This is a genomic window from Streptosporangium sandarakinum, from assembly GCF_013409935.1.
GTDB lineage: Bacteria > Actinomycetota > Actinomycetes > Streptosporangiales > Streptosporangiaceae > Streptosporangium > Streptosporangium nondiastaticum.
This window is the reverse complement of sequence record NZ_JACCCO010000003.1, coordinates 1,091,262-1,146,691: the sequence shown is the minus strand read 5'-3', so window position 1 is coordinate 1,146,691 and position 55,430 is coordinate 1,091,262. Positions and strand designations below refer to the sequence as shown.

Here is a 55,430-nt window from a genome sequence, read left to right as displayed (position 1 = left end):
TACCGGGCTGACCCGCGACGGCGTCTACCTGGTGGAGAACGGCGAGGTCGTGGGCGAGGTGAACAACTTCCGCTTCAACGAGAGCCCGGTCGACCTCCTGGGCCGCCTCACCGAGGTCGGCGCCGCCGTGCGGACCCTGCCCCGGGAGTGGAACGACTACTTCACCCGCACCGTCATGCCGCCGGTCCGGGTGCCGGACTTCAACATGTCCACGGTCAGCCAGGCCAGCTGACCGTCTCCGCCGTACGGCGGGGCCCCGCTCCGGGGCCCCGCCGTACGGTCAGGCGTCCTCCAGGCGGAAGCCGACCTTCAGCCCGACCTGGAAGTGCCCGACCTCACCGTCGACGATGTGCCCCCTGACCTCGGTCACCTCGAACCAGTCGAGGTGGCGCAGGGTCTGTGAGGCGCGCCGGATGCCGTTGCGGACGGCCGCCTCGATGCTCTCCTCCGAGGTGCCGACGATCTCGGTCACCCGGTACGTTCGATCCGTCATACCGTCCTCCTCCAGGGCCATGATCGCACGGCCGTCCGCGGGGCCCGGGTTGGACCCGCCCCGGCCGGGGTCTAGGTTGGAAACGTGAAGGTATGGCACAAGCGCCGGACGGTCCACCAGGTCACCGATGCCCGCCCGTCCCTGACCGAGGACATCGGCAAGCGTGAGAAGAACTACCTGATCAAAATGGGGATCCGGCTGGTCTGCCTGATCCTCGCCTTCACGGTGCCCGCCCCGCTGCCCGTGCGGCTCCTGCTCTTCGCGGGGGCGATCTTTTTGCCGTACGTTGCCGTGATCGGGGCCAACGCCCCGCAGAAGGGCGTCCCGGTTGACTCGGACATGCACGAAACGGGACAGAGCGAAATACCACGCCACCGACGCGAGATCGGGTCGTGACTAACTCTTGACGTACCTCGGGGGTAGTAGGTGTACGCTTTAGCCAAGTGCCCTGGTCCCCCGTCGGGGCACTGGTGCCGGCGTTCCGGGCCCCCGTCGGAACGCCGATGAAGCGACGCCGGGTGGTTTGCCCCCGTAACCACCCGGCGTCGCCTTTCTTTTCCCACTCTTCTTTTCCCGCCCTCTTCTCCGGCGCGAATGCTCCCGGGCGCGAAGGCGGAGACCGGCCGCTCTCGCCGCCCTCCGTGACGGCGGAGACCAGACGGCCTCACCGCCCTCCGGCGTGACGGCGGTGACCAGGCGGTGACTAGGCGGTCTCGCCGCCGGCCCGCCGCTCCCAGTCCCTGGCCAGCCCGGTCAGCCGCTCCACCGCGTCCGACGGCGCCGTACCCGCGCCCTGGGCCAGCCCGAGGAGATACGCCGTCAGCGGCGCGGCCGGGCGGGTCACGCCGTGCGCGACCTCCTTGGTCAGGTCCAGCAGCGCGTCGCGGTCGACCGCCGAGGGGTCGATGCCCAGCTCGCGGCAGGCCAGGGTGGTCCACTCCGTCAGTACGTTCAACTGTTCACTCCTCGTTCGGAATCGGTCCGGTTCCACTCCGGGCACGCAGCAGGTCGTCCATGGTGTCGCAGTCGAACCACGGCGCGCCGCCGAGATGGAGCCTGGCGGGCGCCAGGGGGGCGAGCAGCCCGTGCAGGGAGCGCCCGTCGTAACGCGCGAGAGCCCGGGCGAGCTCGGCGGTGCGCCAGGCCCCGGCGAGCCACTGCTCGCGGCCGTCGTCGTCGATGAGCACCGCCCCGGGGTCGGCCGCCTCCAGCAGCGCCCGGACGTGCTCGGCGGCGAGGAACGGCAGGTCGGCCGCGAGCAGCGCGACCAGCGGCGCGGTCACCTCGGCCAGCCCCGCCCGCAGCGCCGGGACCGGCCCGCCGGGCGGATCCTCCCGCAGGAAGACCGCCTGCGGCAGGCCCGGGCGGCGCGGCCCGACGACGATGAGCCGCCCGGCGTCGGACACCGCCGCCGCGACCGTCTCGATCAACGGGCGGCCACCGACGGACATGCCGGGCTTGTCACGGCCGCCGAGCCTCCTGGCCTGGCCGCCGGCCAGCACGCACGCGTCGTAGCGCACGCTCAGCCGCCGATGGCCGACATCGGCCGGGACGGCTGCAGGAAGGCCGGGTCGTCGATGCCGTGGCCCGCCCTCTTGCCGCGGACCGCGGCCGTCCACCGCTCGGCGAGCTCGTCGTCCCCGGCGCCGGAGCGCATGGCCGCGCGCAGGTCGGACTCCTCGGTGGCGAACAGGCAGTTACGGATCTGGCCGTCGGCGGTGAGCCGTACGCGGTCGCAGGCGCCGCAGAACGGCCGGGTGACGGAGCCGATCACCCCGACCCTGGCCGGTCCGCCGTCGACGACGAACAGCTCCGCCGGGGCGCTGCCACGCTCCACCGGGGAGTCGGGGACCAGGTCGAAGGACTCCTTCAGCAGCGCGAGGATCTCGTCGGCCGTGATCATGTCGTCCCGGCGCCAGCCGTGCTGGGCGTCCAGCGGCATCTGCTCGATGAACCGCAGCTCGTATCCCCGCTCCAGGCAGTGGCGCAGCAGCGGCACCGCCTCGTGGTCGTTGACGCTGCGCATCAGCACCGTGTTGACCTTGACCGGGCGCAGCCCGGCGGCCTCGGCGGCGGCCAGGCCGTCGAGGACGTCGGCGAGGCGGTCGCGGTGCGCGAGCCGTTTGAAGGTCTCGCGGTCGAGGGTGTCGAGGGAGACGTTCACCCGGTGCAGGCCCGCCGCGGCGAGCGGGGCGGCCAGCCGGGCCAGTCCGATGCCGTTGGTGGTCAGCGAGACCTGGGGGGTGGGGTCCAGCGCCGCGGTGCGGGTCACGATGTCGAGGAGCTCGCGGCGGAGCAGCGGCTCGCCGCCGGTGTAACGGACCTCGGTGATGCCGAGCCGCTCCACGCCGATGGTCACCAGGCGGACGATCTCGTCCGCGGTCAGCAACCCGGCCTTGGGCAGCCAGTCGAGGCCCTCGGGCGGCATGCAGTAGGAGCACCGCAGGTTGCAGCGGTCCGTGAGGGACACCCGCAGGTCCGTCGCCACCCGGCCGAACGAGTCCTGCAACATGGGACGTCACCTCCCTTGTCAGCGCTGGTCGGACGGGGCCGGCCTGGGCCGGCCCGGTGCGCCCATGAAACCACGTCCAACCGTTGAGAACATCATCGGCGGATCGCTGATTCCGCGGGCGGACGCCCATTCTCCCGCACCGGTGCCGGCCCGCCATCCCCTGATCGGACCCGGGTCTCCCCTGCTCGGGCCCGGGGAGCGGTCCCGGCCGGCCTCGGCCGGCCCCCGGGCCGGACCTCCCCGGGAGATGCTCGTCACATCGCCGTCAGCCCTTGACGCAGACGAGCTGGCGCAGCCGGGCGACGACCTCGACCAGGTCGGACTGCGCGGCCATGACGGACCGGATGTCCTTGTAGGCGGCGGGGATCTCGTCGATCACGCCGGTGTCCTTGCGGCACTCCACTCCGTCGGTCTGCGCCTTGAGGTCGGCGAGGGTGAAGGTCCGCTTCGCCTTGTTGCGGCTCATCCGGCGACCGGCACCGTGTGAGGCGGAGTTGAACGCCGCGGCGTTCCCCAGGCCCTTCACGATGTAGGTGCCGGTCGCCATCGAGCCGGGGATGATGCCGAGATCGCCGGATCCCGCGCGGATCGCGCCCTTGCGGGTGACGAGCACATCCACGTCGTCGTACCGCTCCTCGGCCACGTAGTTGTGGTGGCAGGAGATCGGCTGCTCGAAGGTGACACCCGGCAGGTGGCGCCGGAGCACGCCGCAGGCCAGGGCCATCATGACCGTCCGGTTGCGCCGCGCGTAGTCCTGCGCCCAGAACAGGTCGCGGCGGTAGGCGTCCATCTGCGGCGTGCCCGCGACGAACACCGCGAGGTCGCGGTCGGGCAGGTCCTGGTTGTGCGGCAGCATCCGGGCCCGCTCGATGTGGTACTCCGCCAGCTCCTTGCCGATGTTGCGGGAGCCGGAGTGCAGCACGACCCAGATCGCGTCGCGGTCGTCGGCGCAGATCTCCAGGAAGTGGTTGCCGCCGCCGAGGGTGCCCATCTGCGCCTCGGCCCGCTCCCGCTTCGGGCGCACGGCCGGGGCGAGGCGATCGAAGTCCTTCCAGAAGTCCGCCCAGCCGGCGGTCGGGACCCCGTGCAGCCTGACCGGGTCGACCGGGTTCTTGTGGAGGCCGAAGCCGACCGGGATCGCCTGCTCCAGCTTCGAGCGCAGGTAACCGAGGTCGTCGGGGAGGTTCGCGGCGGTGAGGGAGGTCTTCACCGCGGTCATGCCGCAGCCGATGTCCACCCCGACCGCGGCGGGCGAGACGGCGTCCCGCATGGCGATGACCGAGCCGACCGTCGCGCCCTTGCCGTGGTGGACGTCGGGCATCACGGCGACGCCGTGGGTCCAGGGGAGGTTCGCCACATTGCGCAGCTGCCGCATCACCTCGGGCTCGACCCCGTCGGGGTCGGCCCACATTCGGATCGGGGCCCGCCCTCCGGCCACCTCGTTGTACGCCATCACCGCATCGCCTCCTTCCGTACGGTCGACCGATCGCTCACAATGACGCCAGAACGCCCGGGAAGCCGCAACCGGTTAAAGATCCCGGCGACCGCCGCCGGAGCCGCGACCACCGGACCGGCCGCGGTGGACCACCAGGTCAGGACGGTTTCCGGGAGCCGATGAGCGGGAGCCCGGAGATGTGCTTTCCCGCATGGCCCGCCGTGGCCGGCGACCGTGACCGGAGGGGTGACCGGCGTCAGGCGGCGGTGATCTCGGTGCCGCGGGCCAGCAGCAGGACCACGCCGACCGCGGCCACCGCGATCGCCGTGACGAACGGGACGCGCGGCGAGCGCCCGCCCAGCAGCGTCCCGGCGCCGGTGAGCGCGACGGCCGCGGCGAGGGCGGCCCAGCCTCCCGCGCCGGGCGGCCCCGGCGGGGCGAGGGCCAGCACCGCCGTGGCCAGCAGCAGCGGCAGCGGGACCAGCACGCGGACGCGGGCCTCGCCGAGCCGCTGCGGCCAGCCGCGGACCCCGGTGGCGAGGTCGGCCGGGATGTCGGGCAGGACGTTGGCCAGGTGCGCGCCGCAGCCGAGCAGCGCCGCGGCCAGGACCGCCCACCAGGCCGGCCAGGGGTGGCCCGGCAGCCCGAGGGCCACGAACGCCGGCAGCGAGCCGAACCCCACGGCGTACGGCAGCCACGACAGCGCGGTGGCCTTGAGCCGCAGGTCGTAGGCCCAGGCGGCGGCCACGCCGGCCAGGTGCGCGGCCCCGGCGGCGGGCCCGGAGGCCAGGGAGAGCGGCACGCACAGCGCCGCGGCGACCGCGGCGGCGGCCCACACCGTCCGCGCGCCCACCGCGCCCTCGGCGACCGGCTTGCCGGTACGGCCGGCGGCGACGTCGCGCCCGGCGTCCACCGCGTCGTTGCACCAGCCGATCGACAGCTGCCCGGACAGCACCGCGGCGGCCACCAGGACGCACCCGGCGGCGTCGCGGCCGCTCGCCACGGCGAGGGCGGCCACCATGGCGGTTACCGCCACGGTCGGCCCGGGATGGCAGGCCCGCGCCAGCGCCCACGCCACCCGGATCGCGCCCGCCGGTCCCCGGAGGCCCTCCCGCCCGGCGGGGCGCCCATGCTCCCGCGAACGCCCGCTCATCGTCACGGACCGATCGTAGAGGGGAGGACCTGGCGGCCACCCGGACGGCCGGGCCCGGCGGGCCGCCGGGCCGGGGCGGCGCGTCGCCGCCTGGGGCGGGCGGGGCGTCACACTACCGTTAGGACGGGTGAGGCATGTCACAGTCGTAGGTGGGCAAGGAGACCGGTGTCCGCTTTCCTCCGTGCGGGGGGTACCTGCCACATGACGCGAATCGCCGCGGTACGCGGCGCGCTGCCACCGAACCGCTACTCCCAGGCCGAGATCACCGACGCCGTCGCGCGGATGTGCGGGCTCGAAGGCACCGGCAGGCGGCTGCTGGACCGCCTGCACGCGAGCGCCCGGGTCCGTTCGCGGCACCTGGCCCTCCCCCTCGACGGGTACGCCAAGCTCGACGGGTTCGGCGCGGCCAACGACGTGTTCGTCGAGACCGCCGTGGACCTGGGCGCCGAGGCGGTCGGCGCCGCGCTGGACGCGGCGGGCCTCGAACCCCGCGACGTCGACATGATCATGTTCACCTCGGTGACCGGCGTCGCCGCCCCCTCGGTGGACGCCCGGCTGGTCGGCCGCCTGGGGCTGCGCCCCGACGTCAAGCGGGTGCCCGTGTTCGGGCTCGGCTGCGTGGCGGGGGCCGCCGGGATCTCCCGGGTGCACGACTACCTGCGCGGCTGGCCCGACCACGTGGCCGTGCTGCTGTCGGTGGAGCTGTGCTCGCTGACCCTGCAGCGCGACGACGTCTCACCGGCCAACATGGTCGCCGGCGCGCTGTTCGGCGACGGCGCGGCGGCGGTGGTGGCCTGCGGCGACGAGCGGGACGGCGGGAGCGGCGCGGCGGCGCCCGCGGCGGGCGCCGGTGCGGGGACGTCCGCGGCGGTGGGCGGCGGCCCCGCCGACGGCCGCGCGGCGGACGGCGGGGCGGGTCCGCGGGTGGTGGCGACCCGCAGCCACCTGTACCCCGACTCCGGGCACGTGATGGGCTGGGACGTCCGCGACGGCGGCTTCAAGGTGCTGCTCGACCCGGGCGTGCCCGACGTGGTGCGCGCCTACCTCCCCGACGACGTGCACGGCTTCCTGGCCGACCACGGCCTCACCGTCTCCGACGTGACGGCGTGGGTGTGCCACCCCGGGGGCCCGAAGGTTCTGGAGGCCGTCTCCGAGTCGCTGGACCTGCCCGCCGGCGCGCTTGACGTCACCTGGCGTTCGCTGGCCGAGGTGGGCAACCTGTCGTCCTCCTCGGTGCTGCACGTGCTGCGTGACACCATCGCCCTGCGGCCGCCGCCGGGCACCCCGGGACTGCTCATCGCGATGGGCCCCGGATTCTGCTCGGAACTCGTCCTGTTGCGCTGGTAGGGGCCGATGACCTGGCATCTCTCGACGTGGTACCTGCTGCTCGTGCTGCTCGTCGGGGCCGAGCGGCTCGCCGAACTGGTGGTCGCCCGCCGCAACGCCCGCTGGAGCCTGGCCCGGGGCGGGGTGGTGTACGGCCGGGGCCACTACCCGTGGATGGTCGCCCTGCACACCGGGCTGCTCGCCGGGTGCCTGCTGGAGGCCGGGCTGGCCGGCCGCCCGTTCGTCCCGGCGCTGGGCTGGCCGATGCTGGCCGTGGTCGCCGCCGCCCAGGCGCTGCGCTGGTGGTGCATCGCGGCGCTGGGCCCGCGCTGGAACACCCAGGTGATCGTGGTGCCGGGCCTGCCGCTGGTGGAGCGGGGCCCGTACCGGCTGTCCTGGCTGCGCCACCCCAACTACGTGGCGGTGGCCGCCGAGGGCGCGGCGCTGCCGCTGGTGCACGGCGCCTGGGTCACCGCGGCCGTCTTCACCGTGCTCAACGCCGCGCTGATGGTGGTGCGGATCCGGTGTGAGGACGCCGCGCTGGCCGTGGCGGCCCCGCCGGTGCCCGGGCGGGCCCCGGCGTGATCGACGTGCTGGTCGCCGGCGGCGGGCCGGCGGGCCTGGCCACCGCCATCCACGCGACGCTGGCGGGCATGGAGGCGGTCGTGGTCGAGCCCCGCCTCGCGCCGGTGGACAAGGCGTGCGGCGAGGGGCTGATGCCGAGCGGCGTCGCCGCGCTGCGGGCGCTGGGCGTGCGGCCGCCGGGCCGGGCGCTGCGCGGCATCAGCTATCTCGACGGGCGGCACCGGGCGCAGGCGGCCTTCCGCGACGGGCCCGGACTCGGGGTGCGGCGCACGGAGCTGCACGCCGCGCTGTCGGCGCGCGCCGCCGAGCTGGGGGTGAAGGTCCTCCCCGGCCGGGTGGAGGAGGTGCGGCAGGACGGCGAGGGGGTCCGGGCCGCCGGGTTGCGCGCCCGCTGGCTGGTGGCCGCCGACGGCCTGCACTCCCCCGTGCGGGCCATGCTGGGGCTCGGCCTGCCCGATCCGGGGCCGCGCCGGTACGGCCTGCGGCGTCACTACCGCGTCGCCCCCTGGAGCGACTTCGTGGAGGTCCACTGGGCCGCGGACGGCGAGGCGTACGTGACGCCGGTGGGCGACGAGCTGGTCGGCGTGGCCGTGCTGAGCTCGCGGCGGCGCGGCTACGCCGAGCACCTGGCGGACTTCCCCGCGCTGCTGGAGCGGCTGGGCGGCCGGGCCGTGACCCCGGTGCGCGGGGCCGGTCCGCTGCGCCAGCGGGTCCGCGCCCGCGTCGCCGGCCGGGTGCTGCTGGTCGGCGACGCGGCCGGGTACGTCGACGCGCTGACCGGCGAGGGGGTGTCCCTCGCGCTGACGTCGGCGCGGGTGCTGGTGGGCTGCCTGCGGGCCGGCGCCCCGCAGTCCTACGAGGGCGCCTGGCTGCGGCTGTCGCGGCGGCACCGGCTGCTCACCGGGGCGCTGGTGTCGGCCCGCAGGCACCGGGCGGTGCCCCGGCTGGTGGTCCCGGCGGCGCAGCGGCTGCCCGCCGTGTTCGGCGCGGTCGTGCACGCCCTGGCCTGAGCCGGAGCCGCGCCCGGTGCGGCCGGCGGCCGTGTCCGTGGCCGCTTCCTGAGGGCGTCCGCGGGCCGCGGAGCACGGCGGGCGCCGGGGCCCGTGTCCGTTCCGGGGCCCGGCCGCTACCGGCCGCCGGTCGGGTGGATGACGCTCAGCCGGGGGGCGTGGCCGGACGTCCCGGCGTACCGGATCCGCCAGTCGCCGCCTCCCCCGCGGGCCGCGCCCGGCATCCGGCGGGTGAAGCGTCCCTGCCGGTCGGTGGTGGCCGAGGCCGCCGTCGTCCAGCTCTCCCGCCCCTCCTCCCGGTGCAGGATCTCGACGGGCTGGCCGGGGAACGGGGCGTAGTCGAGGTAGCCCTGCGGATCGACCCGGTTCAGCACACCCGTGACCTTCACGTCCCGGCCCTCCCGGCCCTCCCGGACAGCCTCGATCGAGCTGAACCGGGTGGCGCGTTTCAGCTCAAACCGGGCGTAACCGGTGGCCGAGGCGCCGCCGGCGCCCCTGGCGGTCGCGATGACCATCCAGGGTCCGGCGGGGTACCAGCGGTTGAGCTGCTTGTCGGGCAGGAACCGCCACGTCTCCCACCCGCCGCCGGTCTCCGTCGCGGGCTCGGCGGGCGCCCCGGGTACGGCGGGCACGGCCGCGACACGGGCGGCCTGGGTCCGGCGCCCGCCGCCGGTCCTCCGTACGGCGAGTGCCCGGGGAACGGCGGGACGCGAGAAGACGGCGTGGGCCGGGATCGGCGTCCCCCACTGCTGGACGGTGGGCGGCAGGGGCTCGGGCCGGAGCACCGTGCCGCCGGCGGGCGGGGTGCCCGGCTCGACCCGGACGGCCACCGCGTCCGGCCCGGCGGCCCCGCGGGCGACCACGTCGATCACCAGGCGCAGGGAACCGGCCGGGCCGACCACGGGGGTGCCGGGGCGCAGGGTCACGGAACGGATCACCGGCTCCTCGGCGGCGGTGGCGGGCCCCGCCTGGGCGGACAGGGCGGCCCCCGACGCCAGGAGCGGCAGAAGGAGTCTCATAGCCATGGCCAGGACGTTAGGAAACGCCCGGTAACGACCGGGCAGGCGACACGCGCCCGGTTGGCAAAACGACGGCTCCCGGCCGCGCCGCGCCCCGCCACCGGCCCCGGCCTCCCGTGGGGACCCGGCCCGTTCCCGCCGGGGACGCCGCGCCCCGGCGGTGCCGCGCCCGTCAGTCGCGGTACAGCTCGTCGATGATCCCGGCGTACTTGGCGTGCACGACCCGGCGCTTGAGCTTGAGGCTGGGGGTCAGCTCCTCGGTCTCGGCGGTCCACTCGGCCGGCAGCAGCCGCCAGCGCTTGACCTGCTGGACGCGGGCCAGCCGCTCGTTGGCGGCGGCGACGGCGGCCCCGACCTCCGCCAGGACCTCGGGGTGCCCGGCGAGGCCGGCGAGGTCGGTGGCGGGGATGCCGCGGCTGCGGGCCCAGCCGGCGGCGACCTCGCCGTCGAGGGTGAGGATCGCCACCGGGTACGGCCTGCCGTCGCCGTAGGCGAGGGCCTGGCCGATCAGCGGGTGCTCCTTGAGGTGGTTCTCGATGTTGGCCGGGGAGATGTTCTCGCCGCCGGCGGTGATGATGAGCTCCTTCTTGCGGTCCACGATGCGGATGAAACCGTCGTCGTCGATCGTGCCGATGTCGCCGGTGTGCAGCCAGCCGTCCTCGTCGATGAGCTCGGCGGTCGCCTCGGGGCGGTTCAGGTAGCCGCGGGTGTTGGCGGGGCTGCGGGTGAGGATCTCCCCGTCCTCGGCGATGCGGACCTCCACGCCCGGCCCGGCCTGGCCGACCGTGCCGAGTTTGTAGCGGTCCGGGGCGTTGGCGGTGAAGGCGCCCGTCGTCTCGGTCATGCCGTACACGTCCAGCACGCACAGGCCGAGGCCGGCGAAGAAGCGCTGGACCTCCAGCGGCATCGGCGCGGCGGCGCTGCCCAGCCAGGCGGCGTCGCCGAGACCGATCATGGAGCGGATCACCGACAGCAACCCGGCGTCGGCGCGCTCGTAGGCGGCCCGCACCTCGGGCGAGGGCGTGCCGCCGTACTGCCCGGCCTCCATGTGGGCGAGCCCGGCGGCCATGGCCTCGCGCACGGCCCGCTGCTGCTCCTCCGGCTGGGAGACCAGCAGCGCCTGCAGGCGGGCCATCATCTTCTCCCACACGCGCGGCACGCCGAAGAACAGCACCGGCCTCACCTGGCCGAGGACGGCGCCGAGGCGGGCCATGTCGGTGCAGAAGTGGGTGTGGGAGATCTTCAGCAGCGGCAGGTAGAGGCTGAGGACCCGCTCGGCGATGTGCGCGTAGGTGAGGTAGGAGATCTGCGTGCCGCGCTGCGGCAGGTCGGCCATCCGGGTGGTGGCCACCACCTCGAACAGCACGTTGGCGTGGGTCAGCGGCACGCCCTTGGGGTTCCCGGTGGTGCCGGAGGTGTAGAGCACGGTCAGGACGTCGCCGGGCCGGGCGGCCCGCCAGCGGGCCTCGACGGCGGCGGGGTCGGCGGCGAGCCGCTCGCGGCCCAGGGCCAGGAAGTCGTCCCAGGCGAGGAACCGGTCGCCGGCCGGGGCCCCCTCCAGCACGATGACCTTCTCCAGGGCGGGGAGGCGGTCGAGCACCGGCTCCCACGTGGCCAGTTCCCCAGGCCCGCCCAGCACCGCGATCCGCGCGCCGACGTCACCCGCGACGAAGGCCACCTGCTCGGGGGTGAAGGTCGCGTAGACCGAGCAGGAGACGCCCCCGGCGTGCACCGTGCCCAGGTCGGCCAGGACGTGCTCGCTGCGGTTGACCATCATCAGCGCGACCGCCTCGCCGGGCCGCAGCCCCAGGGCGGCGAGGCCGGCGGCGATCTCCAGGACGCGGCGGCGGGCGTCGGCGTAGGTGAGGGTGACCCAGCCGTCGCCGTCGGGGTCGGAGTAGGCGGGGGCGCCGGGATGGTGCTCGGCCGCCTCCCGCAGCAGGTCGCAGACCGTACGGCCGCCGATCTCCCGCTCGATCTCCGCGCGCTCTCCGAGGACACCCGTCATGACGCCTCCGCACCGTGTTCGCAACGTGTTCGCCCGCCCGGTTGGGATGCATCGCACCACACGCCACGGACCTGGGACAAGGCCCAAAGTCGAGGAGCGGGCCGGTCCGGGACGGGCGGTGCCCGCCGATGCGCCCACCGAGTCGAAAACGCCCACCACCTGCATAAACACCCCGGAACGGGATGCTCCCAGCCGGGACAGGACACCCCGTTCCGCTACGTAGGGTGGAGTGTCATCACGCGACGAGGCCGGGGGGCTCACACATGTTCGCGGAGACCCGCACCGAGGAGAAGACCTTCTTCGGACATCCACGTGGCCTGGCCACGCTGTTCGGCACCGAGATGTGGGAGCGCTTCAGCTGGTACGGCCTGCGCGCCATCCTGGCCACCTTCATGGCCGCCTCCCCCGCCGCGTCGGGCCTGGGGCTCTCGCAGCAGACCGCCACGGCGCTCGTCGGCGTCTACGGCGCGCTGATCTATCTCGTGGCGCTGCCGGGGGGCTGGATCGCCGACCGGATCCTGGGGGCCCGGCGGGCGGTGCTGTGGGGCGGCTTCATCATCATGTGCGGCCACATCAGCATGGCGATCCCGGTGAACGGAGGCGCCTTCGTCGCCCTGGGCCTGCTGCTCATCATCACCGGCACGGGGCTGCTGAAGCCGAACATCTCCGCGATGGTCGGCAAGCTGTACCCGGAGGACGAGGACGCGCGCCGGGACGCCGGTTTCTCGATCTTCTACCTCGGCATCAACATCGGCGCCTTCGCCGCGCCGCTCGTCGTGGGCTGGCTCGCCTCCGGCGACCGCTGGCACCTGGGCTTCAGCGCGGCGGCGGTCGGCATGGCGCTGGGGCTGTGGCAGTACGCGGCGGGCCGCCGCCACCTGCGGGGCGCGGGCGACGCGCCCGGCCACCGGCTGACCCCGCGCGAGCGGCGGCGCTTCGCCACCGCGGCCGCGGGCGCCGCCGTCGCGGTGGCCGGCGCGCTGGCGCTCTGGGCAGCCTCCGGAACGTTCAGCCTGGGTGCGTTCTCGCTGGTGGTGACCCTGCTCATCGTCGCCGTGCCGGTGGGCTACTTCGCCTACATCCTGCTCGGCAGCCACAATCTGACCGAGGATGAGCGTTCGGGGATGAAGGCCTACATCTGGCTGTTCACCGCCGCGGCGGTCTTCTGGATGCTCTACGACCTCGCCCCGACCGTGCTGCTGTTCTTCGCCCAGGACCGCACCGACCTGTCGCTGTTCGGCTTCGGGATCACCGCGGCGACCACCCAGGCGTTCAACCCGCTGTTCATCGCGATCCTCGTCCCCGTCTTCGCGGCGCTCTGGGTCAAGCTGGGCAACCGGGTCACGGCCCCGCACAAGTTCGCCTTCGCCCTGTTCATGAACGGGCTGAGCTTCGTGGTCATGGCGCTGGCCGCCAAGCTGGCCGAGCAGGGCAGGATCTCGGTGTGGTGGCTGGTGCTGGTCTACCTCGTGCAGGTCTTCGGCGAGCTGGCGCTGAGCCCGGTCGGGCTGTCGATCACCACCAGGCTCGCCCCCGCGGCGTTCAAGGGCCAGATGCTGGGGGTGTGGTTCATCGCCATCGCGGTGGGCGACGCGGTGGGCGGGCAGACCGCGCGGCTGCGCGACTACGTGTCGGAGCCCATGTACTTCCTGACGCTGGCGCTGATCGCGCTCGCCGCAGGCGCGCTGATGTTCGCGTTCGTCCCCCGGCTCAACCGGCTGATGCGGGAGCATCATCAGGAGGAGGCGGCGGCCGGATCGCCGCCCGCCTGAAACGGCGATCACATATATCCGGTCATGGGATGATTAGACGGTGAGCCACGCCCTCGACCTCATCGGAATCTTCGTCTTCGCGCTCACCGGGGCGCTGGTCGGCGTCCGCCGCCGGCTGGACGTGGTCGGCATGACCGTGCTGGCGGAGATGACCGCGCTGGGCGGCGGGATCCTGCGCGACCTGATCCTCAACGTGCGGCCCGCGGCCTTCTCCAGCACCGGCTACGTGGTCGTGCCGGCCGTGGCCGCGGCGATCGTGTTCTTCTGGCATCCCCATGTGGAGCGGGTGATGCCCGCGGTGGACGTGCTCGACGCGGCGGGGCTGGGCCTGTTCTGCGCGGTCGGCACCGAGAAGGCGATGAACTACGGCCTCAGCCCCCTGCACGGCGCCCTGCTCGGCGTCACCACCGCGGTCGGCGGCGGCATCCTGCGCGACGTCCTGGCCGGGCAGATCCCCCTCCTGCTGTACGACCGCCAGCTGTACGCGGTGCCGGCCATGCTCGGCTCGGCGGTCATGGCCGCGCTCTACACCCTCGACCTGCACGGCTGGCCGGCCACGCTGGCCTCGGCGGTGCTGGCCTTCGGGCTGCGCATCGCCGCCATGCGGCTGCGGCTGCGCGCGCCGCTGGCCCGGGGCGTGGCCCCCGACCAGGGGCCCTGACCTCTCGACCGCCGCCCCGGCCCGCCCGCGCGGCGTCCGGACGGCCCTCGCCGCTTCCGGACCGCACAGCCGGCGACGGCCCGCTCACCCGGCGGCGGGGCGGCTCAGAGGACCGGGGTGAGCGGCTCGGCGGGGCGGGCGCCGTACGGGCCCCTGACCCTGGCCTCGGCGATGCGCGCCACCGCCTCGGCGATGACCGTCGGCGGCTGGGTGAACGGCAGGCGCAGCCGGCCCTCCAGCGCGCCGTCCATCCCGAACCAGGGGCCCGGGGCGAGCCGCACGCCGTGGCAGGCCGAGGCGTCGGCGAGCGAGACGGCCGACGGACCGGGCAGCCGCGCCCACAGCGCGCCGCCGCCGGCGGGCACGGTGAAGGTCAGGTCGGGCAGGTGCTCGGCCAGCGCGGCGACCAGGGCCGCGCGGGAGGCGCCGAGGGTCCGGCGGCGGTCGGCCCTGGCCTCCTCGATCCGGGAGAACAGCTCGGTCACCACGAGCTGCTCGAACGTCGGGCTGGCGATGTCCACGGCGGCGCGCAGCACGGCCAGGCGGCGCACCATGGCGGCGGTCGCGCGGACCCACCCGATGCGCAGGCCGCCCCACCACAGCTTGGACGCCGACCCGACGCTGATCACCCGCCCGTCGGTGTCGAAGGCGCCCAGCGGGGCGGTGCGGGGCACCTCGTCGAGGGCCAGCTCGCTCCAGGTCTCGTCCACGATGAGGGTGGTGCCGTGCCGCCTGGCCTCGCCGACCAGGCCGGCCCGGACGGCGTCGTCCATCAGGTGGCCGGTCGGGTTCTGGAAGTCGGGGATCACGTAGGCCAGGCGGGCCGCCGACTGGCGCAGCGCGGAGGTGAGCAGGTCGAGGTGCCAGCCGCCGTCGGGGACGCCGACGGGGACGATCCGCGCGCCGCGCGTCCTGGCGGCGTCGATCGCGTGCGGGTAGGTCGGCGACTCCAGCAGCACCGGGTCGCCCGGCGTCAGCAGCATCGTCATCACCAGGTGGATCGCCTGCTGGGCGCCGGTGGTGACGAGGATCTGCTCGGGGCGGGTGGCCAGGCCCCGGTGGGTGTAGCGGGCCGCGATCGCCTCGCGCAGCGGGGTGATCCCGGGGGGCTCGTAACCCGTGCCGAGCGTGCGGCACAGGTAGCGCTCGGTGGCCGCCGCGACGGCCTCGGGCAGCAGCGGGGTGGCCGGCGGCGCGGCGGCGTGCAGCGGCAGCAGGCCGTCGTCCCCGGAGGCGATCCAGGGGTTGTCGGCGCCCATCTCGGAGGGCCGCGGCAGCGCCGTCCAGCTTCCCGCGCCCTGCCTGCTCTCCAGGTAACCCTGCTCGCGCAGGCGGTCGTAGGCCGCGGTCACGGTGGTGCGGCTGACGCCCAGCTCCTGGGCGAGGTGGCGCTCGGCGGGGAGGCGGACCCGCACGGGCAGGCGGCCGTCGAGGATCAACGACCGCACCGTCTCGGCCAGCACCCGGTAGTACGGCCGGGCGCCGGGGTCGATCGCCACCAGGCGAGCCAGTTGCGGACCGCTCAGATACCGGTTCACCTACGCCACTATAAGGCCATTTTCCGATGATTGGCCCTTTTGCCAAGCATCAATGGCCTTGAAGAATCAAGGCCATTATGAGCGAAGCATCCCTTCCATCCCTGGGTTCGCTGCCGAACCGCCTCCTGCGCCTGTACGCGGGCCTCGCGCTGTACGGAACCGGCATCGCCCTGCAGATCGAATCGCGCCTCGGCGGAAGCCCTTGGGACGTCTTCCACCAGGGCCTGGCCGTCCACATGGGCCTCTCGGTCGGCACGTGGATCATCATCGTGGGCGCCCTGGTCATGCTGCTGTGGATCCCGCTGCGGCAGAGGCCCGGGGTCGGCACCATCAGCAACGTCATCCTCGTCGGCGTGTTCGCCGACGCGGTCATGTGGCTGGTCCCGGCGCCCGGCCCGCTGGCCGCGCGCTGGGCCTGCCTGCTGGCCGGGGTCGTGGTCACCGCCGCGGCGACCGGCCTGTACATCGGGGCCGGGCTCGGCCCCGGCCCGCGCGACGGGCTGATGACCGGCCTGAACCGGCTGGGCCTGAGCATCCGGGCGGCCCGTACCCTCATCGAGATCACGGTGCTGGCCGTGGGCTGGCTGCTCGGCGGCGTCGTGGGCGTCGGCACCGTGGTGTTCGCCCTGGCCATCGGGCCCCTGACGCAGTTCTTCATGCCGCGCATGCGGCCGCGCGGCTGAGCACGGCCGGACGCGGCCAGGCGCCGCCAGGCGTCGCCGTGCCGGAACAGGTGCCGGGCCGGGACCGGAGCATCGGCCGGGGCAGGGCTGATCCGCCGCCGCCGGGGTAGCGTCGGAGCCATGCGGATCGAGGACTACGCGCTCATCGGCGACATGCAGTCGGCCGCCCTGATCGGGCGGGACGGCTCCATCGACTGGCTCTGCCTGCCACGTTTCGACTCCCCGGCGTGCTTCGCGGCGCTGCTCGGCGACAAGTACAACGGGCAGTGGTGGGTGGGCCCCTCCGGTCAAGAGCGGCCGCCCGCCACCCGGCGGCGCTACCGGGGCGAGACGCTGATCCTGGAGAGCGAGTGGGACACCCCCACCGGCACGGTCCGGGTGATCGACTTCATGCCCGCCCGGCACGCCAACCCCGACCTGGTCAGGATCGTGGAGGGCGTGTCGGGGACCGTGGAGATGTCCACCGAGATCCGAGTCCGCTTCGACTACGGCCGCATCGTGCCCTGGGTGCGCCGCACCGACGGGCTGCTGCACGCCGTCGGCGGCCCCGACTCGATCTGGCTGCACTCCCCCGTCCCGCTGCACGGCGGCGACTACGCCCACCGGGCGAGGTTCACCGTCTCGGCGGGCGAGCGGGTGCCGTTCGTGTTCACCTGGCACCCCTCCCACCAGCCCAGGCCCGTGGAGATCGACCCGTTCGAGCAGCTCACCGAGACGGTGGGGCTGTGGGAGGAGTGGGTGGAGCAGTGCACCTACCAGGGCCCCTGGCGCGAGGCCGTGGTCCGCTCCCTCATCACGCTCAAGGCGCTCACCTACGAGCCCACCGGCGGCATCGTCGCCGCCCCCACCACCTCGCTGCCCGAGGACATCGGCGGGGTCCGCAACTGGGACTACCGCTTCTGCTGGCTGCGTGACGCCACCATGACGCTGGACGCGCTCATCGGCGCCGGCTACCTCGGCGAGGCCCGCTCCTGGCGCGCCTGGCTGCTGCGGGCCATCGCCGGCCGCGCCCAGGACCTGCAGATCATGTACAGCGTCTCCGGGGAGCGGCGGCTGACCGAGCTGGAGCTCGACTGGCTGCCGGGTTACGAGGACTCCCGCCCGGTCCGGATCGGCAACGGCGCGGTCACCCAGCTCCAGCTCGACGTCTACGGGGAGGTGATGAACTCCCTGCACCTGTCGCGCGCCTCGGGCATGGAGCCCGACGACCGTGCCTGGACCATCCAGCTGGAGCTGATGGACTACGTGGAGGCCCACTGGGACGAGCCCGACGAGGGGCTGTGGGAGGTCCGCGGCCCGCGCCGGCACTTCACCCACTCCAAGGTGATGTGCTGGGTCGCGCTCGACCGGGCCATCAGGCAGGTGGAGGACTTCGGCCGGCCGGGGCCGGTGGAGCGGTGGCAGGCGCTGCGCGAGCAGATCCACGCCGAGGTCTGCGACAAGGCGTTCGACACGGCCCGCAACACCTTCACCCAGTCGTACGGCTCGCGGGAGCTGGACGCCGCGCTGCTGATGATCCCGATGGTCGGGTTCCTGCCGCCGGACGACCCGCGGGTGGTCGGCACGGTGGAGGCGATCCAGCGGGAGCTGATGGCCGACGGCTTCGTGCGGCGCTACCCGGTGTCGGAGGACGGCAACCTCGACGGCCTGCCCGGCGGCGAGGGCGCGTTCCTGGCGTGCAGCTTCTGGCTGGCCGAGGCGCTGGCGATGATCGGCCGCAGGGAGGAGGCCGTGGAGCTGTTCGAGCGCCTGCTGTCGCTGCGCAACGACGTGGGCCTGCTCGCCGAGGAGTACGACCCCCGCCACGGCCGCCTGGTGGGGAACTTCCCGCAGGCGTTCAGCCACGTGCCGCTGATCCACGCCGCCCGCGCGCTCGCCGGGGACGACTGACCGGTACGGCCCGCCTCCTCCCGCCGGCCGGCGCGCGGGACGCGGTGAGGCGCCCGGCACGGGGCCTTCCCGCTCGGCGCGGAGCCTTCCCGCCCGGCGCGGGACGCGCGGTACGGCGGGCCCGCCGTACCGCCCCGGGTCAGCGCTCGGGGGTCTCGGCGTCGGGCCGGACGGCCAGGGCGGCGATGACGCGGGCGAACTCCGGCGGCGGGGCCACCACCAGGCGAACCTGCCCGTCCTGGGCGATCAGGTCGGCCCGCACCAGGGCGAGCCCGCCGTCGTGCCACCAGTAGACGTGCGGGCTGAGGGCGTCGTCGCGCCGCTCGAACTCCCGCTGGGCGAACAGTCTCAGCCGCTCGATCGCGCGGACCACGCCGATGCCCTCGACCGGGTGGACGACCACGGTGGCCGGGCCGGTCAGCGCGACCAGCGCGCCGTCGGCCGGGAGGGGCAGGTGCTCGTCCAGGCGGCGCAGGCAGGCGGCGGCGCCCGCGCCGTCCAGGCTCAGGACCGTGACGCCGCCGAGGTCGGCCTCGGTGACCGAGGACCGCCCGTCGCCGGCGTTGCCCGCGGCCAGCTCCAGAGCCTGGGCGGCGGTGACCGGCCAGCAGCCGGCCTCCTCCGGGCGGACCGGCCGCTCGGCCGCGCCGTGCCCGACGGTCAGCACCTCCACCAGGTCCGCGGCCAGGTGCCGGCCGACCACGAGGCCGTCGTCCAGGCCGTCGTCGAAGCGGACGCGGGTGCCCAGCAGCGGGCCGGCCTGGGCCAGGTCGCAGGTGTCGAACGGCTCGTCCGCCGTGGCCAGCGCGTGGGAGAGGTGCCCGGAGACCAGCACCGGCCAGTCCTCCCGCGATCGGCGGCGCGCCTCGGCGCGCAGGCCCGTCAGCCGGACCTCGATCGTGCGGGGGCCGGACAGGGTCAGCGTGGCGCCGCCGGGCTCGAAGGAGCAGTCGTAGCCGAGGGTGTCGGCGACGAGGGCGAGCAGGGAGTCGAGGTCGACCTCCTCGACCGGGCGGGCCGGAGCGGCCTGAGCCGCCGGGTTCACCGAGGTCGCGGCCCGTTGATCACGGTGCCGCCGGAACAGCCTCACGCACTTTTCCCCTCTCCCGTTCGCTAGGTCCGCACCCAGGGTGCCTTCCCGGGATCGGTGAGTGAGCCCGTCAGAGAGCACGATTCTGCATCAATAGCACCAAGTGCCCCCAACTGCACACTGAACTGTGGTGTCCCGTGGCCCACCGGAAGCCCGGCGATCACCGGCACCCCGAGCGGCGCGAGCCGCTCGACGAGCGTCGGGTAGGGGTCGCCGCAGCCCACCCAGGAACCCAGGGCGAACCCGGCCGCGCCGTCCAGCGAGCCCGAACGCAGGAGCTGGGTGAGCATCCGGTCGATGCGGTAGGGCTCCTCGGCGATGTCCTCCAGCAGGACGATCCGGCCCCGGGCCCGCATCTGGTACGGCGTGCCGCACAGGGCGGCCAGCAGACTGAGGTTACCGCCCGTCACCGGTGCGACGGCCCGCCCCGGGACGACGACCCGGTCGCCGGTGATCGGCCCGGGTTCGCCGAACAGCGCGGCGGCGAGGTGCTCCAGGGTGCGGGGCTCGGAGCCGGCGGGGCCGCTGAGCACGTCGCAGGCGGGCATCGGGCCGAACAGGGAGGCCAGCCCCAGCTCGACGGCGAACGCCTGGTGCAGCGCGGTGACGTCGCTGGAGCCGACAAGGGTCTTGGGCCCCGCGGCCCGCATGGCCTCCCAGTCGATCAGGTGCAGGATCCGCGAGGCGCCGTAGCCGCCCCGGCCGCAGAACACCGCGGCGACCGCCGGGTCGCACCAGGCCCGCTGCAGGTCGGCGGCCCGGTCGGCGTCGGAGCCGGCGAGGTAGCGGTCACGGTCGAGGGCGTGCTCGCCCATGACGACCTTCAGCCCCAGCTCCTCCAGCACGCCGGCGCCGCGCCGCAACTGCGCCGGGTCGGGCGGGCCGCAGGGGCAGACCACCGCGACCGTGTCTCCGGGGCGCAACCGGGGCGGGACGACGGCGGGCCGGACGGCCGCGCCGTCCGCAGAGGCTGGTGTGGGCAGGGCCGGTTCGTTCACGCTGGAAACGGTGCCACACTGGGCACACATATGCGACCTCCGCCCCACATCCTCGTGGTCAACGGCATCAAGGTCCGCCAGCCGGTGTTCGTGCTCGCCGCCCCGCACTCCGGCTCGGACCTGCTGGCCCGCGCCCTGAAACGCTCCCCCGGCTTCCATGTCACGATCGGCCGCGCCCCGGTCGCCCACGTGGTGTACGCCTTCGCCCGGCGCCCCTCCATCGCGGGCCGGGGCATGGGAGCCACCCGGGTGCTGCGCGACGCCCTGGCCGAGTCCTGGCAGATCGTCCCCGGCGCCTGCGGTGAGTGCCCGGCCGCCTGCCGGGAGGCGGGCGGCGTGACCGGCGCCGGGCCGTGCGCGGCGCCGGGCGCGGTGGCGCGGTTCGGCGACGCCAGCCCCGACCTGATCTACAGCGCCCAGGTGCTGCTTCAGGCGTTCCCCGACGCCCGGTTCGTCCAGCTGATCAGGGACGGCAGGGACGTGGTGGCCGACATGCTGGCCGACCCGGCCGCGCTGGCGTGGTTCAAGCCAGCCATGCTGAGCGAGGAGGCCGAGTTCCCCAACCCGTTCCTCGGCGTCAACGCCGCCGAGCACCGCGACCGCTGGAAGGCGATGCCCACGGCGGGCAAGTGCGCGCTGCGCTGGCGCAGCGCGGTCCGGCTGTCGGCCGCGCTCCACCGCGACCTGCCGCGCGGGCAGCTGCTGACCCTGCGCTACGAGGAGCTGGCCTCCTCCCCCGCCCGGGCCGCGGAGGAGCTGTCGGCCTTCCTCCAGGCGCGGGTGTCCAAGGTCGCCCTGTACGGCGGGCGCGCCCCGAAGACCGGCGCCTGGCGGAGCAGGCTGCACGGCGAGGACGCCGCCCTGGTGGAGAAGGTGGCCCGCACCGAGCTCGCCCGCCTGGGCTACCGGTGATCCCGCACCCGGTCCGCGTCCTGCCGGTGACCGTCGCGCGGGCCGCCGTACCCGGGCCGCGCGGAGAGGTCACTCGCCGCTGAACTGGGTGCGGTAGAGCTCGGCGTAGACGGCGCCGCCGGCCAGCAGCTCCTCGTGGCGGCCCCGCTCCACCACCCGGCCGTCGGCGATCACCAGGATCTGGTCGGCCTCGCGGACGGTGGACAGCCGGTGCGCGATGACCAGGGAGGTCCGGCCGTCCAGCGCGGTCTTCAGGGCCTGCTGGACCGCGGCCTCGGACTCGGAGTCGAGGTGGGCGGTGGCCTCGTCGAGGACGACCACCCGGGGCGCCTTGAGCAGCAGCCGGGCCAGGGCCAGGCGCTGCTTCTCGCCGCCGGACAGGCGGTAGCCCCGGTCGCCCACCACGGTCTCCAGGCCCTCGGGCAGCGCCTCGACCAGGTCGGCGATCTGCGCGGCGCGCAGGGCCTCCCAGATCTCCTCCTCGGTGGCCCCGGGCCTGGCGTAGGCGAGGTTGGCCCCGATGGTGTCGTGGAAGAGGTGGGCGTCCTGCATCACCACGCCCACGGTGTCGCGCAGGGACTCGAAGGTGGCGTCGCGCACGTCCAGGCCGTTGATGCGCACGGCCCCCTCGTTCACGTCGTACAGCCGCGAGACCAGGCTGGTGATGGTGGTCTTGCCGGCGCCGGAGGGGCCGACCAGCGCGATCATCTGGCCCGGCCGGGCGGTGAAGGAGATGTCCCGCAGCACCTCGTGGCCGGGCCCGGGGTCGGGGCGGGCCACCGACTCCAGCGAGGCCAGCGACACCTCAGAGGCCGCGGGGTAGGTGAACCGGACGCCGTCGAACTCGACCGCGGCGGGCCCGTCCGGAACGGACCGGGCGTCGGGCCGCTCGGCGACCATGGGCTTCAGGTCGAGCACCTCGAAGACCCGGTCGAAGCTGACCAGCGCGGTCATCACGTCCACGTGCACGTTGGACAGGCTCGTCAGCGGGCCGTACAGGCGCATCAGCAGGGCGGCGAGCGCCACCAGGGTGCCGAGCTCGAAGGCGCCGTCGATGGCCAGCAGGCCGCCCCCTCCGTACACCAGCGCGGTGGCCAGGGCAGCGACCAGACCGAGCGCGACGCGGAAGACCGTGCCGTACATGGCGACGGTGACGCCGACGTCGCGCACCCGCCCGGCCCGGCTGCCGAAGTCGGCGGCCTCCTCGTCGGGGCGGCCGTACAGCTTGGCGACCATGGCGCCGGCGACGTTGAACCGCTCGGTCATCAGGGAGCTCATCTCGGCGTCGAGCTGCATCTGCTCGCGGGTCAGGCCGGACATCTTCCGGCCCACCCAGCGGGCCGGGAAGAGGAAGACCGGCAGCAGCACCAGGGCGACCAGGGTGATCTGCCACGACAGCGCGAGCATCGCGCCGAGCACCAGCACGAGCATGACCACGTTGGACACCACCGACGACAGGGTGCTGGTCAGCGCCCGCTGGGCGCCGATCACGTCGGTGTTCAGCCGGGAGACCAGGGCACCGGTCTGGGTGCGCATGAAGAACGCCACCGGCATCCGCTGCACGTGGTCGAAGACCTCGGTGCGCAGGTTGTAGATCAGGCCCTCACCGACCCGGGCGGAGAACCAGCGCTGGACGAGGGTGAGCCCCGCGTCGGCGAGCGCCAGGACCGCGATGACCCCGGAGAGGGCGAGCACCACGCCGGGCCGCTTCTGGGCGATGCCGTCGTCGATGATCGCCTTCATCAGCAGCGGGTTGGCGATCACGATGACCGAGCCCGCCACGACCAGTACCAGGAACGCCGTTATCTGCCGGGCGAACGGCCGCGCGTAACGCGCTATGCGCCTGACCGTGCCCGGCGCCAGACGCTCCTTGGTCACCGAGCTGTCGCGCCGCAGCGAGCGCATCGCCTGGGGGCCGAACCCCCCGCCCATCATCGCCATGTGGCCTCCTCCATCGGAAGGAGCACCGGCCGGGATCTTTCCATTCCGCCGTCAGCTTCCGGCGAACAGCGCCTTGACCCGGGCGACCTGCTCGTGCCGCTCGGCGGCGGTCTGCTCCTCCAGCGTGCGGCCCACGGCGCCCTGGAGCAGGCGCTTGGTCGCCGTCGCGGCGTCACGGTTCACCGCCAGCAGCGCGGCGGCCAGGTCGCGTACGGCGCCGGCCAGGTCGTCCGGGGCGACCACGAGCTCGGCCAGGCCCAGCCGGGCGGCCTCCTCGGCTCCCACGATGCGGGCGGTGAGGCAGATCTCCAGGGCCCTGGGCAGGCCGACGATGTCGACCAGCGGCTTGGTGCCGGTCAGGTCGGGCACCAGCCCGAGGGCGGGCTCCTTCATGCACAGCTTGGCGTCGTCGGCGAGGACGCGCAGGTCACAGGCGAGGGCGAGCTGGAAGCCGGCGCCGATCGCGTGCCCCTGGACGGCCGCGATCGAGACGATGTCGGGGCGGCGCAGCCACAGGAACCCCCGTTGCGCCTGGGCTATCCGCTGCTCGAAGGCCGAGTCGCCGAGCGTCGCGGAGGACGCGAACGACCCCTGGCCCGGCACCCCTTCCGGGGTGAACATCCGCAAGTCGATCCCTGCCGAGAAGGACGGCCCCTCACCCCTGACCACGACGACCCTCACCTGCTGCGGCAGGCTGTCACCGATCCGGGCCAGCGCCGACCAGGTCGCGAACGTCTGAGCGTTCCGCTTGTCCGGCCGGTCCAGCGTGATCGTCGCGATCTCGCCGTCCACCTCGTAGCGCAGACCGGCCTCCTCCGGGGAGGCCCCTTCCGCGCTTCCCGCGAACACCGCTTCCGTCATGGCTCGCTCTCCCCGCTGCCGTCTTCCGTCTCGCCCGAGCCTATCGACTCTCCAGAACGAGGTTCTACAGGCCCGAGCGGGACGTCTCAGCGTGGGGGACGAGCGGCTGCGGTCGCGCGTTCCGAGGCGGTGTCAGCGCTTCGACTTACCCCGGGTGGCGCCGCCGCGCCCTCGCAGAGTCACACCGGACTCGCTCAGGATGCGGTGGATGAAGCCGTACGACCGGCCGGTCGAAGCAGCCAGGGCGCGGATGCTCTCACCCGCGCTGTAGCGCTTCTTCAGGTCGGCGGCCAGTTTTTCACGGTCGGCCCCGGTGACCCGGGTGCCTTTCTTGAGAGTCTCGGCCACGAGTACCTCCTGTAGTGCCAGACTTCCGCAGCGTTACTCACGCCATGATCAGTCATTTCAGCGCGATCGGCTACCTACTCCATGGGAAAAGATCCGTACCCGCTCAAATTAAGATCAGGCAAGTGCCACAAGATCGGAAAATTCATCACTCCAAGCATCTTCGACTCCGTCAGGTAGCAAGATCACCCTATCGGGTCGTAGTGCCTCTACTGCGCCCTCATCGTGCGTGACGAGAACAATCGCCCCAGAATAGGACTTTAGTGCAGTGAGGACCTGCTCGCGGCTGGCGGGATCGAGGTTGTTGGTGGGCTCGTCGAGCAGCAGCACGTTGGCCGCGGACAGCACCAGGGTGGCCAGGGCCAGCCGGGTCTTCTCCCCGCCGGACAGCACTCCGGCCGGTTTGTCCACGTCGTCCCCGGTGAACAGGAACGATCCGAGGACCTTGCGCAGCTCGACGTCGGCCAGCTCGCTGGCCGAGCGCATGTTCTCCAGCACGGTCCGGTCGGGGTCGATGGTCTCGTGTTCCTGGGCGTAGTAGCCCAGCTTGAGGCCGTGGCCGGGCCTGACGGCGCCGGTGTCGGGCTGCTCCAGGCCGCCCAGGATGCGCAGCAGGGTGGTCTTGCCGGCGCCGTTCAGGCCGAGGATGACGACCCTGCTGCCCCGGTCGACCGCGGCGTCGACACCGGTGAAGACCTCCAGCGAGCCGTAGGACTTCGACAGGTCCTCGGCGGTGATCGGCGTGCGCCCGCACGGCGCGGGCTGCGGGAAGCGCAGCCGGGCGACCTTGTCGCCCTGCCGCTCGGCCTCCAGGCCCGACAGCAGCCGCTCGGCGCGGCGCTGCATGTCCTGGGCCGCCTTGGCCTTGGTGGCCTTGGCGCGCATCCGGTCGGCCTGCGACAGCAGGGCCGCGGCCTGCTTCTCCGCGTTGGCGCGCTCGCGCCTCCTGCGCTTCTCGTCGGTCTCCCGCTGGGTCAGGTAGGCCTTCCAGCCGACGTTGTAGGTGTCGACCACCGCGCGGTTGGCGTCGAGGTACAGGACCCGGTTTACCGTCGCTTCAAGAAGCCCGACGTCGTGGCTGATAATGATCAAGCCGCCCTGATGGGATCGTAAAAAATCACGAAGCCACCCGATTGAGTCGGCATCGAGGTGGTTTGTCGGCTCGTCAAGCAGGAGAGTCTCCGCCCCGCTGAACAGGATCCGCGCCAGCTCCACCCGCCTGCGCTGGCCTCCCGACAGGGTGGAGAGCGGTTGCCCGAGCACCCGGTCGGGCAGCCCGAGGCTGGAGGCGATCGAGGCCGCCTCCGACTCGGCGGCGTATCCCCCCAGGACGTGCAGCCGGTCCTCCAGCCGCCCATAGGCCCGCACCGCCCGGTCGCGGGTCCGCTCGTCCGCCGAGGACATGCCCGCCTCGGCGGCGCGCAGCTCGCGCAGCACCTCGTCCAGCCCGCGGGCCGACAGGATGCGGTCGCGGGCCAGCACGTCCAGGTCGCCGGTGCGGGGGTCCTGCGGGAGGTAGCCGACCGCGCCGGTGGTGGTCACCGTACCCGCCGCGGGCAGCGCCTCTCCGGCCAGCACCTTGGTCAGGGTGGTCTTGCCCGCGCCGTTGCGGCCGACGAGCCCGATCTTGTCGCCCGGGTTGACCCGGAACGACGCGCCCTCGATGAGCAGCCGGGCCCCGGCACGCAGCTCGATGTCAGAAGCCACGATCATGTTGAGAAAACACTCCAGAATGGGATGGAACGGCTCGCCGTACTGCCGAACTGCCGAAGTACCGCCGAACCCGCCGTCGTGTGCTCCTCAGGCTCCCGGCCCGGCCGTCTCGCCTCGTGGGGCGGCGTCAATCGGAAGTGCGCATACCGATCAGTGTACGGCGCGCGTGCGACGGCTCTTCCCAGGTCGCGCCGACCGGCCGTCCAGGACGGGCGCGGCGGGGCACGACCGGTCAGGTCGGGTCGACCAGCCGGATCCGGACCGCGCGGAACAGGCCCGGGGCGGTCCGCAGCACGGCCAGCCGGGGGTCGGGGACCGTCAGGAAGGGCCCGGCCTCCAGCGCGAAGACCGCCTCCAGCCTGCGGTCGGCCCGCAGCGCGTCCACCGCGCGCCGGTCGCCGCCCAGGACCACCGCGTCCAGCTCGGCCAGGCGCGGCGAAAGGACGCGCAGCGCGACCTCGGCCGCCGCCGCGTGGGCCTCGCTCACCTGCTTGTCCCTGCGCCGGGCGAACCGCTGCTGGGACCAGCCGCCCGCCGCGCTGCGCCCGTGCACGAGCCGCGAGCCCACCTTGGAGGCGAGGAGCGTCTCCCCCTGGAAGACCCCGGCCGCGTGGCCACCGAGCCGTACCAGCAGCACGCCGACCCGGCGCTCGGCGCGCGCGTGGGTGATCAGCCGCGCCAGCGGGCCGCCGCCGGAGGACGTCAGCGGCGGGAACGGCACGTGACACTCGGCCACCGCGCCGTCCGCGGCCGCCAGCCGCACGACCTCGTCGTCGGCCGTCGTCTCCAGGAGGCCGTGCCGGGCCGCGAAGCCGTCGATCCAGCGGCCGAGCCGCTCCGGTCCCACCGACACCCAGCGGGCCCCGCCTCCGGCCGGTCGTGACGTCATGGAAGCCGACCATACCGGCCCCGTCCCCAGCCGGGACCCGGCCGGGCGGGTGACGTCTCCGCCGCGGGCGCACCCGGCCGGCACGTCCCCGGCGGCGTCCGGCCCGCCCCGGTGACGTTTCCGCCACGTCGTCCGGCCGGTCGGCGCAACCCCGGGAGAAAACTCGGTGAACATCCCCGCACCCGGTTCAGGAGCACACCGCGGAGGCCTCATCCTCGGAACGTGCCGAGTAGAACGTCCCCTTTCTCGCCGGCCCCCGGACCCGCCGCCGCGAACCCCGCCCCCGTCGTCGACCTCGACACCGGGGGCGTCATCGCCCTCCAGCCCGCGGTCCGGGGCGAGAACCTCTCCTCGGTACTGCAGGCGATCCCGCACGTCACCGGGACCGAGACCCGCATGCCGCTGCTGCTGCCCCTGCCGTCGGCGGTGGTGATCGGCGGCTCGGCCGCGCTGGCGCCGCTGCACGAGGCCCTGCGCGTCCGCGGGCGGCGCCCTCCGGAGGTGATCCTGCTGGTGCGGGGCGACTTCGCCCGGATCGAGCGCCGGACCCTTCTCACCGGGCTGACGGGGCTGCGCGCCGTCGGCTACCTGACGGCGATCGGCGACCTCGGCGCCGGCCACGTCCCGCTGGACCTGCTCGCCGACGCCGCGCCGTACCTGGCGGCGCTCTCACCCGCGCTGATGGCCGAGGTGCCGCGGGACCGGCGGCGCGCGGCGCTCGCGGAGTCCCTCTCGGCCCTCGCGCGCGGGCTCGGCGTCCACATGCTCGCCCCTGCCGTGGCCGGGGAGGCCCAGCTGGCCGCGGTGCGCTCCTGGGGGGTACGGCTGGCGCTGGGGCCGCTTCTGGTCCCCGGGCCGTCCGGTCGGGTGCACGTGCCGCTGCCCGTCGTCGAGCGGGAGCCGGCGGCGGCCCCGCTAGGCCCTCGTGTCCAGGACTTCCTGCTTCCGGCGGTGACGCTGCCCTGCGAGGCGACCGCCGAGGAGGCGGTGGCGGCGTTCGGCGGGGAGCCGTCGATCACCAGCGTGGTGCTGGTGGACGAGTACCAGCGTCCCCGGGCGAGCCTCGACCGGGGACGCTTCCTGCTGGCCATCGCCAGCCGCTTCGGGCACGCGCTGCACGCCCGCAGGCCCGCCGCGCGCCTGGCCGCCCCGGCTCGCGTGGTCCCCAGGTCCACCCCGGCCATCGCCGCCATGCGGACCGCCGGGCACGACCCGGCGCGCGTCTACGACGACCTGGTGGTCACCGATGAGATGGGCCGCTGCATCGGGATCGTCCGCGTCTCGGACCTCATCCGCCACGTCGCGTCCGGCGCTCGCTGACCCTCTCCCCGCCCCGGCCTCCCCCGCCTTCCCCGCCCTCGTCTCCCGCCCGCCGTCCCGGTCCCCGTCGCCGCTGCCACACCCTCGCCGTCACCGTCGCCGCCCTGGCCGGATCCGCGAAAGACCCGTTCCTTTACGTTGTAGATTCACCAGTCACGACTCCGTACGGCTACGACCGCACCGGAAACACCCCCGGAGGCGTGGGACGCGGGATGCCCCCGGAGGATCAAGTCCGACAAATACTCGTATGATACGAATTAGGTGAACCTAATTTTCATACCGGAGTGATCATGGCAGAGGGCAGACCGGTGCGCAGGGCGACCCGCGGCGAGGTGGTGCGGGTGGAGCGGCTCACCCCGCACATGATCCGGGTGGTGCTCGGCGGCGACGGCCTGGCCGGGTTCGAGGCGGGCGAGTTCACCGACCACTACGTGAAGCTGCTGTTCCCCCCGGCCGGGGTGGCCTACCCCGAGCCGTTCGACCTGGCGGCCGTCCAGCGCGACCTGCCCCGCGAGCAGTGGCCCACCACGCGGACCTACACGGTCCGGGCGTGGGACCCCGTGGCGCGCGAGCTGACGCTCGACTTCGTCCACCACGGCGACAGCGGCCTGGCCGGCCCCTGGGCGGCCCGGGTACGGCCCGGTGACGAGATCCACTTCCTCGGCCCCGGCGGGGCCTACGCGCCCGACCCCGAGGCCGGCTGGCACCTGATGGCGGGTGACGAGAGCGCCCTGCCGGCCATCGCCGCCGCGCTGGAGCGCCTGCCCGCCACGGCCCGCGCCCACGTGTTCCTGGAGGTGGCCGGGCCAGAGGAGGAGCAGCCGCTGAACCACCCGGCGGACGCGGAGATCGTGTGGCTGCACCGCGGTGACGCGCCGGTCGGCGAGGCGCTGGTCGCCGCCGTGCGGGCCCTGGACTTCCCCGAGGGCGAGCCGCACGTCTTCGTGCACGGCGAGGCGGGGTTCGTCCGGGACCTGCGCCGCCACCTGCGGGCCGAGCGCGGCCTGCCGCTGTCGCGGCTGTCCATCTCCGGCTACTGGCGCGCGGGCCGCGACGACGAGTCCTGGCGGGCCACCAAGAAGGAGTGGAACCGGCGGATCGAGGAGGAGGAGACCGCGCTGCTGTCGGCCTGAGGCGCGACGTCCGGGGGCGGCGGCGCGGGGGTCCCGATCCGGGATCGGGGCCGGCCCGTCACGGAGTCAGAGCCAGCCCTGCGACCGGGCGCGCCGGACCGCCTCGATGCGGTTGCGGGCGTGGGTCTTGTGGATGGCCGAGGACAGGTAGTTGCGGACCGTGCCCTCCGACAGGTGCAGGCGCCCGGCGATGTCGCCGACGGTGGAGCCGTCCGCGGCGGCGGCCAGGACGTCGCACTCGCGGGGCGACAGCGGGTTCGGCCCGGCGCTCAGCGCCGCCGCGGCCAGGTCCGGGTCGATGACCCGCTCACCGCGTCGCACCCGCCGTACGGCGGCGGCGAGCTCGCTCGCCGGGCGGTCCTTGACCAGGAAGGCCACCGCCCCGGCCTCCATCGCCCGGCGCAGGTAGCCGGGGCGGCCGAAGGTCGTCAGGATCACGATCTTGCAGTCCGGCACCTCCTCGCGGATCATCGCCGCGGCCGTGATGCCGTCGCCGCCGGGCATCTCGATGTCGAGCAGCGCGACGTCCGGGCGGGCCTCGCGCGCCACGGCGACCGCCTCCGGGCCGGAGGCGGCCTCCCCCACGACCTCGATGTCGGGCTCCAGCCCGAGCAGGGACACCAGTGCGCCCCGGACCATCGCCTGGTCCTCCGCCAGCAGCACCCTGATCACGTCCGCGCCTCCCCCGCCGCCGCGGGGACCGTGACCCGCAGGACGAACCCGTCCTTCCGCGGCCCGGCGCTGACCACGCCGCCGGCCGCCTCCACCCGCTCGGCCAGGCCGCGCAGCCCGCTGCCCGGCTCGTACGGCTCCGCCCCGCGCCCGTCGTCGGCGATCTCCAGCACGGTGACGTCGCCGCCGGAGATCACACCGATCTCGCACCGGCTCGCCCGGGCGTGCCGTATGACGTTGGTGACGCCCTCCCGCACCGCCCAGCCGAGCAGGCCGTCCAGCGCCTCGGGCAGCGGCGTGCCCGCCAGGCGGACCGTCACGTGCGTCCCGGCGGCCTCCAGGGCCGCGCGGGCCCCGTCCAGCTCCTCCGGCAGGCCGCGCCTGCGGTAGCCGGCGACGGCCTCGCGCACCTCGACCAGCGCCTTCCTGGCCACCGCCTCGACATCGTGGATCTCCGGCAGCGCCCGCTCCGAGCCCTCCTCCGCCAGCCGCCCGGCCAGCTCGCTCTTCAGCACGATGAGCGACAGGCTGTGACCGAGCAGGTCGTGCAGGTCGCGGGCGATGCGCAGCCGCTCCTCGCTCGCCGCCAGCCGGGCCACCTCCTCCTGCGCCCGGCGCAGCTGGGTCACCAGCAGCCGGGTGGAGCGCATGCCCCGGAACAGCACGCCGAGGGTGACGGCCTGTAGCAGCAGCAGGAGGGTCATGCCGGGGTCGTGGTCCCTGAGCAGGCCGATCAGCAGGACGGTGACGCCCATCGCGGCGATCCCGGCCATCGACGCGCGCGGCGGCAGCAGGACGCCGTGCACCACGGCCATGAAGATCGGCAGGGCCAGCCAGCCGCCGCCGAAGACCACCGCCAGCACGACGGCCAGGACCGTGGCGGCGCCCAGCAGCCGGTAGGTCGCGCGGCCGGGATCGCCGAAGGCCCGCACGGCCAGCACGGCGGCGACGTAGCAGGCCACGAAGGCGGCCAGCCCGAGCGCGCCCCACGCGGCGCTCGCGCCGGTCACCTCTCCGGTGGTGATCTCCAGGATCGGGAAGCACAGGTACGTCAGGCCGATCGAGAGCCTGGCCAGCAGCAGGAGGCGGTCGCGGTCCACCCCGCGGAGGACCCGGGCAGGGGGGGTGTTCACATCGGGAATCCTCCCATCGGGAGATCTCAGGCGCGCGCGGTGGCCCGCCGGTAGGCGAGGATCGCGATCACCCCCAGGACGGCCGCCCAGACGACGACGGCCAGGGCGTCGCCCGCCGGCAGGCCGTCCCCGGCGACGATGCCGCGCCCCATGCCGGCGTATTCGGCGGACGGCAGCACCCGGGCGACGCTCCGCATGCCCTCGGGCATGACCTCCAGCGGGATCCACAGGCCGCCGAGGAGCGCCAGCCCGAACATCCCGATCATCGACACGGGCTGCGCGGTGTCGGGGGGCAGCAGCGAGCCGATGGTCAGGCCCAGCGCCGCGAACGGCGCCACGCCGAGCCACATCGCCGCCAGCAGGCCGAGCCACCGCCCCGGAGGCAGCGACACGCCCTGGACCAGCACGGCGGCGGCGCAGACGAGCAGGATGGCCGGCAGCACCAGCAGCATCGAGGCGACCAGCTTGGTCGTGATGATCTTCCAGCCGGACAGCGGGGTGATCTGGAGCTGGCGCAGCCAGCCGCTCCCGCGCTCCTGCGCCCACGGCACGGCGGTGCTCATCAGGGAGGCGGCGAGCGCGCCGTAGGCGCTCATCGAGACCATGAAGTACGCCTTGCCGCTCAGCCCCCCGGCGGCGACCTCACCGCCGTAGATGCCGGAGAAGACGAGGTAGAAGGCCACCGGGAAGGCCACGACGAAGATGACATAGCGCTTGTTGCGCAGCATCCGCAGGAGTTCGATCCTGATGTAGTCCGTCATCGGGACTCCTGGACGAGTGAGAGGAAGGCGTCTTCGAGGTCGGCGCCGTCGATCCGCAGGTCGCGGACCTCCAGCGTGGTGCCCCGGTAGAGGGCCGCGACGGTGGCGTCCGGGTCGGCGGTGCGGAGCGTGGCGGTGCCGGCGGAGATCTCCACGGCGGAGACGCCGGGCAGCGCCTCCAGGCCGGCCGCCGCCTGGCCGCCGAGGGTGAAGCGGACGGTGTGCCCGCCCGCCCCGGCCTTGATCTCGGCGGCGGTGCCGTCGGCCACGACGCGGCCCCCGGCCACCACGATCACCCGGTCGGAGTTCTCGTCGGCCTCCTGGAGGTAGTGGGTGGCGAACAGGACGGTCCGGCCGCCCTCGGCGTAGGAGCGCATGGCCTCCCAGAACCGCAGCCGCGACTCCACGTCCATGGCCGCGGTGGGCTCGTCCAGCACCAGCAGCCTGGGCGCGCCGGCGATGGCCAGGGCGAATCTGACCCGCTGGGTCTGTCCCCCGGACAGCTTGGCGGCCCGGCGCCCGGCCAGGCCGGTGAGGTCGGCCATCTCCAGGACCTCGTCCAGGCCGAGCGGGGAGGGGTAGAGCCGCCGCACGAAGGCGACCAGCTCCCGGACGGTGAGCTCGGGGATGAGCTCGCCGCTCTGCAGCATGGCGCCGACCTCTCCCCTGGCGACGGCCTCGTCCGGGGAGTGCCCGAAGACCTCGATGCGGCCCCGCGTGGGGCGCAGCAGCCCGAGCAGCATGTTGATCGAGGTGGACTTGCCGGCCCCGTTGGGCCCGAGCAGGGCGACGGTCCGGCCGGCCTCGACGGTCAGGTCCAGGCCGTCCACGGCGAGCACGTCGCCGTAGCGTCTGCTCACGTCGGCGAAGGCGATGGCGTTCATGAGCGCAACGCTAGGGACGTCCGGGCGCGGATCTCAGTGCCCGTCGTCCGTGATCGGCGGTGACATTTGTCAGATCCGCCGTACGGCCTCCCGCCGCGGGCCGTACGGCGGGCGGCCCGCCGGGGACGGCGCGCGGCCGGACGGGGCGGGTGTCAGAGGCGGCAGGCGAAGATGGCGGTGACCAGGATGGCCTTCGCGCCGATCTCCCAGAGCCGGTCCATCACCTGCTGGTGCCCCTTGCGCGGCACCATGGCGCGGACCGCCACCCAGCCCTCCCGGTGCAGCGGGGAGACCGTGGGCCCCTCCATGCCGGGGGTCAGGGCGATGGCCTCCTCGATCCGCTCGACGCGGATGTCGTAGTCCATCATCACGTAGTCGCGGGCCACCAGCACGCCGCGCAGGCGGCGCAGGAGTTGCTCCAGCCCCTGGGTCTCGGGAGCGCCGACCCGCCTGATCAGCACCGCCTCGGAGCGGGCGATCGGCTCGCCGAACACCTGCAGGCCCATGTTGCGCAGCGTGGTGCCGGTCTCGACGACGTCGGCCACGGCGTCGGCCACGCCCAGCCGGACGGCGGTCTCGACCGCGCCGTCCAGCTTGATCACCCGGGCGTCCACGCCCTGCTCGGCGAGGTACGCCTCCAGCAGGCCGGCGTAGGCGGTGGCGACGCGCCTGCCCTTGAGGTCGGCGACGCCGGAGAAGCGGCCCGGGTCGGCGGCGAAGCGGAAGGTGGAGCCGCCGAAGCCGAGCGGCAGGATCTCCTCGACCTGCGCGCCGGAGTCGCGGAGCATGTCGCGGCCGGTGATCCCGGCGTCGAGCGTGCCCTCGCCGACGTAGACGGCGATGTCCTTGGGGCGCAGGAAGAACAGCTCGCAGGAGTTGTCGGGGTCGACGACCACCAGTTCCTTGCTGTCCCTGCGCGGGCGGTAGCCGGCTTCCTTGAGCATGGTCTGGGCGCCCTCGGTGAGGGCCCCCTTGTTGGGGACGGCGAGACGCAGCATGGCGTGGAAGTTCCTTACACGGGTGGAAGAGGTGTCACGGGAGCCGGAGCCGGGCGCGCCGGCTCACAGATGCTTGTAGACCTCGTCCAGCCCGATCCCTTTGGCGATCATGAGAACCTGCACGTGGTAGAGGAGCTGGGAGATCTCCTCCGCGGCCCGCTCGTTCGACTCGTGCTCGGCGGCCATCCAGCTCTCGGCGGCCTCCTCGACGACCTTCTTGCCGATGGCATGGACCCCGGCGTCCAGCGCGGCCACGGTCCCCGACCCCTCGGGCCGGGTGCGCGCCTTGTCGGACAGCTCGGCGTACAGCTCTTCGAAGGTCTTCATCGTCTCTTCTCGAAGTCGTCGGACGTACGCGTCAAGGGTAGCCGGACCCCGGGACCGGCGGGGCAGGTGTTCGCACTTCGGGACGGGTGCGGGACGACGGCCCGCACCGGGCGGGCGGGTCCGGGATGCTTCGTCCCGGATCCGCGCCCGGTCGCCCTGGCCGGGCGGACGCGGAAGGGCCGGTACGGCATCGCCGTACCGGCCCTTCCGGTCAGATCAGGACGCGCGCCGGCGACCCTCAGCGGCCGTGGTGGCGGTTGCCGCGCCCCTCGGGGCGGCCCCCGGAGCGGAACGGCTCCCGGTCACCGCGGAGCGGCTCGCGGTCCCCGCCGGAGCGGCCGGAACGGTAGCCGCCGCCCTGGCGCTCGCCGCCGCGGCGGCCGGGCCTGGAGTCGGGGTGGCCGTCGAAGCGGCGCTCGGTGCGGTACTGGCCGCGCAGCTCCGAGACGTTCCCGCGGGGCTCGCCGGCGCCGCGCTCGCGGGAGCGGTGGCCGTCCTCGCCGTGGGCGGACCGCTCACGGAACCGGCGCGGGCCGCGGCCGCCGCCGCCGAAGCCACCGCCGCCGCGGCGCTCGCGCTGCTTGGGCGCGGGGGCCGCGGGCTCCCAGACCGGGACCGGCTCGCCGCTGGGCGTGCGCGCCCCGGCGATCTCCGAAAGGCGCGGGTGGCCCGGGGTGACCCGCAGGCGGAACGGCTTGATGCCCGCGCGGCGGGCCATCGTGTCGGTGGAGCGGCGCTCGCTGGGGAGCACCAGCGTCATGACGGTGCCCTTCTCCCCCGCGCGGGCCGTACGGCCGCCGCGGTGCAGGTAGCTCTTGTGGTCCTGCGGCGGGTCGACGTGCAGCACGAGGCTGATGTTGTCGACGTGGATGCCGCGGGCGGCGACGTCGGTGCAGACCAGGACGTCGATCGCGCCTTCCTTGAACTCGGCCAGGATGCGGGTGCGCTGGTTCTGGCGCTTGCCGCCGTGCAGGCCGCCGGCCCGGACGCCGACCTGGGCGAGCTGCTTGCACAGCCGGTCGACGCCGTGCTGGGTGCGCGCGAACACGATGGTGCGGCCCTCGCGGTTGGCGATCTCGGCGGTCACCGCGAACTTGTCGTCGCGGTGGACCTCCAGGAGGTGGTGCTCCATGGTGTCCACCGGCGAGGAGGCCGGGGCCAGGGAGTGGGTGACCGGGTCGGTGAGGAAGCGGCGGACGAGCTTGTCCACGTCGCCGTCGAGGGTGGCGGAGAACAGCAGGCGCTGGCAGTCGGCCGGGGTCTGCGCGAGCAGGGCGCTGACGACCGGGAAGAAGCCGAGGTCGCACATGTGGTCGGCCTCGTCCAGGACGGTCACCCGGACCTCGTCCAGGACGCACTCGCCCTGCTGGACGAGGTCGGTGAGCCGGCCCGGGGTGGCGACGACGATCTCGACGCCGCGGCGCAGCGCCTCGATCTGGCGGCCCATGGACATGCCGCCGACGACGGTCTTCATCCGCAGCGACAGGCCGCGGCCGAGCGGCTCCAGCGCGTCGGTCACCTGCATGGCCAGCTCGCGGGTCGGCACCAGGATGACGGCGAGGGGGCGGCCGGGGCGGGCCTTGACACCGGCGACGCGGACCATCGTGGGCAGGCCGAAGGCGAGGGTCTTGCCGGAGCCGGTCTGGCCGCGGCCGAGGACGTCGCTGCCGGCGAGGATGTCGGGGATGGTGGCGCGCTGGATGGGGAAGGGCGCCTCGATGCCCCGGCGGGCCAGGCCGGAGACCAGCGGCCGGGGCAGCCCCAGCAGGGTGAACTCGGACGGGCCGGCGGGGGCGCCGGGCTCGCCCTGGGTCTCGGTGATCTCGGGCAGGGCGGCGTCGAGCATGGTCACGAAGAGTCGTGCCTTTCGATAGAAGGACGCGGCACGTCACTTCTGCGAAAGGACGAGCCTGGAACACGCGGCCCTCGGAAGGCCGCGGTCGTACTACGCCCACGTGGGGGGCGGTGATGCGGTGCGAGTCGAGGCGCACCGCGGAGGCGGGTCTCGGACACCCGCGCGCAGTCGAACCACGGACTGGCGTACCTGGCCGTCGCAGTGCCAGGTCGATGACGGGGGCGCCTCGCACGAAAAAGGCGGGCGCCTACCCGACTATGGAGCCAACGCCCCGTGCCGGATGTTCATTCCCGGCACGGGGCATCCTCTCACACGATTCACACGATCCGGCCGCGACCCGGCACCCGGTGGGTGCGGGCCGCGGCCGGCGGGACGGTCAGACGTTGAAGCCGAGCATGCGCAACTGCTCGCGCCCCTCGTCGGTGATCTTGTCGGGGCCCCACGGCGGGAGCCAGACCCAGTTGATCTTCACGTCCGAGACCATGCCGTCCAGGGCCGAGTGGGCCTGGTCCTCGATGACGTCGGTCAGCGGGCAGGCCGCGCTGGTCAGCGTCATGTCGATGGTGGCGATCGGCGCGGCGCCGGTCTCGGCGGGGTCGAGGTTGACCCCGTAGATCAGGCCGAGGTCGACGACGTTGATGCCGAGCTCGGGGTCGACGACGTCCTTGAGGGCCTCCATGACCTCGTCAAGGGTGGTCTCCCCGTCGTACGACGCCGAGGTGGGCGTCTCCACAGGCTTGCTCACTTGGAACTCCTCATGACCGCGTCCTTGTAGGCCATCCAGGCCAGCAGCGCGCACTTCACCCGGGCGGGGTACTTGGAGACGCCGGCGAACGCCACGGCGTCGCCCAGCACCTCCTCGTCGCCCTCGATCTGTCCCCTGCTCTGCATGAGCCGGGTGAACTCCTCCACCACGGCGAGCGTCTCGTCCACGGTGGAGCCCTCGGTCAGCTCGTACAGCACCGAGGCGGCGGCCTGGCTGATGGAGCAGCCCTGGCCGTCGTAGGAGACGTCCTCGACCTTGCCGCCGTCGCCGAGCTTCACCCGCATGGTGATCTCGTCGCCGCACGTCGGGTTCACGTGGTGGACCTCGGCGTCGTACGGATCGCGCAGCCCCCGGCCCTGGGGGTGCTTGTAGTGCTCCAGGATCAGCTCCTGGTACATCGACTCGGCGATCATCTCAACTGCTCCGGCATTGCTAGGCGAACACCTTCCGCACGTGGTGGAGGCCGCGGACCAGGGCGTCGATCTCGGCCGGGACGGTGTAGAGGTAGAAGGAGGCCCGCGTGGTGGCGGGAATCCCGAACCTCAGGTGCAGCGGGCGGGCGCAGTGGTGTCCGACCCGCACGGCCACACCGAAGTCGTCATCGAGGATCTGCCCGACATCGTGCGGGTGAATCCCCTCCAGGGTGAAGGACACCGTGCCGCCGCGCATGTCGAGGTCGCGCGGCCCGACCACCTTCAGCCCCGGGACTTCCGCCAGCGCCTCCAGCGCGTAGGCGGTGAGCTCCCGCTCGTGCCGGGCCACCGCGTCCAGGCCGATCTCCGACAGGTAGTCCACGGCGGCGCCGAGGCCGACGGCCTCGACGATCGGCGGGGTGCCGGCCTCGAACTTGTGCGGCGCGGGCGCGTAGGTCGAGCGGTCCATCCAGACCGCCTCGATCATCTCGCCGCCGCCGAGGAACGGGGGCATGGCGTCCAGCAGCTCGCCCCGGCCCCACAGCACGCCGACGCCGGAGGGGCCGACGACCTTGTGCCCGGTGAAGGCCAGGAAGTCGACGCCGAGCGCGGCGACGTCCACCGCCTGGTGGGGGACCGACTGCGAGGCGTCCAGCATCATCAGCGCGCCGACCTGGCGGACCCGGGCGAGGACCCGCTCGACGGGGTTGACGGTGCCGAGGACGTTCGACTGGTGCACGATCGAGACGATCTTCGTCCGCTCGTTGACCAGCTCCTCCAGGTTCCCGAGGTCCAGGCGGCCCTCGTCGGTGACCCCGAACCAGCGCAGCGTGGCGCCGGTGCGCTGGGCGAGCATCTGCCACGGCACGATGTTGGAGTGGTGCTCCATCTCGGAGATGACGATCTCGTCGCCGGGGCCCATCCGGAACCGGGGGTCGTCGTTGGTGCGGTTGCCGAAGGAGTAGGCCACCAGGTTGAGCGCCTCGGAGGCGTTCTTGGTGAAGACGATCTCCTCGCGGCTCGGCGCGCCGACGAACGCGGCGATCTTGTCGCGGGCGGCCTCGTACGCCTCGGTGGACTCCGCGCCCAGCGCGTGCATGGCCCGGCCGACGTTGCTGTAGTGCATGGCCATGTGCTCGCGCATGGCCTCGACGACCCGGGTCGGCTTCTGCGCGGAGTTGGCCGAGTCGAGGTAGACCAGCGGCCGGCCGCCGGGCAGCTCACGGGAGAGGACCGGGAAGTCCTTCCTGATCCTCTCCGCGTCAAAGCCGGTCGTCATCAGGCCGTTGCCTTCGTGTACGCCTCGTAGCCCTCGGCCTCCAGCTTCTCGGCGAGCTCGGGGCCGCCCTGCTCCACGATCCGGCCGCCCGCGAAGACGTGGACGAAGTCCGGCTTCACGTAGCGCAGGATGCGGGTGTAGTGGGTGATGAGCAGCACGCCGGTGTCGCCGCCGGCGCGGAAGCGGTTGATGCCCTCGGAGACCACGCGCAGGGCGTCGACGTCGAGGCCGGAGTCGGTCTCGTCGAGGACGGCGATCTTCGGCTTGAGCAGCTCCAGCTGGAGGATCTCGTGGCGCTTCTTCTCACCGCCGGAGAAGCCCTCGTTCACGTTGCGCTGGGCGAAGGCCGAGTCGATCGACAGGGCGTCCATGCCGGCCTTGAGGTCCTTGGAGAACTGGCGGAGCTTCGGGGCCTCGCCGCGGGCGGCGGTGACCGCCGAGCGCAGGAAGTTGGAGACGCTGACGCCGGGGACCTCGACCGGGTACTGCATGGCGAGGAACAGGCCGGCGCGGGCGCGCTCGTCGACCGACATCTCCAGCAGGTCGGCGCCGTCGAGCAGGACCTGGCCGCCGGTGATGGTGTACTTCGGGTGGCCGGCGATCGCGTAGGCGAGCGTGGACTTGCCGGAACCGTTGGGGCCCATGATGGCGTGGGTCTCGCCGGCTCGCACGGTCAGGTTGACGCCGCGCAGGATCTCCTTGTCCGCGACGGAGACCTTCAGGTCGCGGATCTCGAGCGTGGAGCCCGCGGGGACCCGGGTCGAATCAGACACTTTATGACTCCTTCGAGAGCGAGACGAGGACGTCGTCGCCGTCGATCTTCACTTGGTAGACAGGGACGGGCCTGGTGGCGGGCGGCCCGGTGGGCTTGCCGGTGCGCAGGTCGAAGCACGAGCCGTGCAGCCAGCACTCCAGCGTCTCGTCGTAGACGTCGCCCTCGCTGAGGGCGACCTCGGCGTGGGAGCACACGTCGTGCAGCGCGAAGACCTCCTGCCCCTTGCGCACGAGGGCGACCGGGGTGTCCTCCACCTCGACGGCGATCACTCCGCCGTCGGGGATGTCGCCGAGCTTGCAGACCTTTTCGAACGTCACTTCTCCAGCTCCGCCTCGACCTTGGCGAAAACGCGCTCGCGGAGCTCGTCCAGCTCGATCTTCTCCAGGAGCTGGGCGAAGAAGCCGCGGATGACCAGGCGGCGCGCCTCCTCGAAGGGGATGCCGCGGGCCTGGAGGTAGAAGATGTGCTCGTCGTCGAGCCGGCCCGAGGCGCTGGCGTGGCCCGCCCCGGCGACCTCGCCGGTGAGGATCTCCAGGTTGGGCACCGAGTCGGCGCGGGCGCCGTCGGTGAGCAGCAGGTTGCGGTTGAGCTCGTAGGTGTCGGTGCCCTCGGCCTCGACCCGGATGATGACGTCGCCGATCCACACGGCGTGGGCGCCGTCGCCCTGCAGCGCGCCCTTGTAGACGACGTTGCTGCGGCAGTTGGGCTGGGAGTGGTCGACGAGCAGGCGGTGCTCCAGGTGCTGGCCGGCGTCCACGAAGTACAGGCCGGTCAGGTCGGCGTCGCCGCCGGGGCCGGTGTAGGCGACCGAGGGCGACAGCCGTACGAGGTCGCCGCCGAGGGTGACCACGAAGCTCCTGAACGTGGCGTCCTTGCCGAGCCGGGCGTGGTGGTGGGAGACGTGCACCGCGTCGTCGGCCCAGTCCTGCAGGCTGACGACCTTGAGGGTGGCCCCCTCGCCGACGGCGAACTCGACGTTGTCGGCGTAGACCGCGCTGCCCCGGTGGTCGAGGACGAGGACGGCCTCGGCCATCGGCTCCACGTTGACGAGGGTGTGGCCGTAGGCGGTCCCGTCGCCGGACCCGGTGACGGTGATCACGGTCGGGACGGAGGCGACGGCCTCGCGCGGGACCGTGATCACGGTCGCCTTCTCGAAGGCGCCGTAGGCCTGGGCGCTGACGCGGTCGGCGGGGACGTAGGCCCGGCCGAGCCGCGGGTCGTCGCGGCCCACGGTCTCGACGGTGACCTCGGGGGCCGCCTCCACGGCGACCACGACGCCCCCGCCGGAGGCGGCGGCGCCGGTGTGCAGGCCCTTCAGGCGCGACAGCGGGGTGAAGCGCCACTCCTCCTCGCGGCCCGTGGGGACCGGGAAGTCCTCGACGTCGTAGGAGGACCTCTCGTGGAGGGTCGTCAGGGGCTTGGTTTCGAGACCCATCAGCCGACGGCCCCTTCCATCTGCAGCTCGATCAGGCGGTTCAGCTCCAGGGCGTACTCCATGGGCAGCTCACGCGCGATCGGCTCGACGAAGCCGCGCACGATCATCGCCATCGCCTCGTCCTCGCCCATGCCGCGGCTCATCAGGTAGAAGAGCTGGTCCTCGGAGACCTTGGAGACGGTGGCCTCGTGGCCCATGGACACGTCGTCCTCGCGCACGTCGACGTACGGGTAGGTGTCGGACCGGCTGATCTGGTCGACCAGCAGGGCGTCGCACTTGACCGTGCTGGCGCTGCCGTGCGCGCCCTCCTCGATCTGCACCAGACCGCGGTAGGAGGTGCGGCCGCCGCCGCGGGCGACGGACTTGGAGATGACGCTGGAGCTGGTGTTGGGCGCCAGGTGCACCATCTTGGAGCCGGCGTCCTGGTGCTGGCCCTCACCGGCGAAGGCGACGCTGAGGGTCTCGCCCTTGGCGTGCTCGCCCATGAGGTACACCGCCGGGTACTTCATGGTGACCTTGGAGCCGATGTTGCCGTCGATCCACTCCATGGTCGCGCCCTCGTAGGCGACGGCGCGCTTGGTGACCAGGTTGTAGACGTTGTTCGACCAGTTCTGGATGGTCGTGTAGCGGCAGCGGGCGCCCTTCTTCACGACGATCTCGACGACCGCGCTGTGCAGCGAGTCGGAGGAGTAGATCGGCGCGGTGCAGCCCTCGACGTAGTGGACGTAGGAGTTCTCGTCCACGATGATCAGGGTCCGCTCGAACTGGCCCATGTTCTCGGTGTTGATCCGGAAGTAGGCCTGCAGCGGGATCTCGACCGTGACGTTCGGCGGCACGTAGATGAACGAGCCGCCCGACCACACGGAGGTGTTGAGCGCGGCGAACTTGTTGTCGCCCACCGGGATGACCGAGCCGAAGTACTCCTTGAAGAGCTCCTCGTGCTCGCGCAGGCCCGTGTCGGTGTCGACGAAGATGACGCCCTTCTCCTCGAGGTCCTCACGGATCTTGTGGTAAACGACCTCGGACTCGTACTGGGCGGCGACGCCGGCGATGAGGCGCTGCTTCTCGGCCTCGGGGATGCCGAGCTTGTCGTAGGTGGCCTTGATGTCCTCGGGGAGCTCGTCCCAGGAGGCGGCCTGCTTCTCGGTGGAGCGCACGAAGTACTTGATGTTGTCGAAGTCGATGCCGGTGAGGTCGGAGCCCCAGGTGGGCAGCGGCTTCTTGCCGAACAGGCGCAGGCCCTTCAGGCGCAGGTCCAGCATCCACTCCGGCTCGTTCTTGAGCGCGGAGATGTTGCGGACGACCTCTTCGGACAGGCCACGGCGGGCGGCGGCTCCGGCGGTGTCCGGGTCAGCCCAGCCGAACTTGTAATTCCCGAGGCCTTCCAGCTCCGGGCGGTCGGTGACAGTCACCTTCCGGTCTCCTTGCTCGTTTCGTCGGTGGTTTCTTGACGGGGTGCGGGCCGCTCGGACCCGGCCGCCCGCCGGAGCGCGTCCGGGCCGGGCGTCCTGCGCGGGCTCACGTGCGTGGTGCAGATGCCGTCGCCGTGGGCGATGGTCGCCAGTCGCTGCACCGGCGTGCCGAGGATGTGCGCGAACGCCTCCGTCTCGGCCTCGCACAGCTGGGGGAACTCCGCCGCCACATGGGCCACGGGGCAATGGTGCTGGCACAGTTGCTCGCCCCCGGATCCGGCCCCGCTGGCGGAGGCGGCGTAGCCGTCGTCCGACAGGGCCTCGGCCAGGACGCGCACCCGCTGGTCGGCGGGGACCTCGCGCATCCTGGGCAGCAGGCGGCCGACGAGGCCGGACACCTGCGAACGGGCGAACTCCGCCACCGCCTCCGATCCCATGCGGTCGGCGATGAAACGCAGGGCGTTGCCGGCGAGCCCGTCGTAGGCGTGCTCGAAGGCGCTGCGTCCCGCGTCGGTGATGGCGAACAGCTTCGCCGGCCGCCCGCGTCCGCGCTGACCCCGGGGCCGGGCCGTACGGGGCTCGATCATGCCCTCGGCCAGCAGGGTGTCGAGGTGGCGGCGGACGGCGGCGGGGGTGAGCCCGAGCCGTTCGCCGAGGGCGGCGGCGGTGATGGGTCCGTGCTCCAGGATGAGCCGGGCGACACGCGCGCGCGTGCTGCGCTCGGCGGACACGCCGGACTGCCGCGCGGCGGCGGCCTCCCGGGCGTCCTGCATCTCGGTCACGTATTTCACAACATCAGTGTGGCGTAATTCCTTCCCGCCTGACAAACCGCGGCGTGCGGCCCTTCCGGTGCGATTCATCACGCAGGGAAGGCTTACCTAATCAGCGGAAGCCTCGGGAGTGGCGCCGGTCGCGCCGCGGCGCAGCACGGTGAAGGCGGCGAGGGCGGCGAGCGCGAAGGCGGCGAGCACGGCGGCCATCGGCAGCGCTCCCCCGCCGGCCAGCCCGGTCAGCGGCGCGGCGACCGCGCCGAGCGCGAACTGCAGCACGCCGGTCAGCGCCGAGGCGCTCCCGGCGACCTGCTGCGGCTGCCCGGCCAGGGCGAGCGCCCCGGCGCCGGGCATCACCAGGCCGCCCCCGCACATCATGACGAGCAGGCCGGCGGCCAGCGCCGGCAGGGGCAGCCCGGCGAGGGCGGTGACCAGCAGCACGGCGGCGCCCGCGGCGAAGAGGACCAGGCCGATGACGATCAGCCGGGCAGGGGCGACCCTGCGCCCGGCCAGGCGCCCGCCGAGCTGCGCGGTGATGGTCAGCCCGCAGGCGTTCAGCGCGAACAGCAGCGAGTAGGTCTGCGGGGAGGCGCCGTAGACCTCCTGGATCACGAACGGCGAGGCGGAGATGTAGGCGAACATCGCACCGAAGCCCAGGCCCGCGGTCAGCGCGCTGGACATGAACGACCGGTCGCGCAGCAGGTGCCAGAAGGTGACGAGGGTGTGCCGCAGCCCGCCCTCCTCGCGCCGGTCGGGCGGCAGCGTCTCGCGCACCCCGAACAGGGCCGCCGCGAGCAGGAGCAGCCCCGCGACGGCGAGCGAGACGAACACGCCCCGCCAGGAGGTGTGTTCGAGCAGCTGGGCGCCCGCGATGGGGGCGAGGATCGGCGCGAGGCCGCTGACCAGCATGAGGGTGGCGAAGATGCGGGCGATGGCCGCGCCGTGGTACAGGTCGCGGACGACGGCCCGCACGATCACCAGCGCGGCGCCGCCCGCCACGCCCTGCAGCAGCCGGAACCCGATCAGGCCGTAGACGCCGGGCGAGAACGCGCACAGCAGGGAGGCGACGGCGTAGGCGGCGATCCCGATCAGCAGCGGCGCCCGCCGCCCCCGCACGTCGCTGATCGGGCCGGCGAGGACCTGCCCCACCGAGACCCCGATCAGGCAGGCGGTCAGGCTGAGCTGCACCTGGGACTGGCCGGCGTTCATCTCGGCGGCGATGGACGGCAGCGCCGGCAGGTACATGTCGATCGACAGCGGGCCGATCGCGGACAGCGCGCCCAGGATGAGCAGCAGCATCCCCCCGCGCCGCGTGGCGGGCGCCTCCCCGGGCCCGGCCGGCGCGTCCTCGGGCGCGGCGGGCGCCCGCGCGGTCTCGACGGGCGCCTTCTCCGACTCGGCGGCTGCCGCGGTCATTCTCCAACCCCTTTTCCCTCACGGGCCACGATGGGCCCTTGAGGGCCAGGGGTCTGGAACCGCAATCAGGTCATCCGAATTCCCAAATTTCGGAAACGTGATGGAAAAAGTATCGGGCTCAGCCGGTCGCCTCCCGCGGGCCGACCACGGCGAACAGGGCCGCCTGCGGGTCGGCGACGACCGCCGTCCTGCCCGCCGGCGTCGTCGCGGGCGGCATCTCCAGGGAGCCGCCCAGGTGGACGATCCTCGCCACGGCCTCGCCGACGTCCTCGACGGCGAAGCAGGCCAGCCAGTACGGCGGCGCGCCGGGCGGGAGCGGCCCCCAGGCCGCCGAGGCCCCGGCGACGGGGCGGCCGTCCACCCGCCACTCGACGCGGTCGCCGTCCGGCCCGCCGATCGCGTCGGTCCCGTCCGCGCCGCCGGTCCCGCCGTCGCCGCGGCTCCAGCCGAAGACGGACGCGTAGAAGGGGTCGCAGCCGCGGGGGTCGGCGGTGACCAGCTCGCTCCAGGCGAACGCGCCCGGCTCGCCGGTCACCTCCGCTCCCCGGTGCAGGCCCGGCTGCCAGGCGGCGAAGACGGCGCCCCACGGGTCCTGGAAGGCCGCGGCGACGCCCTCGTCGAAGACCTCCGCCGGCTCGCAGACGATCCCTCCCCCGGCCGCGCGGACCTTCAGCGCCGTGACGCCCGCGTCGTCGGTGGCCACGTAGGTGTTCCAGACAGAGGGGACGCCGTCGCCCGAACCGGGACCGACCCCGGCCACGGCCCTGCCGCCGAGCGTGAACCGGCCGTACCCGCCGGACTCCGGACGCGGGTCGAACACCGCCTCCCAGCCGAAGACCTCGCGGTAGAACCGGACCGACAGGGTGACGTCGGCGCTCGACAGCTCCACCCAGCACGGGACACCTGATTTGCAGCCACTCCGCTCGGACACGCCGAACCTCCTCATGTCGTGATTCGGGACAGGCACAGAGTGGCACGCGGCCCGCGGCGGACCCGGCGGCCGATCGGCCGCCTTGGCGGGATCCGCCCGAAGCCTTTACCGGACGCCGGGACGGCCCGCCGCCACGACGGGAACAACCGCAGGTCCGGCAGCGGGAGCATCCGGCGCAGTCCCTAAACTCGTGGTCATGGAGTCCCCAGCCGTCGAGATCATCGATCTGGTCAAGAGATACGGCCGTACCACCGCGATCGACGGCCTCACGCTCACCGCGGGCCGCGGCGCGGTCACCGCCATCCTCGGCCCCAACGGGGCGGGCAAGACCTCGACCATCGAGATCTGCGAGGGGTTCCGGCGGCCCGACGGCGGCACCGTCCGGGTGCTGGGCCTTCCCCCCACGCGGCCGGAGCTGCGCGCCCGGGTCGGGGTGATGCTCCAGGCCGGGGGCGTCCCCCCGGCGGCGCGCTGCGGGGAGTGGCTGCGCCTGATGGCGCGCTTCCACGCCCGCCCCCTGGACCCGGCGGCGCTGCTGGAGCGGCTCGGGATGACCGAGCACGCCCGCACGCCGTACCGCAGGCTGTCGGGCGGGCAGCAGCAGCGCGTGTCGCTGGCCGCGGCCGTCATCGGCCGCCCGGAGCTGGTCTTCCTCGACGAGCCGACCGCGGGCCTGGACCCGCAGGCCCGGCACGCCTGCTGGGACCTCGTCGCCGACCTGCGGACCGCGGGCGTGTCGGTGGTGCTCACCACCCACCACATGGACGAGGCCGAGAGGCTCTCCGACCACGTCGTGATCATCGACCACGGCGGGGTGGTCGCCGAGGGCACCCCGAGCGCCCTCACCGGCGCCGAGCGGCAGCTGCGCTTCCGCGCCCGGCCGGGCCTGTCACTGGACGAGCTGCTGGCCGCCCTGCCCTCCGGCAGCACGGCCAAGGAGTCCCCCTCGGGGCACTACATCGTCGAGGGGCAGGTCGGCCCGGAGCTGCTGGCCACCGTGACCACCTGGTGCGCCGCGGAGGGCGTCACGGCCGCCGACCTCAGCATCGAGCGCCGCACGCTGGAGGACGTCTTCCTGGAGCTGACCGGCCGGGAGCTCCGATGACCACCACGCCCCGCGGCGGACCGACCGGAAGAGCACGGAGAGCACAGTGACCACCCTCGACCTCACCCCGTCGCCCGGCGCCGCCCCACTGCCGCGGATGGTGCTCGCGCAGGCGGGCGCGGAGATCAAGTCGACCCTCCGCAACGGCGAGCAGCTCCTGCTCACCCTGATCATCCCGGTGCTGCTGCTCGTCGGCTTCTCCACCACGTCGCTGGTGAACGTCGGCCGCGGCTCCCGGGTCGCCTTCATCGCCCCCGGCGTGATCGCGCTGGCGGTGATGTCCACCGCCTTCACCGGCCAGGCCATCGCGACCGGCTTCGAGCGCCGGTACGGCGTGCTCAAGCGGCTGGGCGCCAGCCCGCTGTCCCGGGCCGGGCTGATGCTGGCCAAGACGCTCGCGGTGATCGCCGTGGAGGTCGTCCAGGTGGTCGTCATCGGCGCGGTGGCGCTGGCCCTGGGCTGGCGCCCCGCGGGCTCCCCCCTGGCCGCGCTGGTGCTGATCCTGCTCGGCACCGCCGCCTTCAGCGGCCTCGGGCTGCTGATGGCCGGCACCCTGCGCGCCGAGGCCACGCTCGCCGGGGCCAACCTGGTCTACCTGATCCTGCTGGGCTGCGGCGGGGTGATCTTCCCGCTGACGGCCTTCCCCGCGGCGGTGGAGCCGGTGCTGCGGCTGCTGCCGATCTCCGCGCTGACCGGCGGGCTGCGCTCGGTGCTGACCGACGGCGCGGCGCTCCCGCTGGGCGCCGTCGCGATCCTCGCGGCCTGGGCGGCGGTCTCGCTGGCCCTGGCCTCCCGCACCTTCCGCTGGGAATGACCCCGCCGGCCGGGAACGACCCGGCGGCGCCCCGCCCGGATGTCCAGGCGGGTGTCCGGGCGGGCGCCCTCCCGTGACCGCCGGTGATCTCACATCCCGGATGCCGCTCGGCCGTCCCAGCCCCGGCGAGTAAGGTCTGCAAGTCGATACGGCACTGACACTAGGGAGTCTCATGACCGCCGAGGGGCTGCCGGGACCCGCGGAACCGTACCGGCGGGGCCTGCCGGGGCCGGGAGCGCTGCTGCGGACCGCCTCCGACGCCATCCCGCCGTCCGGACTGGTGCTGCTGGCCATCCTGTCGGTGCAGCTCGGCGCGGGCTTCGCCAAGGACCTGTTCACGCAGCTGCCGCCGAGCGCGGTGGTGTTCCTGCGCATCGCGATGAGCGCGCTGGTCCTGGGCCTGGTCGCCCGGCCCCGGCTGCGGGGCCTGACCCGGGCGGACGTCGCGGCCGGGGTGGCGTTCGGCGTGATCCTGGGCGTGATGAACCTGTCCTTCTACGAGGCGCTGGCCCGGCTGCCCATGGGCATCGCGGTGGCGATCGAGTTCCTCGGGCCGCTCGGGGTGGCGGTCGCCGCCTCACGCCGCCGCCTGGACCTGCTCTGGGTCCTGCTGGCCGGATCGGGGATCGTACTGCTGGCCCCGTGGGGCGCGGCGGCCGGGACGAGCTGGGCCGGGATCGCCTTCGCGCTGGTGGCCGCGCTCTGCTGGGCCGGCTACATCCTGCTGTCGGCGGCCGTGGGCCGGCGCTTCCCCGGCACGACCGGCCTGTCCTTCGCGATGATCGTGGCGTTCGTGGTGATCGCGCCGCTGGGGGTCGGGACGGGCGGCGCCGACCTGCTGCGGCCCGAGGTGCTGCTGATCGGGCTCGGGGTGGGCCTGCTGTCGTCGGTCATCCCCTACTCGATCGAGCTGGAGGCGCTGCGCAGGATGCCCAAGCAGGTGTTCGGCATCCTGATGAGCCTGGAGCCGGCCGCGGCGGCGCTGATCGGGCTGGTCGTGCTGGGCGAGGTGCTGGAGGCACGCGAGTGGGCCGCCATCGCCTGCGTGGTCGTCGCCAGCGTGGGCGCCACCCGCAGCACCCGCTGACCCGCGCCCGGCGGGCCCCGCGAACGGCGCCGCCGCGCGCCCTTCCCGGAACGTACGGCGCGCGGCCCCGGGCCCGGACGGCACCGGACCTAGTCGGTGCCGCCGGCCCAGATGCCGCGGACGTGGCCGATGTGGCGGCGGATCAGCCGCTCGGTGCCCTCCCGGTCGCCGGCCGCCAGCAGGTCGAGCAGTTCGAGGTGCTCGCGGGCGGAGCCGGCCAGGCCGCCCCGGGCGCTGAGGGCGGGCAGGCCGTACAGGCGGGCGCGGCCGCGCAGGTCGCGCACCACGTCCACCAGGTGCGCGTTTCCGGCCAGCGCCAGCAGTTCCAGGTGGAAGCGGATGTCGGCGTCGACATAGGCGATCAGGTCGCCGCGGTCGGCCGCGTCGACGATCTTCCGGGCCAGCGGGCGCAGCGGGTCGAACCTCGCGGCGCCGCCCGTGCCGTCCGTACCGCCCGCGGCGGCCAGGCGGGTCACCGTGGGCACCTCGATGAGCAGCCGGATCTCGGTGAGCTCGTCCAGGTCGCGGTCGGACAGCTCGGTGACCCGGAAGCCCTTGTTGCGCACCGCCTCGACCAGGCCCTCCTTGGCGAGGTCGAGCATCGCCTCGCGCACCGGGGTGGCCGAGACGCCGAACTGGGCGGCCAGCACGGGCGCCGAGTACACGACGCCGGGCCGCATCTCGCCGGTGATCAGGGCGGCCCGCAGGGCGTGCGCCACCTGCTCCCGCAGGCTCTGCCGCTCACCCACCGCCGGCAGGTCGAGCCGGTCGTCCGCCGAAGGAGCCATCCTCCCGCCTCTCATCTCGTCGTCCGGGCCCGCAGCCACGCCTCGTAGGCGGCTCCCGCCACCACCAGGTCCTCCCACGCCATGCCCACGCTCTTGAACACCCGCGGCCCCGGGCCGGGGGACACGGCACCGGTGACCAGGTCCGCGAGGTTCCCGGCGAGATGACCGGAAGTGATCGTACCGTTCCGTATCGGGATGACCAGATCTCCCGCCTCGGCGAGGGCGGCGCGGCGCGCCTCGACGACCACGGTGGACCGCGCGACGAGGTCATCGTCGATCTCCCGGGCGTCCGGCTCGTGGGAGCCGACCGCGATCACGGTCACGCCGTCGCGGATCATCCTACCGTCGAACAACGGGGTCCTGGAGGTGGTACAGCAGGCCACGAGGCCGGACTGTCCGGGATCGGCCAGGGCGGGCGCCGTTCCGGGCGGTGCTCCGTACCCGGCGGCGGGCGCCGTGGCGGGCAGGGTGTCCGCCCGCAGGCCCGCGGCGGCGCAGCGGGCGGCGAACTCCTCCGCCCGCGCCGGGTCCCGGGCGACCACGCTGACCCTCCGCAGCGGCCGGACCGCGCGCAGCGCCTCCACGTGCCCCCACGCCTGCGGCCCGGTGCCGAACACCGTCAGGTGCCCGGCGTCCTCGGCTGCCAGGTGCCGTACGGCCAGCGCCGAGACGGCCGGGGTGCGCAGCGCGGTGAGCGCGGCGCCGTCCAGCACGGCCAGCGGGACGAGGGTCTCGCCGTCCATCAGCAGGTAGGTGCCGCAGATCCGGGGCAGGCCGCGGGCGGGGTTGCCCGGGGCGACGCCGGCCACCTTGATCCCGGTGAAGCGGCCCCAGGCGGCGGGCATCAGCAGCAGTTGCCCGGCGGGGACCTCCACGACGGGCCGCTGCGGGCCGTCCTCGGGGTCGAGCCCGGCGAGCAGCGCCTCCTCCAGCACCCGGACGGCCGTGGCCATCGGCACCAGCTCGCGCAGCGCCGGCCCGTCCAGGTAGGGGGGCGCGCTCATCGGAGCGTGAACCCGGTGCCCAGCGGGTCGCGCGGGTCCAGGGTGAAGCGGTGCTCGCCGGTGCGGTAGGCCATTCCCTCGATCTCGGGGATCACGCCCGCCTCCGTCTCCTCGGCCACCCGCGCCCGGAAGGAGGCCCCCACGACGCCGTCGTGGACGAGCGTGCCGGTGAAGCCGTCGGCGTGCAGCAGCGCCAGCCGGGCGGCGGTGCCCGAGCCGCAGGGCGAGCGGTCCACCTCGCCGTCGGCGAAGACCGTCACGTTGCGCTGGTGGCCGGGGCCCAGCTCGTCGTAGAAGATGACGCCGTAGATCCCCGACAGCCGCTCGTCCTCCGGGTGCCGGGCGGCGGGGTGGCCGGCCAGGGCGGCCTTGACGGCCCGGCCGAGCGCGATCAGCGCGGTCAGGTGCTCGGGGGCCGCGGCGAGGCCGAACGCGGCGGCCGGGACGGAGGCGTAGATGGCCCCGCCGTAGGAGACGTCGGCGGTCACCCCGGCCAGGCCGGGAAGACCCGGGACGGACGAGGCGGGGCCGGCCGCGGCGGCGAGCGGGCCCAGCTCGACGTCCCGGGCGAGCACGTAGGAGGGGACGTTGCGGAAGGTGACGGCCTCGACGCGGCCCGCCGAGCGGCGCACCCGGGCCGTCACCCGGCCGGAGGGGACGTCCACCACGACGTCGGTCTCCCCGTCCGGGGCGGTCGCCACCAGGCCGGTGTCGGCGGCGTGGACGCCGAGCGCGATGGTGCCGTGGCCGCAGGCGGTGGAGTAGCCGTCCTTGTGCCAGAACAGCACGCCGAGGTGGGCTCCGTCGTCGTCGGGCGGGACGAGGAAGCAGCCGTACATGTCGGCGTGGCCGCGCGGCTCGTGGCAGAGCAGCCGCCGCACGGCGTCGATCTGCGGGGCCCGCGCCGCCTCGCGGCGTTCGAGGACCGTGCCGCCGGGGATGTCCGGCGTTCCGGCGGTGACGATCCGGAACGGCTCGCCGCCGGTGTGGTAGTCCACGGTGTGGATCTGCATGTTCTCCCGTTCTGTCGTTCCCATCCGGTCCGGGGCCGCCGGAGGGCCGCGCCGCCCGGCGGGGCCGCCTCGCGGACGCGGGGCGGCCCCGTCTCGTGAAGGTCCTCTCGTGAGGCGCGGCCCCTCCGCTGCCCCTCTGCGGCGCCGTGCCCGCCGGACGCCGTCAGACGCCGCCCAGGTACGCCTCGACCACGCGGGGGTCGTCGCGCAGCTCGGCGGCCGGGCCGTCCAGCACGCGCTCACCGTTCTCGATCACGTAGCCGCGGTGGGCGATGCCGAGCGCGGCGGTGGCGTTCTGCTCGACGAGCAGCACCGCGGTGCCCTCGGCGTTGATCTGGGCGATCAGCTCCATCACCGAGGCCACCACCAGCGGGGCCAGTCCCATGGACGGCTCGTCGAGCAGCAGCATCCTGGGCCCGGTGACCAGGGCCCGGCCGATGGCGAGCATCTGCTGCTCGCCGCCGGACAGCGTGCCGCCCTGCTGGGCGCGCCGCTCCGCCAGCCGGGGCAGCAGCTCGTAGGCCCGGTCGATCCGCCTGCGCACCTCGGCCTGGTCGCGGACGAGGTAGCCGCCGAGCTGGAGGTTCTCGTGGACGGTGAGGGTACTGAAGACCCGGCGGCCCTCGGGGACGTGGACCAGGCCCAGGGCGGTGACGCGGTGCGGCCTGCCGCCGGTGACGTCGTGGCCGTCGAAGACGACCGTGCCGCCGCTGGGCCGTACCAGCCCGGAGGCCGCCGCCAGCGTGGTGGTCTTGCCGGCGCCGTTGTTGCCGAGCAGGGCGACGATCTCGCCCGGCCCGACGGTGAGCGACAGCCCCCGCAGGGCGTGCACGCCGCCGTAGTGGACGTCGAGTCCGCTGATCTCAAGCATGGGTGTCGCTCCCGAGGTAGGCCTCGATGACGGCCGGGTCGCGGCGCACGTCCTCCGGGCGGCCGTCGGCGATCTCCTTGCCGAAGTTGAGCACGACCACGCGCTCGGAGACCTCCATGACCAGGCCCATGTCGTGCTCGATGAGGACGATGGCCACGCCCAGCGCCTGGATGCGGCGGATCAGGTCGAGCAGCTCGGTCTTCTCGCCGTGGTTGAGACCGGCGGCGGGCTCGTCGAGCAGCAGCAGGTCGGGGCGGCGGGCCAGCGCCCGGGCGATCTCGACGCGGCGCTGCTCGCCGTAGGGCAGGTGGCGGGCCTCGCCGTACCGGTCGCCGCGCAGGCCGACGAAGTCGAGCCAGTGGTGGGCCTGCTCGGTGCACTCGCGCTCGGAGCGGCGGTAGCGGGGGGTGTGCAGCAGCGCGTCCAGGACGTTCTGCCGCAGCCACAGGTGGGCGCCGGCCCGCACGTTGTCCAGGACCGACAGCTCGCCGAACAGGCGCAGGTTCTGGAAGGTCCGGGCGACGCCGAGCGCGGCGACGGCCGACGGCCGCAGGCCGCGCAGGCTCCGGCCGCGCAGCATGATCTGCCCCGCGGTGGGGCGGTAGAAGCCGGTGACGCAGTTGAAGGCCGACGTCTTGCCGGCGCCGTTGGGCCCGATGACCGAGACGACCTCCGCCTCGTTCACCGAGAACGTCAGCCCGTCGATGGCCAGCAGCCCGCCGAAGGACAGGCGCAGGTCCGAAACGCTCAGCAGGGTCGTCACGGGACCTCCTTGGACCGGGCGGGCCACAGCCCCTGCGGGCGCAGCAGCATGACGGCGATGAGCAGGACTCCGAACAGGAAGAACCGGTAGTCGGCCAGGTCGCGGAGGATCTCCGGCAGGATGCTGATCACGATGGCGCCGATGACGACGCCGGGGATCGATCCCATGCCGCCCAGGACGACGGCCATCAGCACCAGGGCCGACTGCAGGAAGGTGAAGCTGCCCGGGGAGATCGCCGACAGGTGGGCGGCGAACAGCACCCCGGCCAGGCCGCCCCAGACGGCGCCGGCGATGTAGGCCGCGAGCTTGACGCGGTAGGTGTGCACGCCCATGGCCTCGGCGGCGTCCTCGTCCTCGCGGACGAACCGCCAGGCCCGGCCGATGCGGGAGCGGCCCAGCCGGGCGGCGCCGAGGACTGCCAGCGCGACGACGACCACGGTCAGGTAGTAGAACGCCACCGGGCTCCCGGCCAGGCCGGGGATGCCGTAGATGCCCGAGGGGCCGCCGGTGACGTCCAGGTTGTTGGCGGTGATCCGGATGATCTCGCCGAAGCCGAGGGTGACGATGGCGAGGTAGTCGCTGCGCAGCCGCAGGGTGGGCGCGCCGATGACGATGCCCGCCACGACCGTGACGACGATGACGGCGGGCACGGTGGCCACCAGCGGCAGGTCCAGGCGAGTGGCCAGCACGCCGCTGGTGTAGGCGCCGACCGCGAAGAACGCGACGTAGCCGAGGTCGAGCAGGCCGCAGTAGCCGACCACGATGTTCAGCCCGGCGGCGAGCATCACGAAGATGGCCGCGCTGGTCATGACCGACAGCGCGTACGGCGTGGCGTTGACGAACGGCGCGAGCAGCGCGACGAGCAGGCCGGCCAGTCCGGCCCAGCGGTTCTGCAGCAGCCGGGAGGCGCGGGTGGGGGGCCGGCCGGCGCCGCGTCGGCGGACCTCGGCGGTCTTCCGGGCGGGGCCCGCGGCCTCGTTCGTGGTCTCGTTCACGGCCTCGCCTGTGGCCTCGTCCGGGGCGGCGGCCCGTGCCGCGCCCGCGGTCGCGCTCCCGCCCGTGCTCTCGGCCGTGTCCGCCGCCGTGCTGCGGACCGTGTCCTCGGGGGCGCCTTCGGGGGTGGTGTCGGGGACGCGGGTCACACTCGCTCCGTCACGCGTTCGCCGAGCAGGCCGGTGGGCCGCACGGTCAGGAACAGGATCAGCACCCCGAAGGCGAAGACGTCGCGCCACTCGCCGCCCAGCCAGAACGTGCCGAACGACTCCAGCAGGCCGAGCACCAGGCCGCCGAGCATCGTGCCGGGGATGTTGCCGATGCCGCCGATGACGGCCGCGGTGAACGCCTTGAGCCCGATCAGGAACCCCATCAGGAAGTCGATCTTGCCGTAGTAGGCGCCCGCCATCACCCCGGCGGCCCCGGCGAGGGCCGAGCCGATGAAGAAGGTCCGGGAGATGACGGCGTTGACGTCGATGCCCATCAGCGAGCTGGTGGTCGGGTCCAGGGCGATGGCCCGCATGGCGCGGCCCTCGCGGGTCCGGGTGACCAGCAGGTTCAGCCCGATCATGAGGACCACGGCCACCCCGACCAGGACGAGCTGCGCGACTGTCAGCCTGGCCCCGGCGACCTCCAGCGAGGAGCCGCCGAGCCGCAGCGGGTAGACCCGCGGGTCGGCCCCGGCGGCGGCGCGCATGCCGTACTCCAGGGCGAAGGACGCGCCGACGGCGGTGATCAGCAGGGAGAGGCGGGGGGCGCGGCGCAGCGGCCGGTAGGCGATCCGCTCCAGCGCCACCCCGGCCAGGCCGGTGACGGCCATGGTCACCACCAGTACGGCCAGCAGCACGGGCAGCGCCATCGAGGAGGACACGCCGCCGACCGCGCCGAGGATGGCGAAGCCGGCGAACGCGCCGAGCATGTACAGGTCGCCGTGGGCGAAGTTGAGCAGCTTGATGATCCCGTAGACCATGCTGTAGCCCAGCGCCACCAGGGCGTAGAACGAGCCGACGAACAGCCCGTTCCAGATGAGCTGCGTCATTTCAGGGAGTCCTGCAGGATGATCTTTCCGTCCTTGACGACCAGGATCTGGAACCCGCCGTTGGACAGGGTGTGCTCGGGGGTGAACTTCAGCGGCCCGGAGAACATCTGGAACCCGTCGATCGCCTCCAGCGCCGCGATGACCTTGGCGCCGTCGGTGCCGCCCGCCTTGCCGACCGCCTCGGCGGCCAGCCGTACGGCGTCGTAGGCCTGGTTGGAGTAGGGGCCGGGCTCGGCGCCGAACTTCTTCTTGTACGCCTCGATCCAGCCCTCGGCGCCCTCCAGGGTGTCGGGGGTCTGGGTCATGGTGGCGTAGACGCCCTCGGCGGCCTCGGGGCCGGCGATCTCGACGAGCTTGGGCGAGACCGAGCCGTCGCCGACCATGATGGAGCCCTTGTAGCCGGCCTGGCGGAGCTGGCGGGCGATCAGGCCGCCCTCCTGGAAGTAGCCGGTCCAGTAGACGAAGTCGGGCTTCTTGGCCAGCACGTTGGTGATGTTGGCGCTGTAGTCGCTCTCCTTGGGGGTGACCGCCTCGATGAGCGCGGTGTCGGCGCCGCCGGGAGCGTCCAGCAGGGTCTGGGTGCGCAGCGCGATGTCCTTGGAGTAGCTGGTGTTGTCGTGCATCAGCGCGACGCTCTTGGCGCCCTGCTTGGTCATCCACTTCTCGGCGGCGGCGGCCTGCTGGGTGCCGGTGCCGTTGATGAGGAAGACGTGCTTGAGCTTCTGGTCGACCAGCTCCTGGGAGTTGGCCGCCGGAATGATCATCGGTATGTTCGCCTTGCCGAAGATCGGAAGGGTGGGCAGGGTCGCGCCGGAGCAGTATCCTCCGACCGAGACGTC

At 73.6% G+C, this 55,430-nt stretch carries 56 protein-coding genes (2 of these 56 cut by a window edge); 15 read left to right on the top strand and 41 right to left on the bottom strand.

Annotated elements, in window-relative coordinates; all coding sequences use genetic code 11:
* Positions 1-232: the 3' portion of a metallopeptidase TldD-related protein gene (locus HDA43_RS31490; RefSeq protein ID WP_312873633.1), read on the top strand. It extends 1,136 nt beyond the left edge of the window; only the last 232 of its 1,368 coding nucleotides appear in the window; its start codon lies off the left edge, out of view; its stop codon occupies positions 230-232.
* Between the two features lie 48 nt (positions 233-280).
* Here HDA43_RS31490 and HDA43_RS31485 read toward each other — a convergent pair whose 3' ends face one another.
* On the bottom strand, positions 281-493 hold the full coding sequence (locus HDA43_RS31485) for a dodecin (protein WP_179828059.1): 213 nt from the start codon (positions 491-493) through the stop codon (positions 281-283).
* Positions 494-577: 84 nt separating this feature from the next.
* Between HDA43_RS31485 and HDA43_RS31480 the strand changes: the two genes are divergently transcribed.
* Positions 578-889, top strand: a complete 312-nt coding sequence (locus HDA43_RS31480; RefSeq protein WP_179828057.1) for a DUF3099 domain-containing protein — start codon at positions 578-580, stop codon at positions 887-889.
* Between the two features lie 307 nt (positions 890-1,196).
* On the opposite strand, the gene HDA43_RS31475 is transcribed toward HDA43_RS31480, so the two are convergent.
* The 5 genes from HDA43_RS31475 to HDA43_RS31455 form a co-directional block, all read right to left on the bottom strand.
* Complete coding sequence (locus HDA43_RS31475; protein ID WP_179828056.1) at positions 1,197-1,448, bottom strand: DUF6457 domain-containing protein; 252 nt, start codon at positions 1,446-1,448, stop codon at positions 1,197-1,199.
* A 4-nt stretch (positions 1,449-1,452) separates the two neighbouring features.
* Positions 1,453-2,019 carry a molybdenum cofactor guanylyltransferase gene (gene mobA, locus HDA43_RS31470; protein ID WP_179828873.1) on the bottom strand — a complete coding sequence of 189 codons (567 nt, stop codon included), beginning with the start codon at positions 2,017-2,019 and terminating at the stop codon, positions 1,453-1,455.
* Positions 2,016-3,005, bottom strand: coding sequence for a GTP 3',8-cyclase MoaA (gene moaA / locus HDA43_RS31465; RefSeq protein WP_179828054.1), 990 nt, complete (start codon positions 3,003-3,005; stop codon positions 2,016-2,018). Before moaA ends, mobA begins: the two co-directional genes overlap by 4 nt.
* A 265-nt stretch (positions 3,006-3,270) precedes the next feature.
* Positions 3,271-4,458 (bottom strand): RtcB family protein, encoded by a 1,188-nt coding sequence (locus HDA43_RS31460; protein ID WP_179828053.1) that lies wholly within the window; start codon positions 4,456-4,458, stop codon positions 3,271-3,273.
* A gap of 238 nt (positions 4,459-4,696) precedes the next feature.
* Entirely contained in the window at positions 4,697-5,593 is an 897-nt protein-coding gene (locus HDA43_RS31455) for a UbiA family prenyltransferase (RefSeq protein WP_179828051.1), read from the bottom strand.
* Between the two features lie 201 nt (positions 5,594-5,794).
* Between HDA43_RS31455 and HDA43_RS31450 the strand changes: the two genes are divergently transcribed.
* The 3 genes from HDA43_RS31450 to HDA43_RS31440 are packed head-to-tail and all read left to right on the top strand — an operon-like array spanning position 5,795 to position 8,514.
* Complete coding sequence (locus tag HDA43_RS31450) at positions 5,795-6,940, top strand: type III polyketide synthase (RefSeq protein ID WP_179828049.1); 1,146 nt, start codon at positions 5,795-5,797, stop codon at positions 6,938-6,940.
* Positions 6,941-6,946: 6 nt separating this feature from the next.
* Positions 6,947-7,504, top strand: coding sequence for an isoprenylcysteine carboxyl methyltransferase family protein (locus tag HDA43_RS31445; RefSeq protein WP_179828047.1), 558 nt, complete (start codon positions 6,947-6,949; stop codon positions 7,502-7,504).
* Positions 7,501-8,514, top strand: coding sequence for an NAD(P)/FAD-dependent oxidoreductase (locus tag HDA43_RS31440; protein ID WP_179828045.1), 1,014 nt, complete (start codon positions 7,501-7,503; stop codon positions 8,512-8,514). The genes HDA43_RS31445 and HDA43_RS31440 overlap by 4 nt, the downstream gene beginning before the upstream one ends.
* A gap of 116 nt (positions 8,515-8,630) precedes the next feature.
* Here the strand turns inward: HDA43_RS31440 and HDA43_RS31435 are convergent, their stop codons facing one another.
* Positions 8,631-9,539: a hypothetical protein gene (locus HDA43_RS31435; protein ID WP_179828043.1), complete on the bottom strand. Its 909-nt coding sequence runs from the start codon at positions 9,537-9,539 to the stop codon at positions 8,631-8,633.
* Between the two features lie 166 nt (positions 9,540-9,705).
* Complete coding sequence (locus tag HDA43_RS31430; RefSeq protein WP_179828041.1) at positions 9,706-11,541, bottom strand: AMP-dependent synthetase/ligase; 1,836 nt, start codon at positions 11,539-11,541, stop codon at positions 9,706-9,708.
* Between the two features lie 263 nt (positions 11,542-11,804).
* Between HDA43_RS31430 and HDA43_RS31425 the strand changes: the two genes are divergently transcribed.
* Together HDA43_RS31425 and HDA43_RS36570 are read left to right on the top strand one after the other, a co-directional pair.
* On the top strand, positions 11,805-13,313 hold the full coding sequence (locus HDA43_RS31425) for a peptide MFS transporter (protein ID WP_179828039.1): 1,509 nt from the start codon (positions 11,805-11,807) through the stop codon (positions 13,311-13,313).
* Positions 13,314-13,353: 40 nt separating this feature from the next.
* Positions 13,354-13,974 carry a trimeric intracellular cation channel family protein gene (locus HDA43_RS36570; RefSeq protein WP_179828037.1) on the top strand — a complete coding sequence of 207 codons (621 nt, stop codon included), beginning with the start codon at positions 13,354-13,356 and terminating at the stop codon, positions 13,972-13,974.
* 104 nt (positions 13,975-14,078) lie between these two features.
* Here the strand turns inward: HDA43_RS36570 and yczR are convergent, their stop codons facing one another.
* The gene (gene yczR, locus HDA43_RS31415) at positions 14,079-15,512 is read right to left on the bottom strand and encodes a MocR-like transcription factor YczR (protein ID WP_312873632.1); all 1,434 of its coding nucleotides are present in this window, start codon (positions 15,510-15,512) and stop codon (positions 14,079-14,081) included.
* Between the two features lie 77 nt (positions 15,513-15,589).
* On the opposite strand from yczR, the gene yczE reads away from it, so the two are divergent.
* Both yczE and HDA43_RS31405 read left to right on the top strand, forming a co-directional pair.
* On the top strand, positions 15,590-16,195 hold the full coding sequence (yczE, locus tag HDA43_RS31410; RefSeq protein ID WP_179828035.1) for a membrane protein YczE: 606 nt from the start codon (positions 15,590-15,592) through the stop codon (positions 16,193-16,195).
* Positions 16,196-16,315: 120 nt separating this feature from the next.
* Positions 16,316-18,085, top strand: coding sequence for a glycoside hydrolase family 15 protein (locus tag HDA43_RS31405; RefSeq protein WP_179828033.1), 1,770 nt, complete (start codon positions 16,316-16,318; stop codon positions 18,083-18,085).
* Between the two features lie 139 nt (positions 18,086-18,224).
* Here the strand turns inward: HDA43_RS31405 and HDA43_RS31400 are convergent, their stop codons facing one another.
* On the bottom strand, positions 18,225-19,175 hold the full coding sequence (locus tag HDA43_RS31400) for a hypothetical protein (RefSeq protein WP_179828031.1): 951 nt from the start codon (positions 19,173-19,175) through the stop codon (positions 18,225-18,227).
* A 23-nt stretch (positions 19,176-19,198) separates the two neighbouring features.
* Positions 19,199-20,173: a S66 peptidase family protein gene (locus HDA43_RS31395; RefSeq protein ID WP_312873631.1), complete on the bottom strand. Its 975-nt coding sequence runs from the start codon at positions 20,171-20,173 to the stop codon at positions 19,199-19,201.
* A gap of 30 nt (positions 20,174-20,203) precedes the next feature.
* Here HDA43_RS31395 and HDA43_RS31390 point away from each other — a divergent pair, with 30 nt between their 5' ends.
* Positions 20,204-21,085 carry a sulfotransferase family protein gene (locus HDA43_RS31390; protein WP_179828027.1) on the top strand — a complete coding sequence of 294 codons (882 nt, stop codon included), beginning with the start codon at positions 20,204-20,206 and terminating at the stop codon, positions 21,083-21,085.
* Positions 21,086-21,154: 69 nt separating this feature from the next.
* On the opposite strand, the gene HDA43_RS31385 is transcribed toward HDA43_RS31390, so the two are convergent.
* From HDA43_RS31385 to HDA43_RS31365, 5 genes are all read right to left on the bottom strand, one after another.
* Positions 21,155-23,026, bottom strand: coding sequence for an ABC transporter ATP-binding protein (locus HDA43_RS31385; protein WP_179828025.1), 1,872 nt, complete (start codon positions 23,024-23,026; stop codon positions 21,155-21,157).
* A gap of 51 nt (positions 23,027-23,077) precedes the next feature.
* Positions 23,078-23,887, bottom strand: a complete 810-nt coding sequence (locus HDA43_RS31380; protein WP_179828023.1) for an enoyl-CoA hydratase/isomerase family protein — start codon at positions 23,885-23,887, stop codon at positions 23,078-23,080.
* 132 nt (positions 23,888-24,019) lie between these two features.
* Positions 24,020-24,235, bottom strand: coding sequence for a helix-turn-helix domain-containing protein (locus HDA43_RS31375; protein ID WP_030507271.1), 216 nt, complete (start codon positions 24,233-24,235; stop codon positions 24,020-24,022).
* 114 nt (positions 24,236-24,349) lie between these two features.
* Entirely contained in the window at positions 24,350-25,945 is a 1,596-nt protein-coding gene (locus tag HDA43_RS31370) for an ABC-F family ATP-binding cassette domain-containing protein (protein ID WP_179828021.1), read from the bottom strand.
* 232 nt (positions 25,946-26,177) lie between these two features.
* Complete coding sequence (locus tag HDA43_RS31365; protein WP_179828020.1) at positions 26,178-26,834, bottom strand: acVLRF1 family peptidyl-tRNA hydrolase; 657 nt, start codon at positions 26,832-26,834, stop codon at positions 26,178-26,180.
* A gap of 222 nt (positions 26,835-27,056) precedes the next feature.
* Here HDA43_RS31365 and HDA43_RS31360 point away from each other — a divergent pair, with 222 nt between their 5' ends.
* Together HDA43_RS31360 and HDA43_RS31355 are read left to right on the top strand one after the other, a co-directional pair.
* Positions 27,057-28,154, top strand: coding sequence for an EAL domain-containing protein (locus HDA43_RS31360; RefSeq protein ID WP_179828018.1), 1,098 nt, complete (start codon positions 27,057-27,059; stop codon positions 28,152-28,154).
* Between the two features lie 290 nt (positions 28,155-28,444).
* On the top strand, positions 28,445-29,287 hold the full coding sequence (locus HDA43_RS31355; protein ID WP_179828016.1) for a siderophore-interacting protein: 843 nt from the start codon (positions 28,445-28,447) through the stop codon (positions 29,285-29,287).
* A gap of 66 nt (positions 29,288-29,353) precedes the next feature.
* On the opposite strand, the gene HDA43_RS31350 is transcribed toward HDA43_RS31355, so the two are convergent.
* The 17 genes from HDA43_RS31350 to HDA43_RS31270 all read right to left on the bottom strand — a co-directional run bounded on the left by HDA43_RS31350 (position 29,354) and on the right by HDA43_RS31270 (position 45,072).
* Entirely contained in the window at positions 29,354-29,959 is a 606-nt protein-coding gene (locus tag HDA43_RS31350) for a response regulator transcription factor (RefSeq protein WP_179828014.1), read from the bottom strand.
* A complete protein-coding gene (locus HDA43_RS36565) occupies positions 29,956-31,092 on the bottom strand; it encodes a sensor histidine kinase (protein ID WP_179828012.1) in 1,137 nt (378 codons plus the stop codon). Before HDA43_RS36565 ends, HDA43_RS31350 begins: the two co-directional genes overlap by 4 nt.
* A gap of 26 nt (positions 31,093-31,118) precedes the next feature.
* Positions 31,119-31,853, bottom strand: a complete 735-nt coding sequence (locus HDA43_RS31340; RefSeq protein ID WP_179828011.1) for an ABC transporter permease — start codon at positions 31,851-31,853, stop codon at positions 31,119-31,121.
* Positions 31,850-32,737: an ABC transporter ATP-binding protein gene (locus HDA43_RS31335; protein WP_179828009.1), complete on the bottom strand. Its 888-nt coding sequence runs from the start codon at positions 32,735-32,737 to the stop codon at positions 31,850-31,852. The genes HDA43_RS31340 and HDA43_RS31335 overlap by 4 nt, the downstream gene beginning before the upstream one ends.
* Before the next feature lie 152 nt (positions 32,738-32,889).
* On the bottom strand, positions 32,890-33,735 hold the full coding sequence (gene hisG / locus HDA43_RS31330) for an ATP phosphoribosyltransferase (RefSeq protein ID WP_179828006.1): 846 nt from the start codon (positions 33,733-33,735) through the stop codon (positions 32,890-32,892).
* A gap of 63 nt (positions 33,736-33,798) precedes the next feature.
* Positions 33,799-34,062 carry a phosphoribosyl-ATP diphosphatase gene (locus HDA43_RS31325; protein WP_012892448.1) on the bottom strand — a complete coding sequence of 88 codons (264 nt, stop codon included), beginning with the start codon at positions 34,060-34,062 and terminating at the stop codon, positions 33,799-33,801.
* 238 nt (positions 34,063-34,300) lie between these two features.
* Positions 34,301-35,908: a DEAD/DEAH box helicase gene (locus HDA43_RS31320; RefSeq protein ID WP_179828868.1), complete on the bottom strand. Its 1,608-nt coding sequence runs from the start codon at positions 35,906-35,908 to the stop codon at positions 34,301-34,303.
* A gap of 385 nt (positions 35,909-36,293) precedes the next feature.
* Positions 36,294-36,662, bottom strand: a complete 369-nt coding sequence (locus HDA43_RS31315) for a metal-sulfur cluster assembly factor (RefSeq protein ID WP_179828005.1) — start codon at positions 36,660-36,662, stop codon at positions 36,294-36,296.
* A complete protein-coding gene (sufU, locus tag HDA43_RS31310; protein ID WP_179828003.1) occupies positions 36,659-37,096 on the bottom strand; it encodes a Fe-S cluster assembly sulfur transfer protein SufU in 438 nt (145 codons plus the stop codon). Before sufU ends, HDA43_RS31315 begins: the two co-directional genes overlap by 4 nt.
* Before the next feature lie 19 nt (positions 37,097-37,115).
* On the bottom strand, positions 37,116-38,375 hold the full coding sequence (locus tag HDA43_RS31305; RefSeq protein WP_179828001.1) for a cysteine desulfurase: 1,260 nt from the start codon (positions 38,373-38,375) through the stop codon (positions 37,116-37,118).
* Positions 38,375-39,148 (bottom strand): Fe-S cluster assembly ATPase SufC, encoded by a 774-nt coding sequence (sufC, locus tag HDA43_RS31300; protein ID WP_179827999.1) that lies wholly within the window; start codon positions 39,146-39,148, stop codon positions 38,375-38,377. Before sufC ends, HDA43_RS31305 begins: the two co-directional genes overlap by 1 nt.
* 1 nt (position 39,149) lies before the next feature.
* Complete coding sequence (locus HDA43_RS31295) at positions 39,150-39,467, bottom strand: Rieske (2Fe-2S) protein (protein ID WP_179827998.1); 318 nt, start codon at positions 39,465-39,467, stop codon at positions 39,150-39,152.
* Positions 39,464-40,585, bottom strand: a complete 1,122-nt coding sequence (sufD, locus tag HDA43_RS31290) for a Fe-S cluster assembly protein SufD (RefSeq protein WP_179827997.1) — start codon at positions 40,583-40,585, stop codon at positions 39,464-39,466. The genes HDA43_RS31295 and sufD overlap by 4 nt, the downstream gene beginning before the upstream one ends.
* Positions 40,585-41,997: a Fe-S cluster assembly protein SufB gene (sufB, locus tag HDA43_RS31285; protein ID WP_179827996.1), complete on the bottom strand. Its 1,413-nt coding sequence runs from the start codon at positions 41,995-41,997 to the stop codon at positions 40,585-40,587. Before sufB ends, sufD begins: the two co-directional genes overlap by 1 nt.
* The gene (locus HDA43_RS31280) at positions 41,994-42,770 is read right to left on the bottom strand and encodes a helix-turn-helix transcriptional regulator (protein ID WP_179828866.1); all 777 of its coding nucleotides are present in this window, start codon (positions 42,768-42,770) and stop codon (positions 41,994-41,996) included. Before HDA43_RS31280 ends, sufB begins: the two co-directional genes overlap by 4 nt.
* A 105-nt stretch (positions 42,771-42,875) precedes the next feature.
* A complete protein-coding gene (locus HDA43_RS31275; protein WP_179827995.1) occupies positions 42,876-44,183 on the bottom strand; it encodes a multidrug effflux MFS transporter in 1,308 nt (435 codons plus the stop codon).
* Positions 44,184-44,301: 118 nt separating this feature from the next.
* Positions 44,302-45,072, bottom strand: coding sequence for a VOC family protein (locus HDA43_RS31270; protein ID WP_179827994.1), 771 nt, complete (start codon positions 45,070-45,072; stop codon positions 44,302-44,304).
* A gap of 238 nt (positions 45,073-45,310) precedes the next feature.
* On the opposite strand from HDA43_RS31270, the gene HDA43_RS31265 reads away from it, so the two are divergent.
* The 3 genes from HDA43_RS31265 to HDA43_RS31255 all read left to right on the top strand — a co-directional run bounded on the left by HDA43_RS31265 (position 45,311) and on the right by HDA43_RS31255 (position 48,120).
* Positions 45,311-46,219, top strand: a complete 909-nt coding sequence (locus HDA43_RS31265) for an ABC transporter ATP-binding protein (RefSeq protein ID WP_179827993.1) — start codon at positions 45,311-45,313, stop codon at positions 46,217-46,219.
* A 46-nt stretch (positions 46,220-46,265) separates the two neighbouring features.
* A complete protein-coding gene (locus HDA43_RS31260) occupies positions 46,266-47,033 on the top strand; it encodes an ABC transporter permease (RefSeq protein ID WP_179827992.1) in 768 nt (255 codons plus the stop codon).
* Positions 47,034-47,205: 172 nt separating this feature from the next.
* A complete protein-coding gene (locus HDA43_RS31255) occupies positions 47,206-48,120 on the top strand; it encodes an EamA family transporter (RefSeq protein ID WP_179827991.1) in 915 nt (304 codons plus the stop codon).
* A gap of 89 nt (positions 48,121-48,209) precedes the next feature.
* On the opposite strand, the gene HDA43_RS31250 is transcribed toward HDA43_RS31255, so the two are convergent.
* From HDA43_RS31250 to HDA43_RS31215, 8 genes are all read right to left on the bottom strand, one after another.
* On the bottom strand, positions 48,210-48,908 hold the full coding sequence (locus tag HDA43_RS31250) for a GntR family transcriptional regulator (protein ID WP_179827989.1): 699 nt from the start codon (positions 48,906-48,908) through the stop codon (positions 48,210-48,212).
* A gap of 11 nt (positions 48,909-48,919) precedes the next feature.
* Positions 48,920-49,912: an ornithine cyclodeaminase family protein gene (locus HDA43_RS31245; protein ID WP_179827987.1), complete on the bottom strand. Its 993-nt coding sequence runs from the start codon at positions 49,910-49,912 to the stop codon at positions 48,920-48,922.
* Positions 49,909-50,925, bottom strand: a complete 1,017-nt coding sequence (locus HDA43_RS31240) for a proline racemase family protein (RefSeq protein WP_179827985.1) — start codon at positions 50,923-50,925, stop codon at positions 49,909-49,911. Before HDA43_RS31240 ends, HDA43_RS31245 begins: the two co-directional genes overlap by 4 nt.
* 163 nt (positions 50,926-51,088) lie before the next feature.
* The gene (locus HDA43_RS31235; RefSeq protein ID WP_179827983.1) at positions 51,089-51,796 is read right to left on the bottom strand and encodes an ABC transporter ATP-binding protein; all 708 of its coding nucleotides are present in this window, start codon (positions 51,794-51,796) and stop codon (positions 51,089-51,091) included.
* Positions 51,789-52,559 carry an ABC transporter ATP-binding protein gene (locus tag HDA43_RS31230; RefSeq protein ID WP_179827981.1) on the bottom strand — a complete coding sequence of 257 codons (771 nt, stop codon included), beginning with the start codon at positions 52,557-52,559 and terminating at the stop codon, positions 51,789-51,791. Before HDA43_RS31230 ends, HDA43_RS31235 begins: the two co-directional genes overlap by 8 nt.
* Positions 52,556-53,701, bottom strand: coding sequence for a branched-chain amino acid ABC transporter permease (locus HDA43_RS31225; protein WP_312873630.1), 1,146 nt, complete (start codon positions 53,699-53,701; stop codon positions 52,556-52,558). Before HDA43_RS31225 ends, HDA43_RS31230 begins: the two co-directional genes overlap by 4 nt.
* Complete coding sequence (locus tag HDA43_RS31220) at positions 53,698-54,591, bottom strand: branched-chain amino acid ABC transporter permease (RefSeq protein WP_179827979.1); 894 nt, start codon at positions 54,589-54,591, stop codon at positions 53,698-53,700. The genes HDA43_RS31225 and HDA43_RS31220 overlap by 4 nt, the downstream gene beginning before the upstream one ends.
* Positions 54,588-55,430, bottom strand: partial view of a branched-chain amino acid ABC transporter substrate-binding protein gene (locus HDA43_RS31215; RefSeq protein ID WP_179827978.1) — the 3' portion only. It continues 327 nt past the right edge of the window; only the last 843 of its 1,170 coding nucleotides appear in the window; the start codon falls outside the window, past its right edge — the gene reads right to left on this strand; it ends in the stop codon at positions 54,588-54,590. Before HDA43_RS31215 ends, HDA43_RS31220 begins: the two co-directional genes overlap by 4 nt.

What these genes read in the sequence shown, in the direction of transcription:
- HDA43_RS31485 (WP_179828059.1), bottom strand. Translation starts at nt 493, where the DNA reads ATGACGGATCGAACGTACCGGGTGACCGAGATCGTCGGCACCTCGGAG.
- moaA (WP_179828054.1), bottom strand. Translation starts at nt 3,005, where the DNA reads ATGTTGCAGGACTCGTTCGGCCGGGTGGCGACGGACCTGCGGGTGTCC.
- HDA43_RS31460 (WP_179828053.1), bottom strand. Translation starts at nt 4,458, where the DNA reads ATGGCGTACAACGAGGTGGCCGGAGGGCGGGCCCCGATCCGAATGTGG.
- HDA43_RS31455 (WP_179828051.1), bottom strand. Translation starts at nt 5,593, where the DNA reads ATGAGCGGGCGTTCGCGGGAGCATGGGCGCCCCGCCGGGCGGGAGGGC.
- HDA43_RS31450 (WP_179828049.1), top strand. Translation starts at nt 5,795, where the DNA reads ATGACGCGAATCGCCGCGGTACGCGGCGCGCTGCCACCGAACCGCTAC.
- HDA43_RS31445 (WP_179828047.1), top strand. Translation starts at nt 6,947, where the DNA reads ATGACCTGGCATCTCTCGACGTGGTACCTGCTGCTCGTGCTGCTCGTC.
- HDA43_RS31435 (WP_179828043.1), bottom strand. Translation starts at nt 9,539, where the DNA reads ATGGCTATGAGACTCCTTCTGCCGCTCCTGGCGTCGGGGGCCGCCCTG.
- HDA43_RS31430 (WP_179828041.1), bottom strand. Translation starts at nt 11,541, where the DNA reads ATGACGGGTGTCCTCGGAGAGCGCGCGGAGATCGAGCGGGAGATCGGC.
- HDA43_RS31425 (WP_179828039.1), top strand. Translation starts at nt 11,805, where the DNA reads ATGTTCGCGGAGACCCGCACCGAGGAGAAGACCTTCTTCGGACATCCA.
- yczE (WP_179828035.1), top strand. Translation starts at nt 15,590, where the DNA reads ATGAGCGAAGCATCCCTTCCATCCCTGGGTTCGCTGCCGAACCGCCTC.
- HDA43_RS31405 (WP_179828033.1), top strand. Translation starts at nt 16,316, where the DNA reads ATGCGGATCGAGGACTACGCGCTCATCGGCGACATGCAGTCGGCCGCC.
- HDA43_RS31390 (WP_179828027.1), top strand. Translation starts at nt 20,204, where the DNA reads ATGCGACCTCCGCCCCACATCCTCGTGGTCAACGGCATCAAGGTCCGC.
- HDA43_RS31385 (WP_179828025.1), bottom strand. Translation starts at nt 23,026, where the DNA reads ATGGCGATGATGGGCGGGGGGTTCGGCCCCCAGGCGATGCGCTCGCTG.
- HDA43_RS31380 (WP_179828023.1), bottom strand. Translation starts at nt 23,887, where the DNA reads ATGACGGAAGCGGTGTTCGCGGGAAGCGCGGAAGGGGCCTCCCCGGAG.
- HDA43_RS31370 (WP_179828021.1), bottom strand. Translation starts at nt 25,945, where the DNA reads ATGATCGTGGCTTCTGACATCGAGCTGCGTGCCGGGGCCCGGCTGCTC.
- HDA43_RS31365 (WP_179828020.1), bottom strand. Translation starts at nt 26,834, where the DNA reads ATGACGTCACGACCGGCCGGAGGCGGGGCCCGCTGGGTGTCGGTGGGA.
- HDA43_RS31355 (WP_179828016.1), top strand. Translation starts at nt 28,445, where the DNA reads ATGGCAGAGGGCAGACCGGTGCGCAGGGCGACCCGCGGCGAGGTGGTG.
- HDA43_RS31340 (WP_179828011.1), bottom strand. Translation starts at nt 31,853, where the DNA reads ATGACGGACTACATCAGGATCGAACTCCTGCGGATGCTGCGCAACAAG.
- HDA43_RS31335 (WP_179828009.1), bottom strand. Translation starts at nt 32,737, where the DNA reads ATGAACGCCATCGCCTTCGCCGACGTGAGCAGACGCTACGGCGACGTG.
- hisG (WP_179828006.1), bottom strand. Translation starts at nt 33,735, where the DNA reads ATGCTGCGTCTCGCCGTCCCCAACAAGGGGGCCCTCACCGAGGGCGCC.
- HDA43_RS31325 (WP_012892448.1), bottom strand. Translation starts at nt 34,062, where the DNA reads ATGAAGACCTTCGAAGAGCTGTACGCCGAGCTGTCCGACAAGGCGCGC.
- HDA43_RS31320 (WP_179828868.1), bottom strand. Translation starts at nt 35,908, where the DNA reads ATGCTCGACGCCGCCCTGCCCGAGATCACCGAGACCCAGGGCGAGCCC.
- sufU (WP_179828003.1), bottom strand. Translation starts at nt 37,096, where the DNA reads ATGATCGCCGAGTCGATGTACCAGGAGCTGATCCTGGAGCACTACAAG.
- HDA43_RS31305 (WP_179828001.1), bottom strand. Translation starts at nt 38,375, where the DNA reads ATGACGACCGGCTTTGACGCGGAGAGGATCAGGAAGGACTTCCCGGTC.
- sufD (WP_179827997.1), bottom strand. Translation starts at nt 40,585, where the DNA reads ATGGGTCTCGAAACCAAGCCCCTGACGACCCTCCACGAGAGGTCCTCC.
- HDA43_RS31280 (WP_179828866.1), bottom strand. Translation starts at nt 42,770, where the DNA reads ATGCAGGACGCCCGGGAGGCCGCCGCCGCGCGGCAGTCCGGCGTGTCC.
- HDA43_RS31275 (WP_179827995.1), bottom strand. Translation starts at nt 44,183, where the DNA reads ATGACCGCGGCAGCCGCCGAGTCGGAGAAGGCGCCCGTCGAGACCGCG.
- HDA43_RS31265 (WP_179827993.1), top strand. Translation starts at nt 45,311, where the DNA reads ATGGAGTCCCCAGCCGTCGAGATCATCGATCTGGTCAAGAGATACGGC.
- HDA43_RS31255 (WP_179827991.1), top strand. Translation starts at nt 47,206, where the DNA reads ATGACCGCCGAGGGGCTGCCGGGACCCGCGGAACCGTACCGGCGGGGC.
- HDA43_RS31250 (WP_179827989.1), bottom strand. Translation starts at nt 48,908, where the DNA reads ATGGCTCCTTCGGCGGACGACCGGCTCGACCTGCCGGCGGTGGGTGAG.
- HDA43_RS31245 (WP_179827987.1), bottom strand. Translation starts at nt 49,912, where the DNA reads ATGAGCGCGCCCCCCTACCTGGACGGGCCGGCGCTGCGCGAGCTGGTG.
- HDA43_RS31240 (WP_179827985.1), bottom strand. Translation starts at nt 50,925, where the DNA reads ATGCAGATCCACACCGTGGACTACCACACCGGCGGCGAGCCGTTCCGG.
- HDA43_RS31235 (WP_179827983.1), bottom strand. Translation starts at nt 51,796, where the DNA reads ATGCTTGAGATCAGCGGACTCGACGTCCACTACGGCGGCGTGCACGCC.
- HDA43_RS31220 (WP_179827979.1), bottom strand. Translation starts at nt 54,591, where the DNA reads ATGACGCAGCTCATCTGGAACGGGCTGTTCGTCGGCTCGTTCTACGCC.